The 57,671-nt window shown below is 47.9% G+C and carries 45 protein-coding genes and 1 pseudogene (2 of these 46 running past the window's edge); 13 read left to right on the top strand and 33 right to left on the bottom strand.

Annotated elements, in window-relative coordinates:
• On the top strand, positions 1-5 hold the end of the coding sequence (locus tag ACFS25_RS16010; RefSeq protein ID WP_381502936.1) for a hypothetical protein. 220 nt of this gene lie to the left of the window's left edge; the window shows 5 of its 225 coding nt (coding positions 221-225); its start codon lies off the left edge, out of view; it ends in the stop codon at positions 3-5.
• Between the two features lie 436 nt (positions 6-441).
• Here ACFS25_RS16010 and ACFS25_RS16005 read toward each other — a convergent pair whose 3' ends face one another.
• From ACFS25_RS16005 to ACFS25_RS15985, 5 genes are all read right to left on the bottom strand, one after another.
• Positions 442-1,896 (bottom strand): TolC family protein, encoded by a 1,455-nt coding sequence (locus ACFS25_RS16005; protein ID WP_381502933.1) that lies wholly within the window; start codon positions 1,894-1,896, stop codon positions 442-444.
• Positions 1,874-5,107 carry an efflux RND transporter permease subunit gene (locus ACFS25_RS16000; protein ID WP_381502930.1) on the bottom strand — a complete coding sequence of 1,078 codons (3,234 nt, stop codon included), beginning with the start codon at positions 5,105-5,107 and terminating at the stop codon, positions 1,874-1,876. The genes ACFS25_RS16005 and ACFS25_RS16000 overlap by 23 nt, the downstream gene beginning before the upstream one ends.
• Positions 5,108-5,164: 57 nt before the next feature.
• The gene (locus tag ACFS25_RS15995; RefSeq protein ID WP_381502927.1) at positions 5,165-6,301 is read right to left on the bottom strand and encodes an efflux RND transporter periplasmic adaptor subunit; all 1,137 of its coding nucleotides are present in this window, start codon (positions 6,299-6,301) and stop codon (positions 5,165-5,167) included.
• A gap of 282 nt (positions 6,302-6,583) precedes the next feature.
• Positions 6,584-8,293, bottom strand: coding sequence for a tetratricopeptide repeat protein (locus tag ACFS25_RS15990; RefSeq protein WP_381502924.1), 1,710 nt, complete (start codon positions 8,291-8,293; stop codon positions 6,584-6,586).
• A 199-nt stretch (positions 8,294-8,492) separates the two neighbouring features.
• Positions 8,493-9,410 carry a hypothetical protein gene (locus tag ACFS25_RS15985; protein ID WP_381502921.1) on the bottom strand — a complete coding sequence of 306 codons (918 nt, stop codon included), beginning with the start codon at positions 9,408-9,410 and terminating at the stop codon, positions 8,493-8,495.
• A 160-nt stretch (positions 9,411-9,570) separates the two neighbouring features.
• Here ACFS25_RS15985 and ACFS25_RS15980 point away from each other — a divergent pair, with 160 nt between their 5' ends.
• Positions 9,571-10,977, top strand: a complete 1,407-nt coding sequence (locus tag ACFS25_RS15980; RefSeq protein ID WP_381502918.1) for a chloride channel protein — start codon at positions 9,571-9,573, stop codon at positions 10,975-10,977.
• 25 nt (positions 10,978-11,002) lie between these two features.
• Here the strand turns inward: ACFS25_RS15980 and ACFS25_RS15975 are convergent, their stop codons facing one another.
• Entirely contained in the window at positions 11,003-12,256 is a 1,254-nt protein-coding gene (locus tag ACFS25_RS15975; RefSeq protein WP_381502915.1) for a cation:proton antiporter, read from the bottom strand.
• An 86-nt stretch (positions 12,257-12,342) separates the two neighbouring features.
• On the opposite strand from ACFS25_RS15975, the gene ACFS25_RS15970 reads away from it, so the two are divergent.
• Positions 12,343-13,737 carry a TIGR00341 family protein gene (locus ACFS25_RS15970; RefSeq protein WP_381502911.1) on the top strand — a complete coding sequence of 465 codons (1,395 nt, stop codon included), beginning with the start codon at positions 12,343-12,345 and terminating at the stop codon, positions 13,735-13,737.
• Here the strand turns inward: ACFS25_RS15970 and ACFS25_RS15965 are convergent.
• The 3 genes from ACFS25_RS15965 to ACFS25_RS15955 form a co-directional block, all read right to left on the bottom strand.
• Positions 13,726-13,929: a hypothetical protein gene (locus tag ACFS25_RS15965; protein WP_381502908.1), complete on the bottom strand. Its 204-nt coding sequence runs from the start codon at positions 13,927-13,929 to the stop codon at positions 13,726-13,728. The two genes, ACFS25_RS15970 and ACFS25_RS15965, sit on opposite strands and share 12 nt — an antisense overlap.
• 111 nt (positions 13,930-14,040) lie before the next feature.
• Entirely contained in the window at positions 14,041-15,405 is a 1,365-nt protein-coding gene (locus tag ACFS25_RS15960) for a sensor histidine kinase (RefSeq protein ID WP_381502905.1), read from the bottom strand.
• Positions 15,402-16,079 (bottom strand): response regulator transcription factor, encoded by a 678-nt coding sequence (locus tag ACFS25_RS15955; RefSeq protein WP_381502902.1) that lies wholly within the window; start codon positions 16,077-16,079, stop codon positions 15,402-15,404. Before ACFS25_RS15955 ends, ACFS25_RS15960 begins: the two co-directional genes overlap by 4 nt.
• A 294-nt stretch (positions 16,080-16,373) precedes the next feature.
• Here ACFS25_RS15955 and ACFS25_RS15950 point away from each other — a divergent pair, with 294 nt between their 5' ends.
• Entirely contained in the window at positions 16,374-16,583 is a 210-nt protein-coding gene (locus ACFS25_RS15950) for a hypothetical protein (protein WP_381502899.1), read from the top strand.
• A 108-nt stretch (positions 16,584-16,691) separates the two neighbouring features.
• Here ACFS25_RS15950 and ACFS25_RS15945 read toward each other — a convergent pair whose 3' ends face one another.
• Positions 16,692-18,908 (bottom strand): bifunctional alpha,alpha-trehalose-phosphate synthase (UDP-forming)/trehalose-phosphatase, encoded by a 2,217-nt coding sequence (locus tag ACFS25_RS15945; protein WP_381502896.1) that lies wholly within the window; start codon positions 18,906-18,908, stop codon positions 16,692-16,694.
• A 293-nt stretch (positions 18,909-19,201) separates the two neighbouring features.
• On the opposite strand from ACFS25_RS15945, the gene treS reads away from it, so the two are divergent.
• Both treS and treF read left to right on the top strand, forming a co-directional pair.
• Positions 19,202-22,582, top strand: coding sequence for a maltose alpha-D-glucosyltransferase (treS, locus tag ACFS25_RS15940; protein ID WP_381502893.1), 3,381 nt, complete (start codon positions 19,202-19,204; stop codon positions 22,580-22,582).
• 139 nt (positions 22,583-22,721) lie between these two features.
• Complete coding sequence (gene treF, locus ACFS25_RS15935) at positions 22,722-24,329, top strand: alpha,alpha-trehalase TreF (RefSeq protein ID WP_381502890.1); 1,608 nt, start codon at positions 22,722-22,724, stop codon at positions 24,327-24,329.
• Positions 24,330-24,342: 13 nt separating this feature from the next.
• Here the strand turns inward: treF and ACFS25_RS15930 are convergent, their stop codons facing one another.
• From ACFS25_RS15930 to ACFS25_RS15900, 7 genes are all read right to left on the bottom strand, one after another.
• Entirely contained in the window at positions 24,343-26,079 is a 1,737-nt protein-coding gene (locus tag ACFS25_RS15930) for an APC family permease (RefSeq protein WP_381502888.1), read from the bottom strand.
• The gene (locus ACFS25_RS15925) at positions 26,054-26,935 is read right to left on the bottom strand and encodes a mechanosensitive ion channel family protein (RefSeq protein WP_381502886.1); all 882 of its coding nucleotides are present in this window, start codon (positions 26,933-26,935) and stop codon (positions 26,054-26,056) included. Before ACFS25_RS15925 ends, ACFS25_RS15930 begins: the two co-directional genes overlap by 26 nt.
• 39 nt (positions 26,936-26,974) lie before the next feature.
• Positions 26,975-27,892, bottom strand: coding sequence for a universal stress protein (locus ACFS25_RS15920; RefSeq protein WP_381502884.1), 918 nt, complete (start codon positions 27,890-27,892; stop codon positions 26,975-26,977).
• A 200-nt stretch (positions 27,893-28,092) separates the two neighbouring features.
• Positions 28,093-29,013 carry a hypothetical protein gene (locus ACFS25_RS15915; protein WP_381502882.1) on the bottom strand — a complete coding sequence of 307 codons (921 nt, stop codon included), beginning with the start codon at positions 29,011-29,013 and terminating at the stop codon, positions 28,093-28,095.
• A 307-nt stretch (positions 29,014-29,320) separates the two neighbouring features.
• Entirely contained in the window at positions 29,321-30,214 is an 894-nt protein-coding gene (locus ACFS25_RS15910; RefSeq protein ID WP_381502880.1) for a universal stress protein, read from the bottom strand.
• Between the two features lie 71 nt (positions 30,215-30,285).
• A complete protein-coding gene (locus ACFS25_RS15905) occupies positions 30,286-31,149 on the bottom strand; it encodes a universal stress protein (protein WP_381502875.1) in 864 nt (287 codons plus the stop codon).
• A 148-nt stretch (positions 31,150-31,297) separates the two neighbouring features.
• A complete protein-coding gene (locus ACFS25_RS15900; RefSeq protein WP_381502872.1) occupies positions 31,298-33,049 on the bottom strand; it encodes an alpha-amylase family glycosyl hydrolase in 1,752 nt (583 codons plus the stop codon).
• A gap of 644 nt (positions 33,050-33,693) precedes the next feature.
• Between ACFS25_RS15900 and ACFS25_RS15895 the strand changes: the two genes are divergently transcribed.
• From ACFS25_RS15895 to ACFS25_RS15885, 3 genes and pseudogenes are all read left to right on the top strand, one after another.
• On the top strand, positions 33,694-34,137 hold the full coding sequence (locus tag ACFS25_RS15895) for an SLC13 family permease (RefSeq protein ID WP_381502868.1): 444 nt from the start codon (positions 33,694-33,696) through the stop codon (positions 34,135-34,137).
• A 130-nt stretch (positions 34,138-34,267) separates the two neighbouring features.
• Entirely contained in the window at positions 34,268-34,717 is a 450-nt protein-coding gene (locus tag ACFS25_RS15890; protein WP_381502865.1) for an SLC13 family permease, read from the top strand.
• Between the two features lies 1 nt (position 34,718).
• A pseudogene (locus ACFS25_RS15885) lies at positions 34,719-34,875 on the top strand (DUF819 family protein); the annotation flags it as partial.
• Positions 34,876-34,959: 84 nt separating this feature from the next.
• Here the strand turns inward: ACFS25_RS15885 and ACFS25_RS15880 are convergent.
• Both ACFS25_RS15880 and kynU read right to left on the bottom strand, forming a co-directional pair.
• A complete protein-coding gene (locus tag ACFS25_RS15880; RefSeq protein ID WP_381502862.1) occupies positions 34,960-35,166 on the bottom strand; it encodes a hypothetical protein in 207 nt (68 codons plus the stop codon).
• Between the two features lie 58 nt (positions 35,167-35,224).
• Positions 35,225-36,502 carry a kynureninase gene (kynU, locus tag ACFS25_RS15875; protein ID WP_381502859.1) on the bottom strand — a complete coding sequence of 426 codons (1,278 nt, stop codon included), beginning with the start codon at positions 36,500-36,502 and terminating at the stop codon, positions 35,225-35,227.
• A 153-nt stretch (positions 36,503-36,655) separates the two neighbouring features.
• Here kynU and ACFS25_RS15870 point away from each other — a divergent pair, with 153 nt between their 5' ends.
• Positions 36,656-37,099: a hypothetical protein gene (locus ACFS25_RS15870; protein WP_381502857.1), complete on the top strand. Its 444-nt coding sequence runs from the start codon at positions 36,656-36,658 to the stop codon at positions 37,097-37,099.
• Between the two features lie 15 nt (positions 37,100-37,114).
• Here the strand turns inward: ACFS25_RS15870 and ACFS25_RS15865 are convergent, their stop codons facing one another.
• From ACFS25_RS15865 to ACFS25_RS15810, 12 genes are all read right to left on the bottom strand, one after another.
• On the bottom strand, positions 37,115-37,798 hold the full coding sequence (locus ACFS25_RS15865) for a carboxylesterase family protein (RefSeq protein ID WP_381502854.1): 684 nt from the start codon (positions 37,796-37,798) through the stop codon (positions 37,115-37,117).
• A gap of 175 nt (positions 37,799-37,973) precedes the next feature.
• Positions 37,974-38,339 (bottom strand): heavy-metal-associated domain-containing protein, encoded by a 366-nt coding sequence (locus tag ACFS25_RS15860; RefSeq protein WP_381502851.1) that lies wholly within the window; start codon positions 38,337-38,339, stop codon positions 37,974-37,976.
• A gap of 74 nt (positions 38,340-38,413) precedes the next feature.
• Positions 38,414-39,964: a hypothetical protein gene (locus ACFS25_RS15855; RefSeq protein ID WP_381503098.1), complete on the bottom strand. Its 1,551-nt coding sequence runs from the start codon at positions 39,962-39,964 to the stop codon at positions 38,414-38,416.
• A gap of 19 nt (positions 39,965-39,983) precedes the next feature.
• A complete protein-coding gene (locus ACFS25_RS15850) occupies positions 39,984-41,027 on the bottom strand; it encodes a sialidase family protein (protein WP_381502848.1) in 1,044 nt (347 codons plus the stop codon).
• 77 nt (positions 41,028-41,104) lie between these two features.
• Positions 41,105-41,449 carry a four-helix bundle copper-binding protein gene (locus ACFS25_RS15845; protein WP_381503095.1) on the bottom strand — a complete coding sequence of 115 codons (345 nt, stop codon included), beginning with the start codon at positions 41,447-41,449 and terminating at the stop codon, positions 41,105-41,107.
• A 113-nt stretch (positions 41,450-41,562) separates the two neighbouring features.
• Entirely contained in the window at positions 41,563-42,699 is a 1,137-nt protein-coding gene (locus ACFS25_RS15840; RefSeq protein WP_381502845.1) for a glycosyltransferase family 61 protein, read from the bottom strand.
• Between the two features lie 88 nt (positions 42,700-42,787).
• A complete protein-coding gene (locus ACFS25_RS15835; protein ID WP_381502842.1) occupies positions 42,788-43,354 on the bottom strand; it encodes an AraC family transcriptional regulator in 567 nt (188 codons plus the stop codon).
• Positions 43,354-45,681: a TonB-dependent receptor gene (locus ACFS25_RS15830; protein WP_381502840.1), complete on the bottom strand. Its 2,328-nt coding sequence runs from the start codon at positions 45,679-45,681 to the stop codon at positions 43,354-43,356. Before ACFS25_RS15830 ends, ACFS25_RS15835 begins: the two co-directional genes overlap by 1 nt.
• Positions 45,682-45,762: 81 nt before the next feature.
• The gene (locus ACFS25_RS15825; RefSeq protein ID WP_381502837.1) at positions 45,763-46,209 is read right to left on the bottom strand and encodes an HYC_CC_PP family protein; all 447 of its coding nucleotides are present in this window, start codon (positions 46,207-46,209) and stop codon (positions 45,763-45,765) included.
• Between the two features lie 120 nt (positions 46,210-46,329).
• Entirely contained in the window at positions 46,330-46,863 is a 534-nt protein-coding gene (locus ACFS25_RS15820; protein ID WP_381502834.1) for a DUF4494 domain-containing protein, read from the bottom strand.
• Positions 46,864-46,998: 135 nt separating this feature from the next.
• Positions 46,999-47,883, bottom strand: coding sequence for an SDR family oxidoreductase (locus tag ACFS25_RS15815; protein ID WP_381502830.1), 885 nt, complete (start codon positions 47,881-47,883; stop codon positions 46,999-47,001).
• Positions 47,884-47,998: 115 nt separating this feature from the next.
• Positions 47,999-48,838, bottom strand: coding sequence for a crotonase/enoyl-CoA hydratase family protein (locus ACFS25_RS15810; protein ID WP_381502825.1), 840 nt, complete (start codon positions 48,836-48,838; stop codon positions 47,999-48,001).
• 228 nt (positions 48,839-49,066) lie between these two features.
• On the opposite strand from ACFS25_RS15810, the gene ACFS25_RS15805 reads away from it, so the two are divergent.
• From ACFS25_RS15805 to ACFS25_RS15795, 3 genes are all read left to right on the top strand, one after another.
• Positions 49,067-50,188, top strand: coding sequence for a trans-sulfuration enzyme family protein (locus ACFS25_RS15805; RefSeq protein WP_381502822.1), 1,122 nt, complete (start codon positions 49,067-49,069; stop codon positions 50,186-50,188).
• 183 nt (positions 50,189-50,371) lie between these two features.
• The gene (locus ACFS25_RS15800) at positions 50,372-50,974 is read left to right on the top strand and encodes an NAD(P)H-dependent oxidoreductase (RefSeq protein ID WP_381502819.1); all 603 of its coding nucleotides are present in this window, start codon (positions 50,372-50,374) and stop codon (positions 50,972-50,974) included.
• Positions 50,975-51,084: 110 nt separating this feature from the next.
• Complete coding sequence (locus ACFS25_RS15795) at positions 51,085-51,480, top strand: VOC family protein (RefSeq protein ID WP_381503093.1); 396 nt, start codon at positions 51,085-51,087, stop codon at positions 51,478-51,480.
• Between the two features lie 212 nt (positions 51,481-51,692).
• Here the strand turns inward: ACFS25_RS15795 and ACFS25_RS15790 are convergent, their stop codons facing one another.
• Both ACFS25_RS15790 and gltB read right to left on the bottom strand, forming a co-directional pair.
• Entirely contained in the window at positions 51,693-53,183 is a 1,491-nt protein-coding gene (locus ACFS25_RS15790; RefSeq protein ID WP_381502816.1) for a glutamate synthase subunit beta, read from the bottom strand.
• Positions 53,184-53,195: 12 nt separating this feature from the next.
• Positions 53,196-57,671: the 3' portion of a glutamate synthase large subunit gene (gene gltB / locus ACFS25_RS15785; RefSeq protein WP_381502813.1), read on the bottom strand. Its footprint extends 99 nt past the window's final position; the window shows 4,476 of its 4,575 coding nt (coding positions 100-4,575); the start codon falls outside the window, past its right edge; the stop codon is at positions 53,196-53,198.

Raw genomic sequence — 57,671 nt, 5'->3', positions numbered from 1 at the left:
ATTAAATGTTCTTGTCGACTTAAAGATTATATTAAATTACCTCAATCTGGTTATGCAGGTGGTACAGAATGTTCAAAATTGAGCTGGATTTTCAATTTGAATCGGACGATTTTGATTGATTTTAAATATGAACTAATATGCTTTCTGCCAAATCATTATGGGTTCAATTAAATATGTAATCTAGGATTTCATTGGGCGAATTCATTATTGACCCGTCCGGAAATCATCCGATAGTGCAAGCACCATTGAATGATTTCCGGACGGGTCACATCAAACTCCACCAGTCCGTACGCCATTCCGAAGGAAGCCAGGACCATCAGGCTCGGCACAAACAAGAGCGATTACTGAAGTTGTTGCCAGTACTGACTAAATCGGGTGGGCATATAGAACGCGTAAGGGTTCTAAGTCAAACTGGCCTACGCTTGAATAGTTATTTATCTCTTACTGCCACCCACCACCCAACGCCCGATATAAATCCGTAATTGATAAAAACTGAGCCTGCTTGGTATTGATGAGGGCTAACTCGGCTTCCAGCACGCTACGTTGGGCGGTGATGACTTCCAGATAGGACGCATAGCCACCGGCAAACAGATCGTTCGATGTCGTGACGGCCTTTTCCAGCACATCCACCTCCTGCGCCTGTAAATCAGCTACACTCCGGTAATTCTCCACTCCTCTCAAATTAGTGGTTACCTCGCTGAAACCCGTTAGAATGGTCTGCTGATACCGATACAGAGATTCCCGGCTCTGCGCCACCGATTGTTGATAGTTAGCTTTCAGAAACCGACGGTTCAGGACAGGAGCCGATAAGCCACCCAGCAAACCAGCGGCAATCGATGCTGGATTAAACAGAACAGCCGTGCGGAATGCGTTCAAGCCCACATAGGCAGTTAAATTCAGGCTGGGCAGGAATTCGGCTCTCGCTACGTCTATGTTCACATTGGCCGCCTGGAGTTCGAGTTCAGCCTGCTGAATGTCAGGTCGGCGAACCAGCATTTGAGTGGGAATACCCGTCAGGACCTGTCCCGGCAGTTCGCGATCCTGTAGGGAACTGCCCCGAACAATCGGTTGGGGATAGCGACCCAGCAGCCGGTTCAGTTGATTCTCATTCTCAATAATTTGCTGGCGAACCTGGCCCTGTCGACTTCGGGTATTCAGAAGTTGGGCCGTGAACTGCTGAACGGCCAGTTCGGTTACCCGGCCCGCTTCTTTCTGGATACGAACTAGCTCAAGCGCGTTCTGTTGATAGGTGATGTTTTTCTGGATGATTTCTCCTTCGCCATCCAGCGCCAGCAAACGGTAATAATATTGGGCAACTTCAGCAACCAAGGCCGTAATGACCGCATGACGGCCTTTCTCTGACGCCAGAAATCGTAGGTAAGCCGATTTTCGGCGGTTACGAAGTTTACCCCAGAGGTCAATTTCCCACGTGCTACGTGCCCCCAGGAAGTAGTCTGGTGTGGGGTTCGGAATCACCTGATTACCCCGAACATTATCCGACAGATTGGTATCGAAATTCCCCACGCCATTTAGCGTGTTCTTACCATATCGATCTACCCCCGCCGACGCTACTACGTTTACCTGCGGAGCCAGAAAGCCACGGCTATACTCGAAAGCGGCCCGCGCGGCCTCAATGCGCTGGGTGGCGATCCGTAAATCCAGGTTGCCCCCCAGGGCGGTATCGATCAGCTGCACCAGATGAGAATCCGCAAAAAAGGTTCGCCAGTTCTGACTGGCGATGCCCAGTGTATCAGCCCGACCGGTAAAGGAAACGGGCATCGGGCGAGCCAATGGCTGAAGCAGGGGTTTTGGCAACTGACAACTACTAAGCAGGCTAATGCCCAGGAAAAAATAGTAGCTGGTTCGAATTGACTTATTTATGAATGACGGAACCATTGACGTGCGTTTGGGTGGATAAATTAACCGACCTAATGTCGGCCTTCTGTACCGGATGGTCGCTCGGATCATCGTCGGTTGGCGAGTTGGAACCAAACCGTTCGGCGAGTTTGGCAAAGAAGACGTACAGGCCGGGCACAATGATCAGACCGAACAACGTACCAGTGAACATACCCCCAGCCGCTGCCGTACCGATGGACCGGTTGCCCAGAGCACCAGCCCCCGAGGCCATACAAAGCGGTATCAGCCCCGCGATGAAGGCGAAAGAGGTCATCAGGATCGGGCGTAGCCTTGAGACAGCCCCCTCGATAGCCGCGTCCAGAATAGACACCCCTTCACGCTGCCGCTGGCTGGCAAATTCGACAATCAGAATCGCATTCTTGGCCAGCAAGCCGATCAGCATGACCAGGGCCACCTGCGCATAAATGTTGTTCTGTAACCCCATCAGTTGCAGGAAGAAAAAGGAGCCGAATATACCGGTGGGCAGCGATAATAGAACCGCCAGGGGTAAAAACACGCTTTCATACTGCGCCATCAGGAGGATATACACGAACACTAAACAGATCGCAAAAATGTACAGCGCCTGACTGCCCGACGCAACCTCCTCCCGCGACATACCCGACCATTCGTAGGCGTATCCTTTGGGCAATTCTTTAGCCGCTACTTCCTGAACGGCCCGGATCGCGTCACCGCTGCTATAGCCCGAAGTGGCATCGCCATTGATCATGGCCGAAGTATACATGTTGTAGCGGGTAATCTGCTCGGGTCCATAAACGCGCTCCAGACTGACGAAGTTGGCATAGGGGACCATTTCGCCCTGATCGTTCTTGACACGCATGTTCAGGACATCTTCGGGTTTGGTTCGGTAACTGGGAGCGGCCTGCACCATCACTTTGTACATTTGCCCGAACCGAATGAAGTTGGAGGCATAATAACTGCCCATCATCGTTTGGAGCGTACTCATGGCGTTATCGATGGATACCCCTTTCTGGGACGCTTTTTCCTGATCGACGTGCAGCAGATACTGGGGGAAGCTGGGATCGAAGCTGGTAAACGCATCACTGATTTCAGGACGTTTCTTTAAAGCTGCGATAAATTTCTGCGCTACGTTGGCCGTTTGCGTCAGATCATCACTGCGACCTCGATCCAGCATTCGGATTTCAAAACCACTCGAATTACCAAAACCTGGTACCGTTGGCGGTGGGAAAAATTGAATCGTGGCGTCGGTAATGTTTTTGGTTTTTTCTTCCAGGGTCGCAATTAACTCCCGCATCGATATGTTTCGATCGTCCCAGTGCTTGAGGTTAATCATGCCCATGCCGTAGGAGGCTCCGGCGCCGTCGGTCATCAGGCTGAATCCAGCCAGTGTCGATACGTTTTCGACTGATTCCTGCTGGGAGGCAATCGCTTCGATGGCGTCCAGCACTTTCTCCGTTCGATCGACGGTGGCGCCAACAGGTGTCGTTACGTTAACGTAAATCATGCCCTGGTCTTCCGTTGGGATGAATCCCCCAGGCAAGATCGTACTAATGCCCCATGTAGCCAGTATGAACAGCAATAACACGCCCCACGTAATGGCGCTACGGTTCGCTACCCGACGTAGTAAGCCCTGATACTTGCTCGCCAGCGACTCATAACTTTCATTAAAACGGGTGAAGAAACGCCCTACGAATCCTTGCTTTTTCCCGTGTACAGGACGGAGTAAAATGGCACATAGTGCGGGGGTGAGCGTCAGTGCGTTTACGCCGGAAATGACAATAGCAATGGCCAGCGTGAGGGAGAATTGTCGGTAGAAAATGCCCACCGGGCCCGTCATGAAAGCCACCGGTATAAACACGGCTGACATCACCAGCGTGATGCCCACAATGGCTCCGGCAATCTCGCCCATCGCTGCGAACGTAGCAGCACGGGGCGTTAAAGGACTTCCCCCGGTTACGGACTCTTCCATTTTGGCGTGTACCGCTTCGACCACCACAATGGCGTTATCGACGACGATACCAATGGCCAGCACCAGCGCAAAGAGCGTCAGCAAATTGATGGAGAAACCGATCGAGCTCATAAAGGCGAATGTCCCAATCAGGGCCACGGGCACCGCCAGTGCACAAATCAGCGTGGAACGCCAGTCCTGCAAAAACAGAAAGACAATGATGAATACCAGCACGAAAGCTTCAATCAACGTACGAACTACCTCATGAATGGACGCGTCCAGAAAGCGCGATACGTCGTAGGCATAATTGTACGTCATGCCCGAGGGAAACGAGCTTTCTTTCAGCTCGGCCATCCGTGTTTTGACGTTGGCAATCACGTCGCTGGCGTTGGAGCCGGGCCTCTGTTTGAGCATGATAGCCGCTGAAGGCCGCCCGTCGTTTTTGGATAATACCCCGTAATCCAGCGAGCCGAATTCTACCTCGGCTATGTCTTTCAGACGTAGCAGTGAGCCATCTGCATTAGTGCGGAGAATTAGGTTTTCATACTGGGCCGGTTCGAAAAACTTACCGGTATAACGGAGTACGTATTGCAGGGTCTGAGGAGCGCGGTCGGCACTTTCACCTGCTTTTCCCGGTGCGGCTTCTACATTCTGCTTGCGAATACCGGCAATCACTTCGTCGGGCGATATGTCGTAAGCTGTCATCCGATCGGGCTTAAGCCACACCCGCATGGAATAATCGCGATTACCCATGATGGCGGCAAAACCTACCCCGTCAATTCGCTTTAGTTCGGCCAGTACGTTGATATCGGCAAAATTGTAAATGAACTTCTCGTCAACCTTGGGATCATCGCTCACAATATTGAGGTAAAGCAGCATACTGTTCACCTCTTTTTCTGTCACGACCCCGGCCTTAATTACTTCTTCGGGTAATTCGTCCATGACGGTCGTCACGCGGTTTTGTACATTGACGGCTGCCAGATCGGGGTCAGTACCGACTTTGAAGAAAACCGTGATGAGTGTGGAGCCGTCATTACCCGAAATGGAGGTCATATAGGTCATGTTAGGCACCCCATTGATGGCTCGTTCGAGCGGGGTTGCTACGGCTTTGACGCACACATCGGCGCTGGCTCCGGTGTATTTGGTCGTTACGGTCACCGAAGGGGGCACAATATCGGGGAATTGCGTAACGGGCAGACCCGTCAGGGCCAACACTCCCAACAGCACAATAAGTACTGAGATGGCCGTGGAGAGTAAGGGCCTTTTTACGAACGTATTGAACATGAATTAGTTAGTTTCAGGATTAGTGGAGGATATGACAGCTCCAAATGACTAAATTCATTACCGGGCCGACGCATACAACGCCTGTAATCTTTTGGCTGGCAATGGCTTGGGTACGATACTCATGCCGTCTTTGAGGCTCTGAATGCCCTCGTAGACAATACGGTCCCCCGGTTTAAGCCCGGATTGAACGATGTAGAACTGGTCGACCCGGCTACTGGGGATAAAATTTCGGCTGCTGACCTTATTCTGAGCATCAACGACGAACACGAAGTCTTTGTCCTGTACCTCGAAGACGGCTCTCTGCGGCACCAGTACAGCATCATCTACATCGGTAGAGAGTCGAACTTTACCGGTAGCTCCGTGCCGGAGTAATCGTTTCGGATTGGGAAATGTAGCCCGGAAAGCAATCGTGCCGGAGTTGCCTTCAAATACGGTTTCAGTGGTTTCAATTTTGCCTTTGTACGGGTAAGGCGAATCATCGGCCAGTAGCAGATCGACTTCACGAACGGTTGTTTTATCCGGGTCTAGCCGTTTTTTGATGAAAGACAGGTATTCTTTCTCGGATACGTTAAAATAGGCATACATCTGCCGAAGATCAGAGATGGATGTGAGCAGCGCTCCTTCTTCAATCAGGCTACCGCGTTTGAATGGTATTCGGTTGATAACGCCATCGAAGGGTGCTCGAATACTGGTCAATGATACGTGGAATCGGGCCTTGGCTAGGGTGGCTTTGGCTCCATTTATACCTGCCCGAGCAGTTTCCATTTTCGATTTGGCAAGTTTTAGCTCAGAAGGCGATATAACGTTTTTATCCACCAGCAACTTTACCCGGCCCATTTCAACCTCCGCAGATACTTCCTGTGCGATCGCGCTCTCCAGATTGGACTGCGCCCGATCTACTTCTACCTGAAACTCAGTCGGGTTAAGTTGAAAAAGCAGTTGCCCTTTATGAACAGGTTTCCCTTCATCAACCAGTATTTTATCTAGAAAACCAGCGACTCTGGCACGCACCTCCACGTTCTGTACGGCTTCGAGATTACTGGCGTAATCGTGGTCAAGTGTTGCATCCTGCTTCGTCAATTCAATAACCGGAAGTGTCGGTGCGGAGACTTCCGGCTTTTTTTCGCTTCTCGCCGAGCAGGCGGTCAACAAGGCACTGATGAGCAGGGCTACTATACCTGAATAAGATTGCATAAAGAGATGGGGTCTGAACAATGAATAAGTAGCTTTAGGCAACAGTCCGGCAAGCAGACTACTACGGTAGCAACCCCCGCAAATACGTTCGACGAAGTAAATACCAGCTTAGAAAATTCTTAGAATTTGCTTAGAATTAGGGAACCAGAACTGATATGTCTTGTGAAAACACAAAAAAATCTCCATCGCGTATAAGTTGATGGAAATAAAAAACCGCTACCTGAGATCAATACTCAGGTAGCGGTTCGAATTGGAATGTTCAATTATAAAAAAGGAATGGGTTTATTGATTGTCTGCTTCCGGGGCGGCAATCTTGGCTAAGTCCTTATTTTCAGGAAACAATAATAAACCCTTTCTCAGCCATTCGTTTCGGGCGTTTTCATCTTTAGTGACGAGTTCATTGTACGAAATCAGGTATTTGAACGCCAGCACCAGATCTTTTTTATAGCGCTTGCGTTCTTCCTCTTTATCCGCTGTCATGCTGATGAACTGCTCAAAGTAGGGTTTTGCTTTTCCATTACGGACGGACTCTTCGGGCATGTAAGCGTAATAGTTCGACTTTGCCCGGTATAGCACCGTTGGTGCATAGTCTGGCGATGTTTTTTGAGCTAAGGCCAGGGCGGAGTCGGCCATGGCAAAGCGAGTTGTATCACGCACTAATTTCCCGAGGCTATCGCGCTGAAAACCAAGTGTGTAGTTGCTCATGCCGTATCGGAACAAGTCCTGCACATCGGCATTGAATCCGTGTTTAGCGGCTGAGTCGAGCGCGGCAACGGCTTCCGGGTGTTTCTTTGCCCGGTAATAATATTTGGCGATCTCGCTGTACAGATTCTCGGTCGTATCGAAGGGAGCCGCTTTGGCAAGGTAGGTTACCCCAATCGAATCATTGATTGCTTTCAGTGAATCGTTACCGGGATTTTCGATACCCATGTAAGCATTGCCGAGGTATTTGTAATCGTCGGACATGACCTTTGTCGGCGCTTTTTCCAGGAACGCTGTAAGGTTCTGGATGGCTTTCTGCGGCTGTTTTAGGGACGAATAAGACCATCCTTCAATCCGATATACGATTGGGTTTTGCGCTAGTACGGTGCGGTTGCTGTCAATCAGGTTAACGGCCCGCTGATAATCTTTTGCCAGAAAATGAAACTGAGCCTGACGAAGCAGAGTCTCCTGCCGCTTGTCCTTTGATACATTCACATACTGGTCGATATAACTGGCGGCCTCTTTGTAGCGGTTCACCAGAAAGTATAATTCAGCCAGCTGGTTATAGGCCGGGGCGTAGTTTTGATTGCCGTCGATAGCTTTCTTATAATTCTCCACGGCCAGATTCAGGTTACGACCCTGCCAGTAAATATCACCGATCCGTTGGTAGACCCTCGATGGATTCATGCCCAACTCGATAGCACTTTCGTAGCGCGTTACAGCGGTACCGGCATCTTTATTGAGGTAATATGCATCGCCAAGTGCCAGTTGAATAGTGGCGCTTTTCTTATCCCGTTCGGTCGCTCGGTTCAGATAGTCGATGGCTTTAGTCGCATTGACGACTTTCGGATAAATGGGCTTTATTGACCCGTTGCCAGGGCTAAGATAACCGGTATAAGCTTCTCCGATCCGGAAAAGAATCTCCGCGTTTTTGCCTTTACTCTTATCGACAACCTCCGCTAGTTTCGGTTCGGCAGTAGCCATATCATTTTTAACGAGATACGTAATGGCCGCTCCTGTCTGATTAAGGGGAATACGCTTTTCATCCAGCGGAATTCCTTTCTCAAACCAGATCCGGGCCGAATCGGGCTGACCGGCTCGCAAATACCCATACCCAGCATCGAAGTATGTTTGTAATGATGGATTCTGCTGTACGTTGCGACCTAAGATCATCTTAGCTTCATCAAAACGGCCAAGATTCATCAGGGTATTTGCATCGGGCGTTGGGGTTTGCGCTAAAGTCGTGCTTATCAGCCCCGAGAGAAAGAATAGTGTTAGTTGCGTGTTCATGCTGTGCTTAGGTTTAGTGGTTTCAACATGACGTATCGAATCGTCTGTAGAAGCATACCAAAACTACCTTGCAGACCTAAGAACGGGCTTAACGTTGGCTTAGAATTTGCTTAGAAAGAACAAATAGGGTGTCGTTGAAAACGGGATTGTGTAAAGCGAACCGTACCCGAACAAGTTGCTTGAGGTAGCTTTTTACCCGCTAAAAGAACCAGAAACTGTTCCGCAAACGAAATCCAACAGAGCCCAGGTAGGCATCTTTCGTAAAAACGGACGCCCGGTAGATACCCGGCTTAACGTCGGTTTCCGGACTGAGGCTAAAGAAAATGCGCTGAGGGTTTCGGGTAAAATTCACGGCCTGGGTAGCATGAACCGGAATCCCCTCGCTTACGTCAGGCAACGTAATGGTAACGGTGTGGCGAGCGGGCATCATCGGTTTCTGCTGCTCATCGGTTAGACTCAGGTACACCTCCTGCATGCCTTCTAATTTAGGCATACCCGGTACGTTAAGCGAAACGGTCAATGTAGTTGCCTTCTTGGCTTTAGCCGTGACCTTCTTGTTCGGCTTACTAATCTCAACCAGAAACGCGTCGCCAGTAAAAGCTGAGCGCGGTGCCCTTGTCAATATCCGGGATTCCAGTGCAGCCTGCTTTTGCTGAAGTTCATGTTGCTGCTTACTCAATTGCTCGTTCGACAAGCTTTGCCGTTTGATTTTGTCGTGCATAGCCACCATCTGATTCTCTAAGCTATCACGGATAATTGATAACCGCTTTGTCTGTTGATTTAAACCCTTGATGGTGTGCGTCTGCCTGGTGTTATTCTGATGTAAATTACTCACGAGCCGGTCTCGTTGATTTAACAGATCATTAACATTGCGGAAGCGTTTGTTCAGATAACCCTTATCATCGGTGGCGGTTTTAAGTTGACTTTTCAGATCAACAATATCACCTTCAAGCTGAAGTTTGACTGACAATAACGAATCGGCCCGTTGCTCAGCCTGATCATACCGGTTGGTCAACTGTCGATCGTTGTTCCAGTAAAGACCTCCAGCCAAGCCCAATCCAATCAGGGTAGCCAGCACCCAGACCAGGGTTGTGGGTTTACGATCAGTTGTTTCCATAAAGTTATTGGTTTGTTAGCTCATTTTGATTGATGCAAAGGTGATTCCTGATGGTTATAAAGGAATTAAAGAAAACTTAGAATTTGCTTAGACTTTAGTATGAACTTAATTATCTGCCAAACCGCTGCGTTATCTATACGAATCCGCTAAATTCTCTTGCATGGCCAAACGATTTTCCAGATATGCGCAGGTATTAGCCTGGCTAGATCAACACGTTATTAAACGGCTATATACCGAGCGCGTCCGCCGGGTAATTCTCCAGAGTTTACCATTCTGGGTGGCATCGCTGCTGACCGGGCTTGTCGCTGTGGGCTACGAAGAGTTGTTTGTGTGGGCAGAGAAACTTAGTTTTACCTGGATTCAAACGCATCCCTATTTAACGTTTATTACCACACCCATAGCCTTTGTGGTGGCTTGGTTGCTGGTTGCCAAATTGGCTCCTGCGGCTCGGGGGAGTGGCATCCCGCAGGTAATGGCGGGTATAGAACTGTCAAATCCAACTACGCACGGACGTATTGCTTATTTGCTAAGTATTCGGGTAGCTATAGTCAAAGTGTTGAGTAGCGTAATTTTGTTGCTGGGCGGAGGGGTTATTGGTCGGGAAGGGCCAACTATCCAGATTTCGGCGGCTATTTTTCGGGCTATTAATCGACTGCAACCGGCGGGGTGGCCGCAATTATCCCGGCAGATTGCGCTCGTTACAGGCGGTGCGGCTGGTCTGGCGGCAGCCTTCAATACACCGCTGGGGGGCATTGTCTTTGTCGTTGAAGAGCTTACCCAGACGCATATCACCCGTTTCCGAACGGCTGTATTTACCGCGGTTATCATTGCGGGGATGACAGCACAGGCCATTCAGGGGCCTTATTTATATCTGGGTTTCCCCAAAGTTACACCGTCGACAGGTTGGTTTCTGGGTATTGTTGTGCTGGTCGCCATGATTAGCGGTTTAACGGGTGCTCTGTTTGCCAAGTCATTATTATGGCTTAATGCCTATCGTCAGCGATTTACCACCTTGCCAGAAAAAGCGGCCTGGGTAGTTGCCTGCGGCCTGGTATTAGCCGGACTCGCTTTTTGGGTAGGTACCGAGGCTGTCGGCACCGGAAAGCCAATCATCAACCGGCTGTTGTTTCAAAATGATCATTCAACGCCCTGGTATCTCTTTCCTGTACGGTTTGCAGGGATGGCGCTCAGCTATAGCGGGGGGGCGGCCGGTGGTATTTTCGCTACGTCGTTGAGTGCTGGGGCTATTCTGGGGGATGGTCTTTGCCGACTGGTACACGTTGCTCCCAGCGATACGAACTTAGTCATTCTGGTGAGTATGGTTAGTTTTCTGACAGGTGTCGTCCGGTCACCATTTACCGCGGCCATTCTGGTACTTGAGATGACAGATCGGCATTCCGCTATTTTTCAACTACTGCTGGGCGGTCTGATGGCCCAGGGAGCAGCCTCACTGGTTGATCCGGTTTCCTTCTATGATCATCTGAAAGCCGGATTTATCCGCGAAACCATGGCGCAACCCGTTGTCAATGAGCTAAATGAGAATGAAAAAATAGTAGAAGCCGACTGATTGTCAAACTAATTCAGGTAGAAGCTTAACTCGCTTTATCTGTTGGGTATAGCCGCCGAATGAGCCGCTCCATCGTTAAGCCCTGACCGATCACGGAAAATAAAACCACGGCATAGGTAATCGTTACCAGCAGATCTTTATGCGGCAATGCATTGGGAATCGAGAGTGCCATAGCAATGGAAAGCCCTCCGCGTAAACCGCCCCAGGTTAGCATTAGGGGTGCTTTGTCGTCGAGGTCGAGCCAGCGACGGGCCAGTCGAAATGGGAGCCAGATGGAGATGAACCGCGCCAGCAAAACCACCATAATCATGACGCCACAGATGAGCCAATAGCTCGTCTGGAAGTCGATGAGCAGTAATTCGAGGCCTATCAACACAAACAGCAGTGCGTTCAGAATACTGTCGAGTAACTCCCAAAACTTATCAATGTACTCTTCAGTCTGGCGGCTCATGGCTTCTTCTCGGGCGTGATCGCCCACAAAAAGGCCTGCCACCACCATGGCCAGCGGGCCGGAAATGTGTAACTTCTGAGCCAGCAGGTAACCGCCCATAACGCCTGCTAAGGTGATAATTACTTCGGTTTGGTAGTGATTAATGGAGCGAAGGAGCCAGAACATACCGTAGCCTATAGCCAAACCAAACAGGATTCCACCGCCCGCTTCTTCCAAAAATAAGAGCCCAATATCACCCGCACTGATGCTATCACTTCCGTTGACAACGATGCGATAAATAGAGGCAAACACAACGACACCTACGCCGTCGTTAAAAAGTGATTCGCCTACAATATTCAGTTTTACCGATTCCGGCAACTTGAATTTGGCCAGAATTCCCAATACGGCAATGGGATCAGTAGGTGAAATTAAGGCCCCGAACAGCAAACAAAGTGGATACGACAAGGCAAATCCAAGCCAACCGGCTATAAAGTAAAGTCCTGATCCAACTAGGGCGGTGCTTAGTAGCACGCCAACCAATGCAAACAGCATTACAGACCGCTGTTCGATTCGCAATTGGGCCGCATCGGTATGAAGGGCTCCGGCAAATAGTAGAAAACTGAGCATTACATCAAACAAAACGCGCCCAAAATCAATCTCTGTCACCGTTTGTCGAATCACCGTAAACCAGGCGGGATGAATAGCGTTTAAGCCCAGCAGCAAAACCGAAAAGCCAAGCGAGAGCACCATAATGCCAATGGCATCGGGTAATTTGAGCCAGCGTGTATTGAGATAGGCGAAAAGAGCCGAAATAACAATGAGGAGGGTTATGAGAGTAAATAGATCCATCGAAGAGAAGAATTACACAAGATTGCACTAAATTTCATTTGAAAAAACGTATCGTTATCAATACGTCCGTAATTTCCTGACCTGCCATGATCGTTAATGACCCTAACCTGCCTCCTGCCAAACGCCCTGATGTAGTGGCTCGCTTCGGTGGATTTCTGCGTGAGCGATTCAGTCTGGAGGAAGATAAAGAAGAAGAAGCCGCCATTATTCAATCCATTAGCCGGGGTATTGAGTTCCGGGGAATTAATCTGTGGACCCTTATTTTTGCCATTTTTATTGCGTCCATTGGCCTAAATGTCAACTCAACCGCCGTTATCATTGGTGCCATGCTGATTTCTCCGCTAATGGGCCCGATTATGGGCATTGGACTGGGCATCGGGATTAACGATCTAGCCATGATTCAGCAGGCGCTGAAGAATCTAAGTATCGCCGTTTTTATTAGTTTGCTCACGTCTACTATTTACTTTTTAATTAGTCCGCTCCATATTGCTCAATCTGAACTTCTGGCTCGCACATCGCCCACGGTCTGGGATGCTTTCATTGCTTTTTTTGGTGGTCTGGCAGGCATTGTGGCCGGTTCGCGTCGGGATAAAATTACCAATGTGGTTCCGGGCGTGGCCATTGCAACGGCGCTTATGCCGCCTATTTGTACGGCAGGCTATGGACTGGCATCGGGTAATCTGTATTACTTTGCCGGGGCCTTTTATCTGTTTCTTATCAATAGCGTTTGCATTAGTTTATCTACCTTTTTAATTGTCCGGTTTTTGGGTTACCATCAGAAAGAATACCCGACTCCTGATGTAGAGCGTCGGGTGCGGAACACGATCTGGGTCGCAGTACTAATTGTGGTGGTGCCCAGCAGCTACCTTGGGTATCAGATTGTTCGCAAAACCATCTTCGAGCAGAATGCAAAACGGTTTGTTACGAACGAATGTAATTTTGAGTATCGTCAATTGGTTAGTTATACGGCCCGCTACAATCGGCATCAAAGTTCATTGGAGCTTACGCTTGTGGGAGAACCTTTTTCGAAGGATTCCATTAACCTGCTGCGCGCCAAAATGCCGCCTTACGGACTGGCTGATGCGCAACTCATTGTTAAACAGGGCAGCTTTAAGGATACCGAGATCGATGTAGATGCACTCAAAAACACGGTTACCGACCAGGTTATTAAATACAGCCAGTCGTCCATTTCCCGAAAAGATCACATCATTGATTCCCTGCGTCGGTACATTGATCTAACTCAATCTACGCATTTATCGGTAGCCGATCTGCGAAATGAGCTTAAGACGCTTATGCCCGACGTGCAAACCTTTACGGCGGCCCAGTCGCTGGTGATGAGTCGAAACAGTAATCGACCCGATACGGTCATGCTGGTGTATGCTAAGTTTTCCCGAAGGCATACGGCTTCCGAACGTCAACGAATTGAAAAGTGGCTTCAGAGCCGAACCAAAAGCAAGCGAATCAAGCTACTAGTGGAATAAAGATGGGATATCGACTACCCAGGCAATGAGTACGGTCAACAGCACTAAGGCACTAATCAACAACAGTAGCCAGTCGGGTTTGCGAGGCTTTTCGTCGTAGACGTATTTCGGTTTAGCTCGTTTCGTTGTCGGACTAACCGATCCTGGCGGAAAGAACGGAGTATAGGATTGTGTTTGGCTTTTAGCGATCATCGTATCGTTTTATTTACGTAGCATGGCAGGTTTCCTGATGGCCAAAGGTGCCATTCACGACTTAAGATTCGCTGATAAACTCCTTAGAATCTGCTTAGAAAAAAAAGGGAATTACCGAGGAAAGTCGATGCTAAATACCGTCGGCTTGCCTGGTGTCGAGGTAACGCTAATCTGTCCTTGATGTAGGCGAATGATTCGCTCCACGAGCGATAAGCCGACACCATAGCCACGGACATCGGCGGTCTGGCGGCTGCGATAGAAGGGTTCGAAAATGTATGGCAGATCGGCCATTGGGATGGACTGTCCCGTATTCTGAATGCTAATAGTCACTTTGTTAAGGGCGAAATTAACGTGAATCAGTGCCTGCCCATCATCAGAAAATTTGCAGGCATTTTCCGTTAGGTTTTTTAGCGCCGTGGCCAGTAAGGTTTTATTCCCCTGAACGGCAAGTTGATCAGGTTCATCAGGCAACGTGCCGAGCTCTATTTTTACCTGATAACGGGAATTGATGGCCGTCACTTCATCGCGGATATCCCAGACGATTTCGTCCATCCGCACGGTATCGGTTAACAAGCCAACGGCATCCTCCTGATTGACTTGAGATAGTTGTAGTAATTCGTGCGTGAGGGCCGCCAGATCCCCGACATCATCCAGTACGGAACGAATCGTTTGCCGGTAAGCCTCCGGTTCACGCTGCTTCAATAAGCTGACTTCCAATTGCGAGCTAATCTGCGTAAGTGGATTTTTTAACTCATGTGATACGTTGGCCACAAACATCCGCTGCAACCGAAAGGACTCCGCAACCCGGTCCAGCAATCGGTTAATGGTGGCCGACAACCGACTGATTTCGTCATTCTCTTTACGCACAACGAGTCGCTCATCCCGGTTCCGCGGAAATATATCACTGACAATCTGGTCAATCTGCTGCATGGGTTGCAGGGCATCTCCCGCAAAAAACCAGCCCGAGAAAGCGGTCATGCCTGCAATCAGACAAAATAAACCCGTTAGTGCCCATAAGAGTCGCCGTAGAAATTCATCGCCATAGCTATTTTCAGCACTAGCGATCACCACATACTGACCCGAAGCCGTCATGAATCGGGTGCCCGACAGATAGTACCCATGCTGCTGAAAATCCTTTTGTTTATTCCGCCTAATATCCACCAACACGGATTTCGGTATCGTTATCGGTATATTTTCGTTGGTAAGAAAAATGATTGAATCGCGGCCATCGAATACCATGATTTTCTGATTGGGTAACTGATCTTTCCGGATTCGTCCCAATTGCTGAATCAGTTGAGCATCCAGTCGGTGGCGGATGAGCATATCACCCGTTGTATTGGCTTTTCGGTCGAGTCGTCGGTAAAAATCGGAGGAAATGAAATACCAACAGAAGGCATAAATACTCACAAACGCCAGCAACAATATGCTGGATACCAAGCTAGTAAAGCGTAAAGTGAGTCGTTTGCGAATTGTCATTCTTCCCGTAGCATATATCCCATGCCGAAGTGAGTATGAATCAGCTTTTTTGGGAAGTCTCGATCAATCTTTTTGCGTAGGTAGTTAATATAAACCTCCACGACGTTGGTGCCTGTATCGAAGTTCAGGTCCCAGACATGTTCGGCAATAGATGGTTTTGACAGCACGCGCCCCTGATTGCGCATCAGAAATTCCAGTAGGGCAAACTCGCGGGCCGTTAGCTCAATCGGTAGCCCGTCACGGGTCACGTTTTTGGCATCCAGATTCATTTCGATCCCACCATACCGCAGGGTTTGGGCAGTCATAGACACCTGTGTGCCGCGTTTGGTCAGTGCGCGTACCCTCGCCAGCAGTTCGGCAAACTGAAACGGCTTGGTCAGGTATTGATCGGCACCGGCATCGAAGCCCATAATTTTATCATCTGATTCGCCCAATGCGGTCAGCATCAGAATGGGCGTGGTTAGGCCCTCAGCCCGTAACTGCCGACAGAGTTCATACCCATTCAAGCCTGGCAAAATCAAGTCGGTAATAATGGCGGCATAGTTATTTTTCAGGGCCAGTCGTTTGGCAATCAGCCCGTCGTAGGCGATGTCAACTTCGAACTGACTTTCTTCCAGTCCCTGCTGGATTGCCTGTAACGTTTTGGGTTCGTCTTCAACGACTAAGAGTTTCATACTCTGGTAAAGCTAAGGGTATTTTAGTAGGTAACAAGTGCTTGTATTATGTGAAAAACGTATTGGATTTACCGATAATTATCGTGCCTAACGAGCTTATTGTTTTCCAGCTCTAAGTAAATTCTAATTTCTTGTTAAGCTCGTCCTTATCAATCCCCGGTACATTTCCCGAATTAAGCGTTGCATAGGCACTTTTCATGGCCTTGACCCCTAGGCCCGCGTTCTCACTGGTAGGGCCGGGTCAACGGTCATGAAAAAGTGAGCCCTCGCGCTCCACCATAAACCCGAACCAGGATGATGACGTTTTTTATTATCGCAACCATAATCATACTAATAGGAGTCTTGAGTTATTTTACCAGTGCCCGGTTTGGTGTTAAATCGTCTAACACGGATAAATTGCCGCCTTATTATGCTCATTTACTCCGACAGCTAAAGGAAAAAGAAAAACAGGGTGAAGGAACCGAAGACGTTGTTAACAATGATGAAGTTTCCAATAATAGATAAACCGTTTTACTGATAATCCACAATGAGTTAGGGGACATACATATCAGTCAAAGCAAAAGCCAGTGTCTTTAAACGCTGGCTTTTGCTTTGATTCAGGGTAGGTAGGAATCAGGCTTCAATCAAAACGTCATTCATTCGTAACAACAGTGTTTCTACATCCTGCTGCCGGGCCAGCCGATACCGCGCAAACGATACGCCCGAACCTACTTTCATGGTATATGCCCAGTTGGGTAACTGCCGAAACATATCTTCGTCGGTCGTATCGTCGCCAATACTGACGATAAAATCGTAGGGCTTTTGCTCAACAAGAGAGAGAGCCACCGTCCCTTTGCTGTGTTGAGCGGGTTTGACTTCTACCACTTTACTGCCCTGAATCACTGTCAGTGGTATAGATGAGGGTATCCGTCGAAGTTGAGCTGCCAGATCAATGGCCTGTCCTTCCACATCGTCACTTTCGGCCATCCGGTAATGCCAGGCAATGGCCGTTTCTTTTCCTTCAATAAACGATCCGGGGAAGCGATCAACAAAGTGATTCATGGTTAAGCGAACCGGATCAACCCAGTCGTCAGTCGATAAATCAAGACGCTCCCAGGGCTGGTCCGGTTTTTTATGGAAAGCTCCATGCTCGGCCACCAGATGAACGGGAATATCCGTAAATGTCTTTTCCAGAAACGACCGGTTACGACCACTAATGACTACTACGTCACTGCTTTCAGCCAGATTTATTAAGATAGTTTTCAGGGCTTCAGATGGCCGTGCTTCAGCGGGGTCGTTGACAATTGGGGCCAGCGTTCCGTCGAAGTCAACTAATAATAGGCGCTCACGAGCGTCGCCAAAGGCGGTAATGAATGGCTGAATGGGCAGGTCTGTTTCTAAATCAGTTGGGTTGGTTATCATATCGTTGAATGCAGTAAGAAAATTATGACTCCACCGGAAAACATTGTGATTTTGCAGGTGATTACGCATACGCAGTAATCGTTTCTCCTGTTCGGCCAACGGCATGAATAATGCCTGTTGGATGGCGTCTGCTACTTCCTGTGTATCGGTTGGATTGATAATGATCGCATCGCGTAGTTCCTGAGCTGCCCCGGCTAATTCGCTCAGAATCAACACGCCTTTGTGATCCTGACGACTGGCAATAAATTCCTTACAAACCAGATTCATGCCATCCCGAATGGGTGTAATCAGGGCAATGTCGCAGGCGGTGTACAGGGCCAGTAGCTCCGTAAACGTCAGCGACCGGTACGAATACACGATGGGGCGCCAGCCGATAGTACCGAACAGGCCGTTGATGCGCCCTATGGTTTCTTCAATTTCCCGTTTAAGCTCCTGATACTGCGAGATTTTATCGCGCGAGGGCACCACCGTCATCACGAAAGTTACCTTATCATGCCAATCCGGATTCTGGATCAGAAATCGTTCGTAACCCTGTAATCGGGAGGTAATTCCTTTGGTGTAATCGAGTCGGTCAACCGAAAAAATGATTTTATTATGCCGGAGCAGATTCATGTAATGTTGCCGGGTAGCGAAAACCTCAGAGTCCTGTCCGCTTGTATTGAATTTATTGAAATCAATACTGACGGGAAAGGCATTGACATGAATCGAGCGGTCAGGTAAGACGACGCGTTGGCCAATAATGGGTAGGTCCAGTACTTCAGAAACACTCTGCATGAAATGCTGAACATAATCGGTCGTGTGAAATCCTACGACATCGGCCCCCAGAACGCCCTGTATGAGTGATTGCCGCCAAGTTCGGGGCAACAATTTAATAATCTCGTAAGTCGGGAAAGGAATATGAAAGAAGTAACCAAGCGATGTATCAGGCATCGCTTGCCGGAGTAGATCAGGCAGTAACATCAATTGGAAATCGTGAATCCAGACTAAATCACCGGGCTCGATCAGGGCCGTCAACTCTTCCAGAAAACGAGTATTGGCCTGTCTGTAACAGTCAAAATCGTGTTCTTTAAAGGAAGCGTAGGAAGGGAAATAATGAAACAAAGGCCAAATCAGATCATTACTAAACCCTTCGTAAAACCCCTTGTGAACAGCCTCATCCATAAAAACCGGATGTGCTACAAACGTATCATTTTCCAGGGCCGATGGGCCGAGTTGTTGAAGGGATGAATCGCCATGACCAAACCAGTGAATTTTGGTAGCTGATTTTCCCTGGTTCTGGCCCATCTGTTCAGCCATTGATAAAACGGCTGAAACCAGGCCACCTGAATTCTGTAAAATTTCGGGACCTTCATCCGTTTGTTGTATTGTAAACGGTAAGCGATAGGAAACAATCAGTAATCGGTTAAACGAGGAATTAAACGTCTTCATGGTGTTGATGCGCTACTGAACGCTCAGTGTAGTCTAGCAAAAGACGCATCAACGACTTAGAGGGGGCTTAAGTCAAGCTTAGAAACTCCTTAGAAAGATAGTCCTCTTCCAGATTAAAGCTCTCCTTACCTCCTCTAAGCAATTTCTAAGCAGATTGTAAGCGCATTCTTAGGCTGATACATCAACTTGCAGCGCGTCATTTCGACTCAACGGTTCACCTGGAAACACTGATCCCGTGTTACTCCAATTCGGTATCTGGGCAGGCAATTTCCACATCTTACTCGTATTTTACTATGTCAAAAAATAATGTAGACTTACCCGATAATCTCCTCTGGTATAAGGACGCAATTATCTATGAATTACACATCAAAGCCTTCCGCGACGGTAATGGCGACGGCATCGGTGATTTTCAGGGATTGCTCGAAAAACTAGATTATCTTCAGGAACTGGGCGTAACGGCCATCTGGCTACTGCCTTTCTACCCATCACCTCTGCGCGATGATGGCTATGATATTGCCGATTATTACGCCATCAATAAGTCGTATGGAGATATTGAACAGTTTAAAAATCTGCTGGCCGAAGCCCATCAACGAAATCTGAAAGTGATAACCGAACTGGTTATCAACCATTCATCTGATCAGCATCCCTGGTTTCAACGTGCCCGAAAAGCACCTAAAAATTCGCCGGAACGTGATTACTACGTCTGGACCGACGATCCTACACAATACAAAGATGTTCGGATTATTTTCCAGGATTTTGAAAAGTCTAACTGGACCTGGGATCATGAAGCACAGCAGTATTACTGGCACCGCTTTTTTCATCACCAGCCCGATCTGAATTATGACAACCCGCTGGTGCAGAGCGAAGTATTTAAAATGATTGATTACTGGTGTGAACTGGGCGTGGATGGATTTCGGCTGGATGCGGTGCCGTACCTGTTTGAGCGCGAAGGGACCAACGGCGAAAACCTGCCCGAAACCCATGCTTTTCTCAAAAAACTACGGAAGCACGTTGACAATCATTTTCCCGGTGTGGTCTTTCTTGCCGAAGCCAATATGTGGCCCGAAGATTCGGCATCATACTTCGGTGATGGCGACGAATGCCACATGAACTACCACTTTCCGGTCATGCCCCGTATGTTTATGGCGCTGCAAATGGAAGACCGATACCCCATTACCGATATCTTCGATCAGACCCCCGCTATTCCTGACAATTGCCAGTGGGCTATTTTCCTACGTAACCACGACGAGCTAACCCTCGAAATGGTGACCGATGAAGAGCGCGATTACATGTATAAAACCTACGCCAAAGACCCGAAAGCAAAGATTAACCTCGGCATCCGGCACCGGCTGGCCCCGTTGATGGCCAACAACCGAAAGAAAATAGAGCTGCTAAACAGTCTGTTGTTTTCGTTGCCCGGTACGCCCGTGATCTATTACGGAGATGAAATCGGTATGGGCGACAACGTGTATCTGGGTGACCGCGATGGCGTACGAACCCCCATGCAATGGTCTCCCGACCGTAATGCCGGTTTTTCCAGTGCCAATCCGCAGAAACTCTATTTGCCAACGATTCTTGACCCCGAATACCATTACGAATCGGTGAATGTAGAAACCCAGCGGGGCAATACGTCGTCTCTGTTCTGGTTCACGAAACGGATGATTAATCTGCGAAAAAACTACAAAGCCTTTGGTCGGGGGGATTTGACTTTCATGAAAGTTGAAAATCCCAAGGTGCTGGCCTTTACCCGCACCTATGAAGAACAGACGCTATTGATCGTGGTCAATCTGTCCAAATATTCGCAGCCAGCAGAGGTGGAGTTATGCGGCTTTGGGGGCTACATTCCGGTTGAAGTATTCAGTAAAAATTCGTTCCCGACTGTTTCGGACAGTGAGTCGTATTTCTTCACGCTGGCTCCGCACGATTACCAATGGTTTGTGCTGGAAAAAGCTCAGACCCAAGCGCCTGTCGAAATCCGGTTACCAACGCTACGTGTGGCTATGTGGAGTCAACTCATGAGTAACGGTGCCCGTGAGCGTCTTGAAACAAAAGTATTGCCGGATTATTTACTCCGAACCGACTGGTTCAGCGATAAGAAGGAAACCATGCGGAGTGTGGCTATTCTGAATCAGGCAACCCTTTCGTTGCCAGAAGGGAATGCTTATATCTTCCTGCTGACTGTTTCCTACGAACGTGGCTTGCCTGAAACGTTTCAGTTAATCGTTGGATTTGCCCAGGGTGCTCTCGCCGAAAAAGTTGCCCGTAACTGTCCTCAGGCTGTGCTGGCCAATCTTGAAATTGGTCATGAGACGGGTATTCTCTGCGATGGTATCTATCTGGCTGAAATTCAGCAAGCTCTGCTATCTAAAATGGCTGCTAGAGGGTCAGTTAGGGAAGGTAATTTAGTGATTCAGTCCAAGGCAACGCTAGTTGATTACGTTCGGGAGCATAGCCATATAAAATCAAAGCTGTTTTCGAGCGGAGCCGATTACGTTTCCATCGGCTATGATGCCTGTTTCCTGTTAAAACTGTACCGTCAGGTTGATCTGTCTGTTAATCCCGACGCTGAATTAACGCGCTTTCTATCGGAACAGGCTGACTTTGCCTATGTGCCAACCTTTGCGGGTGCCATCGAAATGGTCTCGTCGGGGGAGCCTATTATGCTGGGAACGATGCATGAAATGGTGGCCAAACATGGCGACGGGAGAAGCTACGTACTGGAGCGTATCAATAATTATATTGAACGGATTCTGGCTCGCGACCAAAACCAGTTATTGGTTGCACTGAATGTCCGGTTCGGTACGTTGAGTGCGCCCGTTTCATTCAATGCGTTACCCTTCGAAACGCAGGAATTACTAGGCAGACGGGCTGCTGAACAAGCCCGATTGCTGGGTATTCGGATTGGGCAGATGCACAGGGCATTGGCCTCTGATACTACGCTAACAGACTTTGCACCGGAAGCCTTTTCGCTGCATTATCAGCGCTCGTTATTTTCCGGCTTTCAGGCGCTGGTTCGCGAAAGCTACCAGAGCCAGCAGCGGAATCTGCAACGACTACCCGACGATGTGCGGCATAATGTGGAGCAAATGCTGGATCGGAAAGAGGATGTACTAAACACATTCAAACGGATTTACGCAAAAAAATTAGACACCACAAAGATTCGGATTCACGGCGATTTGCAATTGGAAAAGATTCTGCTGACCGGCAAGGATATCGCCATTCAGGATTTTGGCGGTGATTCCAGTCGCAGCTACAGTGAACGGCGACTGAAACGATCACCCCTACGCGACGTAGCGGCCATGATTCGCTCGTTTTATTATGTAGCCTATGAAGGTTTTCTGACAAATAATCAGGTGTCGCAACCCGAGACCATGCGCTTGCTTCCATACGCGGAGTTTTGGGCCAATGCCATGAGTGGCTTTTTCATGCGGGCTTATTTGAAAACGGTGCGGGGTAGTTCATTTATTCCAGCCCAGTCCGACGATCTGCAAATGATGCTGGAAACCTACCTGCTCGAAAAGGCCATTTCGGATTTGAATGACGAACTCAATCATCGTCCCGATTGGGTACGCGTTCCGTTGCAACTCATCAAATCGATTGTTGAGCAATCCGAAATACCGACCGACGAACTCGCACCGCAGGAAGAAGAGGCTGTGCTGGGAGCTGATAGTTAATTTGAACGTATTGGTTAACCGCAAAGAGCGCAACGGTTGTCCGCAACGAACGCAGAGCATGTCTCAGTGAACGTTGGGGATAACCGTTGCGTCCTTAGTGATGAAAAAAACTGTACGTAAATCCTGTTAATAGTACCGCATGAAACAATCCATTCAATACATAGTCCTTCTTGTATTTTTCCTGGTTAACCCACTGTCAAACCAAGGTCAGCAAGTCCTCGAAAAACCGCGTTCGGCTAATCAAACGCTAGCTGGTCCCGACGAACAGTTCGGGGCCTTATTCGAGGCTGTTCAGCTAAAAGCCGTTTTCCCGGATTCCAAAACCTTTGCCGATTGTATCCCCAAATTTCTACCGGAAACGATTCTGGCGAACTACGAAACCATCCGCCAACGTAGGGACTTCAATCTGAAGGAGTTTGTTCTACAGAACTTTTTATTGCCCATCAAGCCCTCGTCGGGTTATACCAGTAAAGCAGGTCAATCGGCGCAGGAGCATATTACCGACTTGTGGCAAGTACTAACCCGGCCGACAACGCCCCATCCCAAACCAGGCGAACAGGTCGGCCCACTAATTCCGTTGCCAAAGCCCTACGTGGTGCCGGGCGGACGTTTCGGTGAAATTTATTACTGGGACAGCTATTTTACGATGCTGGGTTTGAGAGCATCGGGACAGACTGTCCAGATTCGGAACATGGTCGATAATTTTGCCTACCTCATCAAGACGTTTGGCTTCATTCCTAATGGCAACCGAACCTATTTTCTGGGCCGGTCGCAACCGCCATTTTTTTCGTTTATGGTGAATCTACTGAGCGAAGTACAAGGACGTCGGGTGCTGATCAATTACCTGCCCCAGCTGCAGCAGGAATATGATTTCTGGATGGATGGTAAAGACCAACTAACCGCACAGCATCCGGTTCACCGACGGGTTGTTCGGCTGGCCGAGGACGTTTATCTGAATCGGTATTTCGACGATAAACAAACTCCCCGCCCGGAGTCGTACCGGGAAGATGTTCAACTGGCCAAACGTGTCAAAGACCCGAAAGTCCTGTATCAGCACCTTCGGGCCGGAGCCGAATCGGGTTGGGATTTCAGCAGTCGGTGGTTTCGCGTCGGCAAGAGTCTCCAGACGATCCATACGACGGATTTTATTCCGGTTGATTTGAATTCGTTGCTCGTTAATCTGGAACAAACCCTTGCCGAAGCTTACCGGATGAAGGGCAATGAAACCCAGTCAAAAAAATACCTGCAACTGGCTCAGCAACGGCGTGATGCTATTCAAAGCTACTGCTGGAATGCAAAAAGTCAGTTTTATTTTGATTATGATTTTGTGGCCCGAAAACCGTCAACGGTTTATTCCCTGGCCGCTGTTTATCCGCTTTTCGTTAAAATCGCTACGTCTGCTCAGTCAATGGCTGTGGCCCGAAAACTGGAGCAATCCTTTCTTAAACCCGGCGGTTTGACGACCACGCTCGTCCGTACGGGCGAACAATGGGATGCGCCCAACGGCTGGGCTCCTTTGCAGTGGCTGGCTATTCGGGGGCTGCGCAATTACCGGCAGTTACCACTGGCCAATAAGATTAAAACAAAGTGGGTAAATGAGAATCTGCGGGTATACAAAGCCAGCGGCAAGATGGTCGAAAAGTACGACGTGATCAGTACGGCAGCCGCCAAAGGGGGCGAATACCCCAATCAGGACGGTTTCGGCTGGACAAACGGCGTATTGCTGAGGCTCTTGAGTGAGAAGTGAGTATGTTAGGGATTTATATAATCAACCTTACTCCACCCAATTCCTCAACCCGGTACTGGAACCGCTGGCCGGGGGATCCGATGAACATGAAGTTAGTAGGAATCTGCCATTTGGTGGATAGTTCCTGGATTAATTCGGGGCCGAAATTGCCATTTATACGCTCATAGGCAACATCAATTTCAGGGTAGGCCCGGTCGAGGGTTTCAATGTCGCGGTGCAGGTGTTCCGGTGCTTTGAAGTGTTCGTTCTCAATCGTTACAATACGTAGTCGATTAGTTTCTTCATTTTGCTGAATATAGATCATCACCTGGTTGAGTGAGGCTATATCATCTCCTTTCGAAAAGAAGACAAATTCCTGCCCGTTTATCTCGTCGATGGTCTCGTTGGTCCACAGTGTAAAGCGTTCAATGACGTTTTTGAGGGGTTTGAAAAAGTAGAGAATAACGGATAACAGGCCAGTCAGAATCAGCGACCGGTCCATCATCATCAGGGCGATCAAAAACGTGGGAATGAAGTATTCGAAAAAGACCCAGACGTATTGAGGATTCAGCATCACGTTGCCCAGGAGTGCCAGGCTCACGGCGACTAGCGCCAGCAAGACCGCGCCAATGGTGGCTTTTTCGGGGCGGGGCAAGCGTTTCCGGCGGAGTTTGAGCAGCAGATTACCGATACCAAACAAACCCATAACCGACAGGAACGAAATGGTATATACACCTGCCAATGCCTGAAGATTTCCGCTTGTACTGAGCAGAATCGCTACGCATAGGACAAAAAACAGCAACAGAATGTAATACGGAGCCTCTCGGCCATTTTCTTTCAGGAAAAACTGCGGAAAGATTCGGTCCAGCGTCATTCGTTTCATCAGGCCGCTAACGCCTACAAATGAAGTCAGCACAGCTCCGCTCAACACCAGAATGGCATCAAACGACACCAAATACGAAAGCCATTGTCCGCCCGAACGCTCACCCATAAACGCCAGCAGGGATGCTTCATGGTTATTCACCTCGCCAATGGGCATGATGCTCAGGGCCAGAAGCGCAATCAGAGGGTTAAACACCGTCACGATAATCCACATGTTGCGGAGTGTTTTTGGAAAGACGCCTTTTTCCTGTTCTTCGACGTAATTTGCCGAGCTTTCGAAACCCGAAATTCCCAGCATGGCGGCTGCGAAACCTGCGAAAAGCTGAAACGAAACGCTATGCTCTGATTTCGTGGCGAAATTGATCGAAAACTGACTAAGCCCATTCGTGAGCACGTACCAGCCACAGACCGCACATAGCACCACCAGCGTGGCTAAATGGATAATAAAAATGACGATAGCCGCCTTCGACGATTCTTTAAGTCCGAGTAAATTAAGCAGAAAAAACAGCAATAAAAGCCCCACTGTACCCAGCATAATCGGAATTGATGGGGTAAAGGAAGAGGCATAATGGATAGCTTCGTTTGCCGAAATCACGCTTGTGGCAACATAGGAGAGGATGGTCAGGCAGGCTGCGAGAGAAGCGGCCGACTTATTGGCCGAGTTGAGTAGTACGTTGTAGGCACCGCCGTTAAGCGGCAATGCGCCGACTACCTCGCCGTAAATTTTACGAAACAGAAACAACGTCCCACCCACCAGAAGAAGTGAAATCCAAGCGTATTGACCGGCGTATAAAATGCTCAGTGCTGATACATACAGGCACGAAGAGCTAATGTCGTTCCCGCAAATGGCAGTAGCGGGCAATTCACCGAGTTTGGTATGCGCGTTCATACTTTGTGGGTCTTGTGGTGGTCAATTCATTCCGGAACCAGACTTCCTGTTGAGGGAATGGAATGGTGATGTTATTCAGATGAAACAAATCATCGCTCCGAAAACGCAGATCGCTTTTTACCATTTCTATCCGCAGAAACTCCATGCTGTAAAAGAATAGTTTTAAATCCAGCGCGGAAGCCCCAAATTCACGAAACGGCACCGTTGGTTCAGGGCACTTCAAAATTTTACGATGTTCTTTGGCCACTTTGAGTAACAGATCTTTCACCAGGGATAAATCGCTGCCATACGCTACCCCCACATCAACATGGAAACGGGTAGGCCGGTCGTTATGCGACCAGTTGATTACGATAGCCTCGACAAGTTTTGAGTTGGGAACGATCTTGACGATTTCGTCGCGGGTTTCCACTTTCGATGTGCGAATGCCAATTTCCTTGACCATCAAAATCGTATCGTCTATCACCACCATAGCATCTACCTTAACCGTTCCTTCAATCAGGAGAATAATACCCGAAAAAAGGTCTTTAAACGTTTGCTGTAGGCCCAATCCGATACCAACTAGCAACGCAGCTGCTCCCGCCAGAACCACCGACAACTGAATGCCCAGCGCCTGTAGGGATAATACAATTGTGATTGGATACACAAGGTATTTAATCGACTGAGTGACCGCATACTGATGACCAACCGTAACGTTTCGACGCTTGAAAAAAAGCCGCAATACGTAGTGTTTTATTACGTACATGAACGACCAGGCCAGAAACACGACGGTCGCCGATGAACAGACATCGGCGACCGTCAGGATAAATAATTTAAGGTGAATCAGCTCAAAGTTTAAGAAATCATGTAAAGGTTTCATCAGGTAGCGTAGTCTGGTTAAACAAAATGAAACGATATGTTAGGCAGTGATTGAAAGTAGGGGTATCGAGGCTTCTTGACCAGGTAGTCTACGTTCAAACTCAGCTGTTTGGGGTTTTATCGACAAGACCGGAATCGTAGCCCGGCTGATAATCTGTTTGAAAAAAGGCCCTGTAAACAATTGACGAACATTGGCTGTACTATCCGCCGTGATGATAATGAGATCTGATTTCTGACCTTGGGCTTGTTGTAAAACGGTGTTAACGGCTGAATCTGTTTCAGAACGTAACAGGTCAGCTTCGATGGCATCGTCCAGAATCCACTTCTTAAGTACGGCCAGCTTACCATTGAGCGCTTCACCCTGCTCTGGGTCATGCTGATTGTGCAGGCCCAATACGGTCAGGTGGGCGTTGTTGTGGCGAACAATTGTTCGGGTAAAATCATATTTAGTCTCTACTCCTGGCACGGGTCGGAGTGGAAAAAGTATCTGACGGAAGTCACCCACGCTGGCGTGTTCAGGTACGGTCATTACCGGGCATGGTGCATGTTTAATTACATAATAGGCTTCGGTGCCAATCATGAACTGTAGAAGGCCGGAGGTGCTGGGCTTACTCATCACGATCAGATCAGCCTTAAAATCGGTGGCGGCATCGACAATCCGGGCCGCTAATCCACCCGTTCGGCATTCGACGGTATATGAAAAGACCTGGTCACTTAGGGTAGCACTGGCCCATTGTTGTAGCCGCTGGGTGTCCGTATTAATTGCTTCTTCCCGGGGCACAGAAACTGCCAGACTGTCAACCGATATAAATGCGTATTGCTCAGGGTTGATTACATGCAACAGCCTGATTTCGGCTTTGTGGCGCTGACTCATCGCGATAGCCAGGTTGATGATTTCCAGAGATAAGTTGTTCGGATCAACCGGAACCAGAATTCGGCTTATTGTTTGCGTTTTCATAGGTATACTGGTTTAGGGGAAATGAGGTTTCTTTAATTGACCCATAAAGCACATTGTTCCATTCGAGCCGCATTGAGTATTCCTGCTATATCATCTAACAATAAATTTCTAGTGGTTATAGTCCTGGCTGAATCGTTTTTAATACGTACTAGGGTGTGAATGCTTTTGGGTATCGGGTTAGCCTGAAAACAGATTTATAATTAGAAGAACCAGAAGCTATTTCGGAGACCAAATTCGGTTGCACCCAGGTAGCTGTCTTTAGTGTAGATTTTAATTTGGTAGATACCTGATTCTACTTTGCTGGCGGGCTCGTAGTCGATGGTAATCTGTTGCGGATTGTTGGTAAAATCCACCGTCTTGACCACATGCACTGGAATCTGAAGAGCAGAGCCACCTACATGGATTGTTTCGGTACGCAACGCGCCGTCGACCGGGTTGTTTTTTAAATCGGTAATGCTGACGTAAATCGTCTCGTCTCCATCCGTCTTCCAGAGGGAAGGTAGTGTAAACGAAATCTGAATCTTTTTGGTCTTTTTCGCTTTGGCGGTCAGTTTATCGTTTGGTTTCATCACATCTACCCGGAAATTATCGACTGTAATGAGCGCCTTCATGTCGGCCAATTCGGTACCGAGGGATTTGATTTTTCCTTCTAAGACTGTTGTCGTGTTTTTCAGATTGGTGTTATTGCCCAGTGATTGCTGGTTTTGTTCTTTAACCTGTGCCAGCTCAGATTGTAGTTCAGTACGAACCCCTTCCAACTGGGCAATCTGTGTAGTCAGTGTATTCAGCTGGGAAATACTGGTTGCGTTTTGATGACGGATCTTACTGAGGATATTGTCTTTGCCCTGAAGTTTATTCTGTACGGATTCTACGCGCGTTTCCAATTGTTCGTTTCGCGTATTGGCTTCGGAAAGCTGGGCGTTCAGGTCGTTACTGATCTGTTTGATGTTGCGCTCAAGATCATATTTTACGGAGAGAAGCGAATCGGCTTTGAGCTCAGTTTTATTTTTCTCCTTCGTTACGTCGCCCATTTTGTTCCAGTAATAGACACTACAAACCAGTAAAAGCGCGGATAATGTAGCCAGCCAGATGGCAGCTGTGTTTGTCTGTTTATAGTCCATGATGGTATAATTTAAAGGTGAAACATAATTTTTATGTCATAAATGTACCATCACCACCTTAAGGACTTCTTAACAAGAAATTAGAAATTGCTTAGTGAATCCGGGCTCGAATCCTTTAAGATCAATCGAACTGTACCGGTAGCAAACAACCAGTTTTTACCCTGACTACAAAAACCAATAGCTCGTTCAACGAAGAGCATTTTTCAATTACTCCGTCAAACGAGCTACCTATCTTTAATTTATAGTAAATGCTTATTTAGCTGGGCTATACTGGCAGTCAGGCTGACATACGAGTTGACGTTATAGGCTAAAACAAGCTGATTGCTTGCTGCCGTTGCGGTGTAGCAACAGATTTTGGTCTGATAGCCAAGACAGGCACTTTGGCATGATTGACAATCTGTTCGACAAACGGCCCGAATAACGAGAATTTGCTAGTCGTGTCGATGTCTGAGTTGATAATAATCAGGTCGGCGTGTAGTTCACTCGCTTTTTGATAGACCGAATAGGGCACTGAGTCTGTTTCCAGCAAGAGCATATCGCCGTTGATTTCGTCCTGTGTCAGCTGATTCTTCAACGTTTCTATGACACTGGTTAAAATTTCATTTTTCAGTTTATCATGTCGGTCGAGTAGTCCAAGCACTGTCAGGTGAGCGTTGTTTTTGTGACTAATAGTGCGGGCAAGATCGTATTTATCCATTGTACCGGCCATCGGTCGAACCGGGAAGATGATTTCGTGGAAATCAGTCCATTTCTGGTGATTGGGAACCGTCAGTACAGGACAGGCGGCTGCTTTAACAACCCGATACGCTTCCAGTCCCATGAAATACGAACGAATGCCAGAGGAGCCATGAGTACCAATAACGATTAGGTCTGCATTAAATTCAGTCGCTGCCTCCACAATTTTATCACAAACTATACCAATTCTGCATTCAAATGAACAAGCAATAGAATGCGTGGCGGAGATGGTTTCGGCTAGGTGGCGTAATCTCAGAATTTCTTTTTCAACAGCTGATTTACTCGAATCCTCCAGTAAATTACCGTCCTCCCAGGTATAGTCATCCTGAAACGAAGTCAGCACATGGGTCAGGCGTATTTCGGCCTTATGACGCTGGCTCATCGCCACGGCTAGATCCAACGCATTGAGGGCTGTTTGACTGTAATCAATGGGAACGAGCAGTCTTTTTATTGTTAAATTTTCCATGTTTTTAGGTTTACGAGTCGAAATGTAATTGGGTTGAATCTGGTAAAATGTAGTTGACGTTCAGGCTGGTTTTAATTGGCCAGTTGGGGAGAAGGTCTAATGTATAAGACAGGCACTTTGGCATGATTGACAACCTGTTCAGCAAATGGCCCCACAAAGAAATCCTGAATTTTATAGTCGAGCGTAGCCGTAATAATAACCAGATCAACATTTTGTGCCTGAGTCTTCTCAATTATTTTTTGGGCCAGTGAATCACAATAATAAAATTGTGTCTGTACGTTCACCTCATCTTCGTCTAGGACTTTAACGAGTCTTGTTACGTCCTCATGTAGCTCGTCAAAGCTATACTTACTCTTATTTTCGAGTAAGCCCATTACAATTAGCTCAGCGTTATTATGTTGAATAATTTTTCTGGCTAAATCATATTTTGAGAGGGCATCGGCAATAGGCCTGACTGGGAAAAGAATTTTTTTGAAGTTTTCCCATTTTCGATAAGGAGGCACCGTCAATACAGGGCAAGGTGCGTGTTTTAGGACAGCGTAGGCATTGGAGCCAATAAAAAATTCACGCAAGCCTGAGGCTCCGTGTGAACCCATTATGATTAAATCTGCCTGTAATTTGCTGGCTTGTTCGACAATGGCCGGGCATATTGCTCCTAAAACGACTAGGGTCTGGCAATCAATAGCGTGTTCAGTTATTATTTTTTCACCAAGGATGTCCAGGTTATGCTGATCGGATGCTACGTGATCGATAAGGGCTGCATCCAGCATGGCTGATCCTGTGGGTATTATGATCCCATTTATAGTAACAACGTGTAATAGCAGAAGCTGAGCCTGCTGGCGCTTTGCTATAGCAATAGCTGTATCGAGGGCATTGATTGACGTATCACTGTAATCAATGGGAACCAGTATATTGTTCAGGTTGGTGGTTAGCATAGTTATGAGGATTTAGTACGAAACGGAACGTATTTAGGTACTGAATCCAAGCTCCAACACAATAATTAACAACTGCTTTATACTAGCTTAGAATTCGATTAGAAAGCTCATCAATAAAATGATTAAGGGGAGAAATCAGTCTTATTAACTACGATTGTGCTTTGTAAACCACAATTGACTCCGGTTGTAGAATTAGTGTATCGGCATCCGACAGAAAGTCGAGGGAAACGCCGGGACCGCTCCAAAGGGGGTCTGCTGAATCGAGTAATTTTTGCCAGTCTTTACCCAGAGAAGGCAGCGTAATAGGTTGATCTTCTTTTGAGAAATTCATCAGGCATAGTACGTGATTGTCCTTACACCATCGGTGTAGTATCATTGTTTGCTGGTCTTTCCGGTGATTGATTTCTACCTGCCTCGGGTTCAGATGGTGCAATGCAGGCTGCTCTCGACGCAGTATTGTAAGCGCCTGATAATAGTGGTAGAGGGTTTTATTGGGAACCTGATCCAGCAGTTCCCAGGGTAGCGGCTTGCTATCGGTTAAAAGGGCCACTTTATTCGTTGCCTGAACACGCGAAAATTGACTGGTTTGAATTGAATTTGAAAAGGGATTTGTTGCACCCCACTCTTCGCCCATGAATATGGTAGGAATGTAGGGGCTAACCATAATAGAGCCAGCCGTCAACTTCAGTAATTCAAGGCTAATGACCTGTTCAGCTTCGTCAGGCAATAGGTCATTATACGTCTGCTTATAGTTTTGTGATACCATAAGTAAGGGCGCATCAGGGATGGCTTTCGCCTGTCGTTCAAACAATTCCTGAAGAACTGATGAAAACTGGGAGTCGTATGCATAATCCTCTCGGTAGGTTTTTGTCTGGTGTCCACCAGTCTTATCTGTGAGGTAGTAGCTGCTACAGTCATCGTCGGCCGTCGCTGACTGAACATGGTCAACTTGCTGACTAGTTGGACTATACAAGGGAATTTCGGCCAAATCTTGTTCAACAAGCAGATAATACTGACGACCGGTTAGGGCTGTCAATTTATTCGTATGTTCCCGGATTTCCTGCAGCACACTCCCGAATTCACTTAGCGAATGAACCGCGTCCAGACGAAGCGAGTCGGCATGAAAATCACGAAACCACATCAGGGCATTTTCAATAAAGTAACGCTGGTATGCTTCCCGCTGGCTCTCATTTAATTGTGTTGGTTTATCCTGATTGGTGACTTGTTTTCGGGGTAAATACGTTCCGAAGTCCCGGTTACCAGTTGCTGGCTGAACAATGGGGTTGGGAACTATATCCAGAATGACTGCGATACCCTCATAATGACAGGCATTGATAAGATGCTGCAACTGGTAAGGACTTCCGTAAGAGGCTTGCACCGCATAAGAAAATGATTCTTTATACGATTGGTTTTTTGAATCAGGAAACGGTGAAACGGGCCTGATTGCGATGGCATTTACACCTAACTTTTTCAAGTAACCTAGTTTGCCGACAATCGCATTCAGGGTGCCTTCGGGCATAAAGGTGTGAATATCGAGTTCGTAAATGATATATTCATCAAGGGGATGGTTAATCCAGCATGAGTCTTCCCAATAAAATGTATTTGTATCGACGGCTTGAGATGGGCCATACACTCCCTGAGGTTGAGCCAACGATACCGGATCGGCACACTCCTTCTGGCCGTCAAGTACAAAGGCATAGGTATCGCCGGGTTTGATTTGATCGGTTTCCAAATGCCAGTACCCCGAATTATCATTCGTTAACGGGAAATTCATGGTCTGGTCATTGATAACTACAACTACTTGTTTGGCGAGAGGAGCCCATAGAACCACATGAGCTTGATATTCAGTTGGAAATGTAATGCCAAGTGTTCGTCTGTTAATATTGAGTTGACTCTTCATAAGGTTCATAAGTAGTTTCGATAAGCAGATAAGGGCTAGTTTAACAGCCCTTGCAAACGGTCTTGTGGAGTAGTTGGCATTCCTTGGTCTGGTTGCTAATGCAATAGATATTCCCGGATGTCAATCCTTTTTCGGACCATTTTGTCAATCTTCCATACTTGAGAAACAGATAGCACCAGGGCTATTAATATGAGCGTAATGAACGATCCTGTAAGACGAGTTATCATATTGCCTGAGTCGCGCAGTTGACAATTGACATTAACCAAAGTACGCCGGGCCTACTTAGAATGGGCTTAAGTAAATATTAGAAAGTCCTTAGAATAGTAGCTTTCGATCGGCAAATAAATCCCTGGTACTTACTTTAGCTACCCTGAACCTGGCTCATTAACTGCTACACAGTAGAGTTATGGCTTTTTTTTTGATCTCTTCGCTTTCATCATTCACACATGACATTAATTATCCTGGTTTTTATTGATCACCCTTGAGCACCCCATTCGTTTTAATAAAACCGCCATGGCTCTAATCACCGGCTTTATTTGCTGGGCGATTTACATTCTTTCTGTTCAGGAAATGGAGCCCGTTTTAGAACAATTAGGGCATCATCTTAGCGAAATAGCCCAAAACCTTTTTTCTTACTGGGGGCGATGACCATTGTGGAGCTAATCGACATTCACGATGGATTCACTAGTATCACCGACCGTATTGCTACCCGAAATCCCAAAATTCTGTTGTGGCTTATTGGGATGGTGACGTTTACTTTATCGGCCTTATTAGACAATCTGGCCTGCGCAATTGTGATGGTGTCTGTTACGCGAAAACTGATCCGTAACCCAGATCAACCCTGGTTGATGGCGGGGATGACTATCATTTCGGCTAACGCCGGGGGCGCCTGGTCGCCCATTGGCGATGTTACCACAACCATGCTCTGGATTGGCGATCAGATTACGACTGCGAACATAATTGAGCAATTGTTTCTCCCAAGCTTGGTCTTGTTACTGGTTCCCCTGATCTGGTTGACTTTTTCGATTCAACCTCCAGCAGAGGTCGAGGAACTAACGGGCAAACGGGGGTTAGTCGCCCCTACGTGACGCCCCAGCATCGGCGTGATCGACGGATTATGTTTGCCGATGGCTTAAGTGCTATTTTGATGGTGCCAATTATAAAGACAATCACTCATTTACCACCCAATATGGCGATGATGTTGGCTTTGGGCGTAGTTTGGGGATCTCGGAAATTATCCATGCGGATAAAGATGAGCAAGACCGAAAGTATTACACGGCAGCTTATGTCCTGAGCAAAGTTGATATTCCAAGTATTTTGTTTTTCCTGGGAATTCTACTGGCGGTGAGCGCCCTGGAAGCAACGGACATGTTGAAGAACGTTGCTGTTTCGCTAAATCAAACCATTGCTAATATCGATTTGATTGTCCTGATTATTGGAATAGCTTCTGCCGTTGTCGACAATGTACCCATTGTGGCAGCTGTCGTAGGCATGTATGATCTGAACACATTCCCACCCGACGCCAAACTATGGGAATTCTTAGCCTATTGTGCGGAACGGGTGGCAGTTTACTGGTTACTGGTTCAGCGGCTGGTGTGGCGGTTATGGGTATGGAACGGTTGGGATTTGGCTGGTACCTTCGCCGAATTAGTGGTCTGGCCCTGCTAAGCTGGGCATTGCTTCGCAGGCAAATGTCGGTGGGGCTACCTCTGCCCTGGCTTTAGCCAGAAGCCTCAACCGACCTGATTTACAGCTACCAGCCGTGCTGGTCGGTTCGCTGGGCAGGAACCTATCTTGGAATATTAGTGGCGGAGTTATTTCGGTAAACGAATCAAGTCTCGTTTCGAAAACATTCGGACGTTTTTCTGAACGATGGCAGAGTGGGAGGGAAGAGGCCGGAAACTGCCTATTTAGCGTTCAGAGAAACCGTTCACGAAAGTTTGGTACTCCTTGGGATAATCCGCATCTGTATCAAAAATTTCCATCATTTTTGATATTTTCTCTGATCTATCCAGGCCAGCAACAGCCGCAGAGCGATTACTATCTTTGTCTATTGTTGCTTTCGCTAAATCTATAAATTCTTGGGTTTCAGCAACATGTTTGCTTAATATAGCCAAGTTATGTGGTCAACACAATTTAGAAGGAGTCAATGCTATGATTCTATGGCTTTCCTTTCTATTTAAAACGCCTTATTACTTCTCCAACCCGCCAAACGTCCTCAAATGTATTGTATAATGGGTTCGGGGCCAGTCGAATACAGTCGGGTTCACGCCAGTCGCCAATAATTCCCTGTTCCGTCAAGTAGTTGAATAAAGTCTTGCCGTTTTTGCGTACTAAAAGCGACAACTGGCAACCACGCTGATTCGGATCGTCGGGTGTTAGGAGTTGGATGTCATCGAAAGGCGCCAACATATATTCGAGAAACCCCGTTAGGTGTTCACTCTTTTGCCGGAGAGCAACCATGCCCGCTTCGGCTGTAATGGAAATTGCCACTCTGTGCAGAGACAGTGCCAGAATATTGGGCGTACTAACCTGCCAGCCGTCGGCACCGGGTGCAGGCAGAAAACCGGGTGTCATCTCGAACCGTTTGTCTTCGCGATAGCCCCACCAACCCGCTAATCTGTGCAGATTTTGGTTATGATGTTTCTCATGAACAAATATACCTGACACCGCACCGGGACCGCCATTGAGATATTTGTAAGAGCACCAAGTGGCAAAATCAACGCCCCAATCGTGCAGGCGTAGTGGTATGTTTCCAATAGCATGAGCCAAATCGAATCCAACAGAAACACAATGTTTTCTGGCGGTTTCGGCAATAGCTGCCATGTTATACACTTGCCCCGTATAGTAATTTAACCCGCTCATCCAGATCACAGCCAGCGAATCGGCATGTTCGGTAATGGCTTTCTGAATATCAGTCGTGTGAATTAGGCCATCGTCAGGCCGCGCGGCAATTTCAATAAGTGCATCCGCAGGATTGAAACCATACTGCTTTATATGGGTTTCGAGTGCATACTGATCCGATGGGAAGTCCCCCTTGATGGTCAGAATTTTGTATTTCTTATCCGTTGGTCGATAGAACGACGACAGAAGCAAATGGAGGTTAACCGTCAGCGCATTCATCGGACAAACCTCAGACAACTCAGCACCAACAATTTGCGCCAATGCATCTTTGCAAGTAGCATGGTAACGTAACCAGGGCTGTTCAGCCTCACCAGACTGTGGATTGTCTGATTGGTCAAACCAGCCTTCAACACCCAGATTTTGCCACGTGTTTAGTTCCTGCTCCAGAGCTACCCGTGCGGTTTTAGGTTGCAAGCCAAGTGAGTTTCCACAGAGATAAATCAGGTCATGGTCATTACGCTGAGGAATGTAAAAACGATCCCGGAAAGGCCGAAGCGGGTCAGCCTGATCAAGTTGTTGAGCAAAAGCTAGAGAGTTTTCGTAGGTCATTGGTCTGTGATAGACACGTTCGGTAAATAAACTACCAATTGATGTTATTTTGTTTAGCACTCTGCACGACTAAAGAGAAGTAAGTTTTTCTTTCGATTACTGGAATCTTGAGTTTGAAAAGTAGTTAACAAACAACTCATTACAGCGTCTATCATGCACATATTTCGTTTATTTCTTTTCGTAATTGGCTTCTCTTTCAGTCAAGGTGTACAGGCCCAATGGCGCTTATTATATCAAAGTAAAGACATAGCAAATGCCCCAGACACAACATCCCCAATTAAATTGATCGAATCGCGGGGGGCGCTCAGTAAATATATTGTTGTTCATTTCAGCAACCATGAAAAAATACTCGTCTTAAAAAAAGATATTTGGGGATATGCTGATGGCAGCAATAGAATATGGCGGTCTTACGACAAAGAGTTTTACCTGGTAACTAGCTATAATGGGGCTTGGGTTGACTATGTAGTGGATCGCCTTGTTGCCAATACAAGAAACCAAATTTTTCAGCCTTTGTATAGCCGCACGCTAGATAGCCGAATCTCTGCGATTTGGACTAAGGCAATGAGCGATGTATCACCATCTTACAGAGTGAGGTAGTTGGCTATTAAGCCATTACCGGTGCTGATTTAGTAGCCAATCATAAATGGCTTGGTCTTCGTACAGATACTGAATTGCATGGCCTTCTTTTTCTAATCGGGTAAATTTTATCTGTCCCTTACATGCCTCTAACCGTTTCACTAACCGCTCGGTTTCCGAAATCGAGACGACATCGTCAGCCGTACCGTGAAATGTCCAAACAGGAATATGCTTAATCCGGCAGATTTGAGTGGAATCATCACAACCGCCACACAAAGGAACAACAGCCGCAAATTTATCTGGATACGCTACAGCCGTTTGCCAGGCACCATATCCACCCATACTGATGCCCGTCAAATAAACCCGTTTGGGGTCGACTCGGTATGTCGTTATTAGACTGGTATAAAGCGAATCAAACCAGTTATCAGTTGACCAAAATTTACCCTCGGGGCATTGTGGCGACGCAATGATGAAGTTGAACTCACGACCTTTTTCGACAAGATAAGGCAGTCCATACGTTTTTAATTTGGTCAAATCTTGGCCTCGTTGCGACCCACCATGCAAATAAATAACCAGTGGATACGAGGTCTTTTTATCGGCATAGCCTTTGGGTAAGTAAAGCAGATAATTGTATCTCTCTTTGCTTTTGACCTTGACTTGAGCAAACGTACTGGCTTGTATGAATAGTAACACAAAACAGCAGACGGTAATCGGGCGCATTAGTCAATTATTTTCCGGCAAAGGTTATCATCTTCGTTCAGCAATCGATTCTATTTGGACTTATTTTTATCAAACACGTTTACGCAAGCTAACGAATAGCACAAAACTCAAATACTCTCAATGCAAAGGGCCTGAACTCAGATGAGTTCAGGCCCTTTGCATTGAGAGTATTTTTTTACTGATGGTCCATGCCGCTACCTTTCTTGCAGCAACTTGGGAGCTTGTTATATCCGGCTTCGTCGGCTACAACTTCTTCAGCATCATAACCAGTTTTACTGATATTGGCTTTCAGTTTAGCCAAGTCGGTCTTCGCCGGATTGTATTTAATGGTGATGACTTTTGTTTTTACGTCTAAATCAGATTCTTTCACACCTTTCTCAAAGGCCAGATTCCGTTCGATACGGGCTTTACACATGCCGCAGATGGCCGATGTCTTAATCTTTACTTCTTTGTCCTTGTCATCACGGGTTGGCGAATTGGCAAAGGAGTTGCCCATAAGCATCAGCGAGGTCAGGGCGGTTAGAAATAGGTTACGCAACATGGTTTAGCTTGGTTTATAGTGATTTAATAACGAAAACTTGATTAAAATGGTGCCCGGTAATGTCCGGCCAGAAGTTATTGATTATGGCCGGAATGATTCATGTTGCGCATGGTCATCAGGCTGGGTGTCAGACGGAGGTAAATCTCACCGGAAATCGGCATGTTCCCGTAGAGTACTTGTAAAAAACGATCGGGTTTACTGGCCGTTAGTTGGGTTCCTACTACCAGATCGGAATTGTGTTGCTGTACAATTCGGTAATTCATACCAAGGGTTAGATTATTGATCGAAAACGTACCGTCACCGGGAACGCCGTCAAAGAAAGAGAGTCCTAATTCCTCGGCTGATTTTCTGACGTTTTCATAGCGTCCGTAGAAAGCGACTTTATCCATCTGGAGACTGCTTTCCGCTAAATACGAACTCTCACCTGACCCATGATGGCTGTTGCGTCCCCAAACAAACGCCGATGTTACGTACCGACTCGGTCCTAACCCTTTACTATGCAAAATAGATGCCGTTGTCCGCGTGATATTCTCTTCAGGATGGGCTTCTTCGGGACTATTCAGGAATCCCTGCGAAAACTGCAGCGCCAGCGACGGTGATGGATTCACCGACAGGCGGTATGAGTAACTATCAAATTTAGGTTTGTCAAAGTTGTAACGGTTTTCATCGGGTTCACGCCCTTTAAAGGTTGAGGCTTCCAGTTTAGCCCATTTGTACCGAAATCCTGCCGTGGCTACGCCAAACAAAATATGGGTAGCATCCTGCCAGTGGTGACTCAGCGGTGCATCGGGGTTGTTGAATGACGAAATCCGGTGCATAAACGCAGGAGGCCCAAGTGCCGGTTCGCCGGGGTACCCAACGTACCCAAACAAATCAATGTCTTTGCTGAACGCATGACTATAACTAACCGACAATTCCGACACAAGATCGTGCGGGTGCTGCCTGTCAATCAAGGGCTTACCTTTGTAGGTTTCGCCCGTTTGGAATAATAACGGATACCCGCCATTGCCCACTGTTAACGGATCGAGCGAGAGCATAGCCCGCACCTGAAACAGGCCATGTTGGCCAACTTTGCGCTGCGCCATGCCCATAAACCAGTTTGGTGCGCCCAATTGCTGCCCACGACCGCGACCAGTAGGATTATTGCTGTTCTGACTCGTATAGCGCAGATAAATAGCGTAGTGTACCATGTAGTTCCAACCTTTTGGCGTTGGCTGGCTCATATAGGCATACATGGGCGTGTTATCAGGATGCCAGGACGTACCGGAGCCATTGCGGTTCATGGGTAGATTACGCGATAGAGAATGCGTCATACCCGGCATGGAGGTGTCCATCGTCATTCCGTAGTTCAGCATTTTCATGTCGCCCCTTGCTCCATCCATTTTCATGCCCGACTGGTTAGAAGGGTGTGCTTTGGCTGGCGTGGTAGACTCACCTTTGGGCTTGCTCATGTCCATACCGTGCATCGAATGATCCATCGGTTTGGTGGTATCCGCTTTCGGCTTGCTAGCCGATTTCTCTTTGCTAGGTGAGTTCTGGCCGGGCATTTTCATGCCTTCGTGATGCTGCGCCGAGGCCATACCCGCCAGCATACTCAGCGAGAGTATGAAAAGAAATTTCTTCATCATGTTGGCGCTGGTTCAATTAAATAATCTTCGCCTGAACAATGCCATCCTGATCCCATAGGCACAGTATCCGGTCGTTGGCTAACCGCGTCAGTTTAGCGTAGGCTCCCGGACCAATAGCCGTTGGTTGCGGCTGATTGGGTGTACTAACCCAAAGCTCTCCGGCTTGTTGAAAGACGACGTAATTACCCGTTCGAGTTGTGACAATCTTTGCATTTTTACCGGTTGCCAGTTCAATTTCTGGCTGTCCGGGTCGGGCTGTATACAGTTTGTCGGCCCGTCGCCAAACGGTCCCTATTCCCCCATCGGGACTCATATACAAACCACCGCCATCCATTGGACAAGCACGTAGTTTCCAGGTCCCTTCACCCATTTTCTCCGCTTTCCCGAATGTATATCCTCCATCAACCGATGTTAGCAGGTACATATCACGTGAGCCATTCAGAAAATTGCGAAACATAAGCGCAACGTGCTTTCCCTGACTTACTGCCGAAACCTGACAACACTCGCAAATTGTGCCATCCGGCGACTGATACAGTACCTTGTTGGCTGACCATGTTCGCCCGCCATCAGTCGAATGGCTCCCTACTAGTTTGTTTTGTTTGTCTCCGCGCAGATCAAGCCAAACAGCCGTATAGCTATTATCAGGCGTAGCCACTAATGCCACAAAGCCTTCTTTTGCGATATCGGCTATGTCATTTACCCGCACCCGTTTTTGCCACTGGCCTGTAGCCCGGATAAGCGTATATGCCCACACATTGCCCGCCTTATCAAGAGCCGTAATAACTACAGACTGATTCGTAGCTGCAATTTGTGGTCCGCGTGAGGCTCCAAGATGCAACCCCGGCAGGCTATCCACCCGAACCGACGGCTCAAACTGTTCACCCGTACCGGAAGTCGTATAATAGAGGACTTCGCTATGTCCGTAAACGATGTGCGCTATTCCAGTTGGGTCAGTGCTCACTGACGGATGCATCCCTTTGCCAACCTGTTTAATTCCAGTTGGTTCTGGCACAACCAGCCAATTGATTAAAAGTAAAAAACTAAGGATGGTATGAATCATGTTTGTTGGGAGGTCACCCGAAAATAAGAATGGCCGAAAAAACTACGTGCGGCTTTTTCGGCCATTTTTGTAAGCGACTAAGCAGCCATTGACCGGCATTCTTCGGCGCATTTACGACAAGCTTCAGCGCAAGCTTTGCAATGGGCGTGGTGACCAGCGTGTTTTTCGCACTCGGTTGCACAGGCTTCACAAGCTTCGGCACAGACTTGCATAAAAGATGCCATAAATTGCGATCCACGGGCGCTGAGTATTCCGCAAAGGGTACATATATCTGCACAGTCGCGGCAGAGTTTAATGCAGGCCGTCATATCGTGGCCTTTGCTGTCGCTATCATGCATTTCCAGGCAGGCTGTTGCACAACGTTCGCAGGCTTCGGCGCAGTCAAAACAGGTATCTGTGTGGGTGCGTTGCATCGTTTCCATAACAGGATTAAGTCGTTTAGAAGACCACCGTTGGTCTGACAAAATAACTACCTATTCCTGATAGAGTTTTTATATAATTCCGGGTGATGTTTACATAAGCCCGTGCCAGAAGCTCAGGCGTGCTCAAACAGTTCGTTAAGACTCTTCTCAAGATCAGCGATGGAGACAAAAATGTCTTCTTCTAAGGCGTACCGACTATTTCCCATCTTAATGTCGTGACAGTAAGCTGAATAGGTCATGTCCATTGCCTGAGATAAATACCGAAAATGGTCAATAACCATAGTTGACGAGAAAAGCTCAAAGAGATGAGTCCCCGGTTCACACCAAATAATATTGGTAAACGAAGCCCCATGCGGCCCCATAATAAATGACGCATTTTTGTAGATTGTCACCTGCTCCGCAACTGATCTGGGTTTATCCTCAATAATTATGAAGTTGTATTTCTCCAGCAGGGTAATCAGATTGGCTTCATTCGCTACCCGGCGACGGCCCGCCCGGCTTATGTAAATCCGGTTAAATTCAGTTCGTTGAGGTTTCAACACCTTTTCTACCAGCTTTTTTAGGGCCATAATATCAGCCGGGTTTGGATAAAACCAGTGACCACTGTTGCCAAGTATGCACCGATTAAAGCGAATCTCATGAAGGCGGCTATCAAAAATACGGTTTTGCTCAAAGCCAATTAACGCCAGATACTCTTGCTCGTAGGCCGTTTTAAAGAGCGGATAAGACAAAACAGCCTCGGAAAAAACATCTTCTGGCAACGACTCTCTGATTCGACATAGTTTTGCTGCGACAAGAATGACAAAGTCATAATATCCACCGAAGGAAATGCCATCTAAATAATGAGACCAGGGAGCAATGACTATATGGTGTTCGGAAACGGTTCGCTTTCCTGCTGTCAGGAAATTTTTTACTACATGATGACTCTCAAAGTCTGTGCAAAGAACCTTCGTGTCGACCAGGATTCCCCCATATGGCAACTGCTTAATATTGGTTGTGTTAGGAACATAATTCCAGACATTGCTTTGATGAGTTACCGCGCCCGTTGGTCTGAAAATAAGCCTTGCCGAATTAGCGTGATTTTGGACGTTGGGCATCACACGATGGGTCTTCGGGCTGCTCTTCATTAAGTAGGGCTCCAGATAATCTTCCGTTTGCTCTTTAGTCAATAAATTGACACCAAACTGTTTCAGAAGTAGCTGAATCAGTTTTCTGAGAACATCCTTAATAACCGTAAAAAAAGTCTGCACTGGCTACGTGATTTAATAAAGGTTGAATTAATTCAGTTTCCTGTGATAACTGAAGCTTTCGCTACGCTGCAGGGAGCCTTTGACTACATTAAATCGCGTCGAGATTCCGCCGTTCTACCTGCGTTGATTTCCTGAACTGCCCCGGTGTTTGGCCCATTACCTGACGAAATTGGTTGGAGAGATGCTGCACGCTACTGTAACTTAACCGCCACGCAATTTCGCTAAGCGTCAGTTCGTCGTAACGCAGCCACTCTTTTACTTTTTCGATTTTGAGAGCGATAATGTACTTTTCCAGCGTTTGCCCTTCGCTAGCCGAAAATAACCCACTCAAATATGAGTATTCATAGCCTAATTTCCGCTCCAGAAACGTAGAATAATTCTCAGTCGCGAGTCGTTCCGCTTTCAGATGTTGGATTTCATTAATAAGCAACACTTTTATATGTTCTACCAATGACTGTTTTTTGTCGTCAATTAAATCGAACCCGTTGATCTGCAACATGTGCCGGACATCGTCGAGCGTAACCGTTGGGGGTAGCGAATCAATATCAACCTCGCCCAACTCAACCCGACTAACCGTCAGACCCAGTTTTTCGAGTTCTTCGCGTACAACGCGCTTGCAGCGATCGCACACCATATTTCGGATGAGTAGTGTCATCAGTTTACTGGTTTAAAACGGAATCCCATGTATACCATACGACCCGTAATTGGGCCCCATACCTGCGATCCCGCATCGAAACGTGGCCCAAAAGGATCATTGGCCGCCACGATTGGGTTTAGCTGCCGAAAGCCAGTTAAGTTTTCGCCCCCCAAATAAATTTCCCAACCTGATCGAAACGCCCGGCTTACCTGTGCGTTGAGATTATAAAATCCCGGCGAAAATTCAGTTGGCATATTTTGGTAGCTGGAATGAACGTATCCCTCACGCAGGTACGGAATCCGACGGGGACCGTTCCATTGCAGTGTCGCATCAAATTTCCATTTGTCGAAGGGTAGGGCATACCCCGCATTGAGCAAAACCCGGTCGCGGCTAACCATCATTTTAGGCAATAATCGCTCCTCGCCAAATGGCCCGCCCATGCTCTGCTGCACATCGAACAGTCGATAAGCCGCCTTTAGCTCAAATCGTTTGGCAGGTTGCACATTCAATTCAGCCTGAAAGCTGTTGGCAAATGACCGACCACCCGCCAGATTGTAGAAATGCAACTCACCCGGATGTTCAACATCAACAATGAGTTGGTTTTGAAAAGTAGTCCGGTGATAATCCATGACAAGCGACGCTTTTTTACCCAATAGGTCAAAATCTTTGGTCAGGCTTAACCCATAATTCCAGGATATTTCGGGACGTAAAATCTGACCAGACGCCGAGCCGTCAAGAAATACAGCTCTTGAGCTAACCAGGTAACCGAAGTTCTCCGCAAAAGGGTTCGGCACCCGAAAACCGCGTCCGGCTGAAGCCCGTAGCGCAAGGGTCTGACTAAGGTTATATTTGAGGTGCGCCCGTGGCGTCCATTGCGGGCCAAACAAATTGTGATAGTCAAATCGCCCACCCAGCACCAGTGTCAATTTTTCGGGATACGTGTAGGTGTATTCAGCAAAAACACCCGGCACCGACTCTGTACGGCTTGTTTGCAGCGCCCCTAACTGTTCCCGATAATCATCCAGCAGGTAGCTGATTCCCGCTTTATAGGCATGGTTGGTATTACCAAGTATAGACTGGTAAATCAGGTTAGCATAGAAGGTCCGCTGCTGTCCCGAATAAGGCCGATACCCAAAGTTGGCTGTTTGCTCATGGTGGAGACCATTCAAAATCAGGCCCAATCCCTTGTAGGGCTTATCGGGGTACAGTTTTGCCGTTTTCGAGAAAAATTCCAGACGTTTTGTCGTGTTCCCGAACTGATAACGCGATTCCCCAAATCTTGCTAACTGCCCTCCATCGCGGTCTTCGTAAAGAGCTTTTACCCCAAACTGTGCCATAAACCGATCCGAACTATATTTATAACGATTTATAACATTGACTTGTGTATAGAGTGGAAGGTCACGAAAGCCATCATTATTTTGGTCAATTTCAGTGCGCAGCGTACTTACATGACCCAGAACGCCCACGCTCCATTTTGGATCAGGTAAACTCGTTTGGGCTTGACCAGTCTTTTTTGCATCCAGCGATTTCGACCAGTTAATATTACCCTCCAAACGGCCAAAACTATTGACATACGCGTTTAGGAAAAGTTTTTGCTTATCATCGGGTTTCTGAAGTTCAATGTTCATCTGGCCGCTCATGGATTCGTAGCCGTTTACAACCGACCCTGCGCCTTTCCCAACATCAATGCTCGTAATCCAGGTGCCGGGGATATAATTTAGTCCGAAGGTCGTGGCTAGCCCGCGTACGGTTGGGATGTTCTCGACGTTCGTCTGAACATACTGCCCACCCAACCCCAGAAACTGAATCTGCTTCGCGCCGGTAACGGCATCACTATACGACACACTCACTGAGGCATTAGTTTCAAAGCTTTCAGACAGGTTACAGCAAGCCGCTTTTGCCAGTGTGCGCTGGTTAATAAATTCGGTCTGGATGGGATTAATCCGGTCAATCTGACCCGGCGCACCCGACACTGTCACCTCTTGTAAGGTACGGTCGGGCCGAAGTAGTACAATTAATTCTGCTGATGGTGTAGCGACTGTTAGTGTATCGGGTTGATAGCCAACATAACTAATTATCAGTTGGTTTTGGGTAGAGTGGGCCGGTAGTTGAAAGCGTCCTGTCGAATCCGTGACGGTACCCTGGGCCGTACCCGCCCATAATACCGTAGCACCCGCTAACGGCACGCGCTTGCCGCTAACAGTTTCGCCAACGTTGCCCCGAACTATTATTGGTTTTCCGACAATAGTTGAATCGGATTGTATCAGTGTAGGAGTTGCCATAGCAAACTGGCCTGACCATAGCCCGCTGACAAGCAGACTACTCCATAAAAAAATAAATCGCATGAGTTCGTTGATTGATAAAAATGAACGTAGACAAAACCCGTGTCGTGTTCGATCACCGGCTAGCTAAAATCAATCAACGTATCAAATAAGAAGGCTATGAACGAGCGTTAAGATGTCGCGCCCGGAAAGCGAGGGGGGAGATGAAAAGGCCGAAACAGATGATACGCGTTCGGCAAAAATTACGTCGATAAGCCATACCATCACGGTCATAACACCTGTTACAAACGCTTCGGTTACAGATTTGACAAGCTTGGCAACGAACTGACTCAGCGACGACGATATATCGACATTCTCGTAGCGCTGGTCGTCCTGACAGCAGTCGGTCTTTTTAAAAACCGTTTGTTGCTGTGACATAGGCAGTCTACTACTCGCACAACCCTGTGGTTTCACCTCACTGAAGGCAACAACCATTGTTTTTTTCTTGCCGCGCATCTGGCACGAGTGTTCCACCAAACCAAAGCCGGTACTGCTTAGCAGCACAACGCAGGTCATTAACAGGTTGAACAATTGGAACAGAGAGCGTTTCATAGGGGACAAATATCCGAATCAAAAAAATTCGGCGCAAGTATTGTTGAGTTAAAGGCCGGAATTATGTAAAATAAGAATGCCATTCTATAAAAGGATGGCATTCAAAGGGCAAGAGTATCGTTAGACAGTTTCCGGTTCGGGGCTCAGCACCTCGCTGAGGGGGCGCAAGTTTCGTTGCGCTTCTTCGTTGAAGGGGAATATATCCAGAATCTTCGTTGTATTAACATCCGTGATTTCAAACGGGTCAAGGGCTGTTTTCAGGCTAACCTCTACACGCTCATAAGCTTCTTTAGGAGTCTCGGCGTTAACGAGCATCATACTCGGCGTTTTCTTCTGCTTACCCGTTTTTTCATCGTCAGTAATGAACATCGCCTTTACTTTGAACCACGTTTCACCTGCTAATCCACCCTGACTGTCTTCGTTGTAAAATACATCGGCTAATTGCATACGCGAAATGTTCGTAATCTCAAAATCGGGTGTGTTAGCAGCGATTTCCTGATACAGACGAGCTTCGGCATCGGTGTAGCTAACGGCATCCACTAAATAGGCTTCCGTTACCGTTTTTTGCTTGATAAATTCTTCATTCCGGGTGCCGACATTCGAGTCGTCGATAGGCTGCTGATAGCGGATTTTCCCAAGAAACCAGTTAGGCATTTTAACGAGTTTTAGTACAAAAATAGAACAAAAATGAGGGCGCAAAGGTGCGTAAATAATAATAAATTATGAGTGATAAATGATGAATAAAAAGCTACTGAAACATCATTCATCATTCATGATTTATCATTGATTTCATTCCTTCTTACTCGCGCTATTTGCCAGCCTGATAGTCTGTCCAATCGTATCCCATTGGTCGGTAGTTACGTTTTCCAGATGGCTAAATTCACCCGCCATCAGCACTTCGCCCCCATCAATAGTAATGCTTTCGCCGGTGATATAACTGGAATAGTCGGATAGCAAAAAGGCCGCCAGATTGGCTAATTCACCATGTTCGCCCACACGGTGGAGCGGAATCCGGCTTGTTGGATCCATCATACTCGCCAACGGTTCGGGAAAGAGCCGGTCCCAGGCACCTTTTGTTGGGAACGGACCGGGTGCAATGGCGTTAAGCCGGATACCATATTTCCCCCACTCAGCTGCCAGTGATTTAGTCATAATAAGCGCACCACCCTTAGCCACTGCCGAGGGCACTACGTAGCCCGAACCAGTTGTGGCGTAGGTGGTCGAAATATTCAGTACCGTACCGGGAATTTTATTCTCAATCCAGTACTTGCCCGCTGCCAGTGTGAAGTAATAAGTGCCTCGTAAAACGATGTCCACAATCGTGTCGAACGCTTTATACGACAGCCGCTCGGTAGGGCTGATGAAGTTCCCGGCTGAGTTATTTAGTAAACCGTTAAGTTGACCAAATCGCTCAAGCGTCTGGGCAATTACATGTTCAATTTCCAGTGGATTACGAACGTCGCAGGCTACGGCCAGAACCTGACCGTTTGTCTCCTCCATCAATTCTGTAGCCGTTGCATCCAATACAGCCTGTCGGCGACTGCAAATGGTGACGTTAGCCCCAAGTTGGAGTAGATACCGGCTAATAGACTTGCCAAGTCCGGTACCGCCACCTGTTACAATAATAGTTTTACCTTTTAGCGCGTCGTCGCGCAGCATTCCGGTTGCATTCATACAGATAGCAAAACAGTATTCTGTTGGTTGGTTTAGGTGATAATCAGTAGCTATTTGGTAACGCGTAGCTAGTTGCCGGTGACCGCCGGAGCCTAACTATACTGTCTACAAAAAGTCAATATCCTCGATTTGTTTTCTTGTTAAACTCTGCTTTGCGTTTTTCCATAGTAGCCTGCACGGCTTCGCTAAAATCGTTGGATTGCAATTGGCTTGAGTTCCAGACCGCTACGTATTGCAAGCCATCCTCAATAGATTTATTCAGGCTGTAATTCAGGACACGTTTAGCTCCCTGAACGGCCGTAGCGGGGTTATCGGCAATCTGGCGGGCCAGTGTTGCGGCAGCTTCGAAGAGCTGTTCGGGTGTATCATATACATGATTGACAAGGCCAATTCGTTCGGCAAAAGCTGCATCATAATCAGCCCCGGTGAAGGCCATTTCGCGGGTGAAGCCCTGCCCGATAATCGTCGGTAGAAACTGTAGGCCGCCAATGTCGGGCGTAATGGCAAGTTTGGCTTCGCGCAGACTAAATTTGGCCTCACGGGAGCAAAGCCGAATGTCAGCAGCGGCAATCATATTAACCCCCCCGCCAATACACCAGCCATGTATGGCTGCAATGACTGGTTTAGACGACTCGTGCATCTTCTGGAAACCCAATTGCATCTGCCGAATCTGCGCCATGAGATCAACTCGCTGGTGCGCCAGTACGGTTCCGGTGGTCATACTGCCTAAACGGGGCATCATCTGTGGGAGATTAAGGCCGTAGCTGAAATGGTCGCCACTACCCCGGAAAACGATGCACCTAGTGTCGGGCATCCGGTTGATTTCGTCCATTGCGTTGGGTAATTCTTCCCAAAACTCCGGTCCCATTGCGTTTCCTTTGCCGGGGCCGAGCAGCGAAACGGTCATTACTCCATTGTCCTGCTCGAATGATAAAGACTGATACGTTTGGTTCATGGCCTATAGTATGCTTGCATACGAATTGTTAAAAGTAGCGGACAGGATGCTATTTCTGTAACTTATAGAGAAAATAGTTGCCGAAATAAGTAATTAATTTGAGTCATCCTGATTATATCGATTCCTTTTTGAGTAGAAGGTTTTAGCAAGCACTTATTCATCAACTTTCTTTTGACTCCTGCTGTTTTGATTGAGAGTCTGACCAAATTAGTCTTTAACGAACCTCCTATGCATTTCGATACCCTCGCCCTCCGAGCTACCCATCAGTCCGACCCCCTAACTGGGGCGGTGGTACCACCCATTCACTTGTCAACTACGTTTGCCCGAAACGAAGCCAATGAGCTGCCCGCAAACTATATGTACACCCGCCCTAACAACCCAACCCGCGAAGCCCTGGAAAAAGCGATTGCTTTACTTGAAGGCGGGGCCATTGGTATGGCGTTTGGGTCAGGGCAGGCGGCTGCGATGACGCTTTTTCAGGCTCTGCGACCCGGTGACCATGTGCTGCTGTCAACTGATGCCTACCACGGGACGCCCGCCCTCCTGGAACAGGTATTTCATCCCTGGGGGTTGACGTATACCCGCGTAGATATGAGTGATCTCGACGCGGTGGAGTCGTCTCTTCATGAAAATACCCGTGTTGTCTGGTGCGAGACGCCATCCAATCCAATGCTAACAATAACGGATTTGCTGACCGTGAGTCGATTAGCCCACGAAGTTGGCGCAATTTGCGTATGCGACAATACATGGGCGACTCCTGTACTTCAACGGCCACTCGACTTCAACTGCGATGTAGTCATGCACTCGACAACCAAATACTTTAGCGGCCATTCTGACGTACTGGGCGGAGCTTTAGTGTTCAAACGAGACGATGAGTTTACGCAGCGCGTTCGGCTGTTACAGGGATTGTCGGGCGCTGTTCCCTCACCCTTCGATTGCTGGTTAGTAAGCCGCGGCATCAAAACGCTCGGGGTACGGGTACGAGCACAAAGTCTTACAGCACAGACTATTGCCGAATTTCTGGATGGCCATCCTGCGGTGGAGAAAGTACACTATCCTGGCTTGTCTAATCACCCTGACCGGGCTATTATTCAGCAGCAAATGAACGGGCCAGGGGCCATGTTATCCGTGCAGGTTAAGGGTGGAGAAGCCGAGGCATTGAGATTTATTAGCCAGTTAACATTATTTGCACGGGCCACCAGCCTTGGAGGGGTAGAAAGTCTAATTGAACACCGGGCCAGCGTTGAAGGACCGAACTCGATAACGCCCAAGAACCTACTTCGTATATCAATTGGTCTGGAGCACGCCGAAGATTTAATTGCCGATCTAGCACAGGCACTGACATACTAAAGTAGAGTAATGATACTTTTTGGCGTGACCATTGAATAAGCTTTATTGACCCAGATCAATGATAATAGTGCGAGGGATGGGGCTAATGTATTTCAGAAAACGTTGCTACTGTTTTTGTCCTCTTTTTGGAAACTAAAGACCAAATACGGGGGTTTCCTAACCATATTGACTGAGTTGAACACAATGAAAATCACGCTTATTTCTACCTCATCGCGCGAAAACAGCAATTCGCTACGCTTTGTCAGCTTCCTCCGGCACCTTTTAGCCGAAGAGGGTCAGCATGAGGTTTCGCTGGTAACCTTTGAGAATTACGACATTCCATTAGTCGGTCAGGGTTCTGTAAAGAAAGATACCCTGACGCCCTTTCAGGAAGAGTTGATTGGTGCCTGGGAAGCCGCTGATTTAGTGCTATTTGCCATGCCCGAATATAACTGGACAGCTCCTCCACAAGCGACTAACGCAATTCATCAGTTGGGCGGTCCAGCCTTCAAACACCTGTTCGACAACAAGGTTTTTGCGATGGTGGGTATTTCCAATGGGCGGGGTGGTCGTCAACCGGCATTAGACATGACGACGGTTGTCAACAAGATTATTAGCTTCACTACTAGTTACTCGATTGTATCGCCAAAGCTGTACGAGTCGCACGAGACCGATAAGAATTTAGATGAAAATGGTCATTTTATTGGTCACGAAGTTTATGATCGAACAGCACGGGCCTTTTTAGCCTATACGCTAACTGTGGCGCAGCGGTGGATAGGTACTGAGCAGTTGGTCGGAGAAGAGTAAAATCTCGTTTGGTATATTAATGATAAAAAGTTCGAAGTTTTGGCTTCGAACTTTTTTAGTTTACTCACTTCGAATCGAGTAAATAGTAAACCCCTTAAACAACATAAATGGTGAAACAGCGAATTGCCCAAATAGCCTTGGTCGTTGGTGAGTACGACGACGCTATTAAATTCTATACTGAAAAGCTTAATTTCACGCTGATTGAGGATACTCGTTTAAGTGAAACGAAAAGATGGGTTAGAATAGCCCCGCCCGGCTCAACGGACTGTTGCTTATTGCTGGCAAAAGCAGCTAACGAAGAGCAGCACAGTCGCGTGGGTAACCAGGCAGGAGGACGCGTTTTTCTCTTTCTCTACACAGATGATTTTTGGCGGGATTATACCGGAATGCTGGATAATCATATCAACTTTACCAAGATGCCGACCGAAGAAGAATACGGCACGGTAGCTGTCTTTGAGGACTTATACGGTAATTTGTGGGACTTAATAGAACCAAAAGCCAGCTAGCAAAAGGGGCACCTGGTGACTCCAACGGGGAGGTAAGCTATAGAGGTAGAGGAGTTAGGTTGCGTTGACAGGTAAAATAGTGGTATCTGTAGGATACCACATAAACAAACCCGGCTCAGTTAATCGAGTACTTTTCGATTAACTGAGCCGGGTTTAGCTTTAACTTATTCACTTATAATGAGCCTACCTGTAAGGTCGAACTTCGTTTGTATTTACGCTACCTCGATCATCGAAACAGCTTTTGCTTCAAGCGTGCTTTCGCCCATGAGGTAGCAATCAGCAGCACGGGCGGCTTCCCGGCCTTCCGATATGGCCCAGACTACAAGCGATTGCCCCCGGCGCATATCGCCCGCTGAAAATACGTTCGGGTTGGTAGTCGTCTGGTAATTCGTCGCTTTCACATTGCCCCGCTCGTCGTATTCTAAGCCAAGATCGTCCAACAAACCGTTATGTTGTGGGTGTAAGAAACCAGCCGCTAATAAGGCCAGTTCACAGGGAATGTCACGCTCCGAACCGGGTAACTCGACCATCTGCATGCGACCGTTTTCGTTTTTCCAGGTCAGATCAACAATACGCATAGCTTTCAGATTGCCGTTCCCATCACTAACGAATTCTTTTGTGTTGATAGACCAATGCCGGTCACAACCTTCCTCGTGTGATGTGCTGGTGCGAAGCATCATCGGCCAGTTAGGCCAGGGCGTATTTTCCGCCCGATCTTTAGGCGGCATCGGCATCAATTCAATTTGTGTTACGCTAGTAGCTCCATGCCTATTCGATGTTCCAACACAGTCGGAACCTGTATCGCCACCACCAATAACGACAACGTTTTTGTTGGCTGCCCACAAATCACCATCAGCATATTTTTCACCCCGGTGATCAACCTCTACCGGCAAGTTAGCATTGCGCTTGTTCTGCTGACTCAGGAACTCCATAGCGGGATATATACCCTTAAGGTCACGTCCAGGAATCGGCAGATCACGCGGGACAGTTGAGCCGCCCGTGAGCATAATCAAATCGAACTGCTCCAGTAAATCATTGGCTTTTAGATCGACGCCAACATTAACGCTGGTTCGGAATATAATACCTTCCGCTTCCATGACAGCTAAACGGCGGTCGATGGTCCATTTTTCAAGTTTAAAATCGGGAATACCGTAGCGAAGTAAACCACCGATTTGGTCGGCCCGCTCGAAAACCGTTACGGTATGGCCAGCTTTATTCAGCTGAGTCGCAGCCGCTAGTCCGGCAGGCCCAGAACCTACTACAGCTATCCGTTTGCCCGTACGCTCTTTCGGCGGTTTAGGGATAATATAGCCGTGTTCAAAAGCCACTTCAGCGATTGATTTCTCGATGAATTCAATCGCAACGGGTGGTTTGTTGATGCCTAAGACACACGACGCTTCGCAGGGAGCAGGACAAATACGACCGGTAAACTCCGGAAAATTGTTGGTCGAAGCCAGAATTTCGTAAGCATAGGCCCAGTTCTGTTCATAAACCGCGTCGTTAAACTCGGGAATGATATTGCCTAGAGGGCAACCGCTATGGCAAAAGGGCGTACCGCAGTCCATACACCGCGCGGCCTGCCGTTGCGAATCCTGCTCCGAAAACTGGACTTCAATTTCCTTATAGTCATGAATCCGCTGCTGCGGGTCGCGCTTTTTGGGTAGTTCGCGCGTAAATTCTAAAAATCCGGTAGGTTTTCCCATAGTATTTCGCAGTTACCCCTGCGTCACATCCACTGTTATGTCCTGATAAACAATGCTTTTGTCGCGAATCTGATCGGCCAGCGTGATGCCCCGTCCGGCTAACGCCTTACTGAAATCACCGGGCATTACCTTCACAAACTGACCAATATGTTTGTCCCAGTCCTGAATCAGGTTTAGGGCTACATTGCTGGTCGTGTACTGGAAATGCTTCTCGACATATTCCCGAATTATGCCCTGATCTTCGTCGGTAAGGCTCTCTAGATTCACCATCTCAGGGTTAACTTTAGAGGCAAACGTACCGTCCTGATCATAGACATAAGCGACACCACCCGACATGCCAGCCGCAAAGTTGCGACCCGTTTGTCCCAGAATGATGACTAGCCCACCGGTCATATACTCAAGTCCGTGGTCACCCACCCCCTCAACAACGACTTTTGCCCCCGAGTTGCGAACGCAGAACCGCTCACCCGCCATACCCCGGATAAAGGCTTCGCCCGACGTTGCGCCATAGAATGACACGTTGCCAACGATGCTATTTTCTTCTGGCTTAAACTGGGCTACCCGGTCAGGATAGACAATTAGTTGCGCACCACAAAGACCCTTGCCAAAGTAGTCGTTGGCGTCACCTTCGAGTTCAAGTTTAATACCACTTGTGCTGAACGCACCAAAGCTCTGACCAGCCGTACCCCGCAGTTTAACGTGAATCGTACTATCAGGTAACCCCGGTCCACCGTACACTTTTGAGATCTCATTGGACAGCATTGTGCCTATGCTTCGATCAATGTTTTGTACGGTGAATTCACCATAGACCGACTCGCCGGAGGCTAATGCCGGTTGAGCGATCTCAATAAGTTTCCGGTCGAGAACGTCGTCTAAGTGGTGATTCTGTTCTTCCTGCTTATACAGTGCCACGTCAAGGTTAGTTGGCTCTTTATACAGCAAAGCATTCAGGTTGATTTTTTTGTATTTCCAGTGGGGCAGATTGTCGCGAAGTTCGAGCATTTGTGCCTGTCCAACCATCTCGTTGATCGTACGAAAGCCTAACTCTGCCATGATCTCGCGCAGTTCCATTGCCAGGAAGGTGAACATGTTTACCACATGTTCGGGCTTACCCGTAAAGAGCGCGCGCAGTTCTTTATTCTGCGTTGCCACCCCCACCGGACAGGTATTCAGGTGACATTTGCGCATCATAATACAACCCGTAGCGACCAGCGCGGCTGTGGCGACGCCAAATTCTTCGGCACCGAGCAAAGCAGCAATAGCCAAATCACGACCCGTACGCATTTGCCCATCGGCCTGCACGGTTACGCGACCACGGAGTTTATTTTTGACTAAGGTTTGGTGTGCCTCCGCCAAGCCCAATTCCCACGGTAAACCCGCGTGCCGAATTGAGGAGAGGGGAGAAGCTCCCGTACCGCCATCATGGCCCGAAATCAGGATGTGGTCGGCATGAGCTTTGGCAACGCCCGTAGCAATGGTACCAACACCAGCCTCCGACACTAACTTGACGCTAATTCGGGCAGCCCGGTTCGCGTTTTTAAGGTCAGAGATTAGTTGCGCCAAATCTTCAATCGAATAAATGTCGTGGTGGGGCGGGGGCGAAATCAGGCCCACACCGGGCGTAGAGTGACGCGTCCGACCAATCCAGTCATCTACTTTAAAACCAGGCAATTGGCCTCCTTCGCCGGGTTTGGCACCCTGCGCCATTTTTATTTGTAGTTCCCGGGCATTGGTCAGATAGTAACTCGTTACACCAAACCGGCCCGAGGCCACTTGTTTAATGGCCGAGTTCATACTATCACCGTTTGCGAGCGGGGTGAAGCGCAACTCATCTTCGCCACCCTCGCCGGAGTTGCTCTTCCCGCCAATGCGGTTCATGGCAATGGCTAAAGTCGTATGAGCTTCCCACGAAATAGAGCCGAACGACATAGCACCCGTTGCAAAGCGTTTGAAGATGCTTTCAATGGATTCAACTTCGTCCAGTGGGACAGAGGTCCCTTTCTTAAACTTCAGCAGACCGCGCAGTGTAATTGCTTTCTGCGTCTGATCGTCAATGAGTTTTGAATATTTTTTGAAAATAGAATAATCGTTTTTCTTCGTAGCCTGTTGCAGCAGATGAATGGTGTCAGGATTGAAAATGTGTTTCTCTCCCCGCTGTTTCCACTGGTAAATACCACCTACTTCCAGACGTGGCGCTGATATTGGCATGTCCGGGAATGCCACTGAATGACGCACCAGAATTTCGCGGGCAATCTCGTCAAGACCCATACCACTAATGCGCGATATAGTACCTGTAAAGTACCGGCTCACTACCTCTTCGTTCAGACCGAGGCATTCGAAAATCATGGCTCCCTGATACGATTGCAGGGTGGAGATACCCATCTTCGAGAAGATTTTAAGCAACTCGCCATCTACTGCCTTGATGTAGTTTTTGAAGAGTTTGTCAAGGTCGTAATCTACCTGCAACAGCCCTTTTTCCTTCATGTTGGCAATCGTTTCGAAAGCCATATAGGGGTTCACACCCGATGCGCCGTAGCCAATGAGCGTGGCGACATGGTGTGTTTCCCAAACGTCACCCGCTTCAACCACAATCCCAACCTTACCGCGTAAACCTTGCCGGATGAGGTAGTGGTGGATGGCCGATGTAGACAGCAATGACGGAATTGGTGCATGACTGGAATCTATTGCCCGGTCTGACAGTACCAGAATCGAATACCCATCCTGAATAGCATCTTCGGCGTAGCGGCAAATTCGGTCAAGGGCGCGTTCAAGCGACCTACCCTGACCATCTGCCGTAAACAGGCAGTTAATGGTTTTAGCCTGGAAATTTGGCTTGTCGATAAAGCGCAGTTTGTCGAATTCCTTTGTCGTCAATACCGGCTGATCAAGTTCAACCTGCCGACAATGTTTAGGTGATTCGCTCAGGAGGTTATACGTTGCGCCAACGAACGAAATAAGCGACATGATAGACCGTTCCCGAATCGAGTCGATTGGCGGGTTCGTCACCTGCGCGAATAACTGCTTAAAGTAGTGACTCAGGTGTTGGCTTTGCTCCGACAATACCGCTAATGGTACGTCGGTACCCATAGAGCCGAGAGCTTCTTTACCCGTCTCAACCATGGGAGCCAGAATCATCCGCAGGTCTTCAGACGTGAAGCCAAAGGCCTGTTGCATCCGCAGCAATTTCGCCGGGTCATACGGATTATACGTCCGAATGGGCGCTTCTAAATCCTGAATCCGAACTTTGTTCTCATCTAGCCATCCCTGATAAGGTTTCCGGGAACAAATTTCAGCTTTGATCTCTTCGTCCGATACAATACGCCCCTGTTCCATATCGACCAGAAACATCTTGCCCGGTTGCAAGCGCCCTTTCGACACCACCTTAGCAGGATCAATGTCCAGAACGCCAACTTCAGAGGCCATAATTACGACATCTTCATTGGTAACCCAGAAACGCGAAGGACGCAAGCCGTTACGGTCGAGGGTAGCCCCTACGATACGGCCGTCAGTAAACGAAATTGAGGCCGGACCATCCCAGGGTTCAATCAGAGCGGCATGAAATTCATAAAATGCCTTCCGCATGGGATCCATATGCTCGTTGCCATCCCACGCTTCGGGAACGAGCATCATCATGACGTGCGGCAACGACCGCCCACTCATAACCAGCAACTCAATGGCATTATCGAGGTTAGCCGAGTCGGATTGACGCTGATCGCAGATTGGCAACAGCATGTCCATCTCGTCTTTCGTAAAGTTGGCTGATTCGAGTAAACCCTCAGCCGCTTTCATCCAGTTTACGTTGCCGCGTACCGTATTAATCTCGCCATTGTGAGCAATATACCGGAACGGTTGTGCCAACTTCCAGGACGGAAATGTATTCGTCGAAAAGCGCGAATGCACGACACCAAGAGCCGATACGACCTCTTCGTTTTGAAGATCCGGGAAGTAAGGCTCCAGTTGCAGCGTCGTCAGCTGTCCTTTATACGTAATGGTCCGGCAGGAGAGCGACGAGAAATAGAAGGTATCAACACCCGCAATGGTTTCGTTGATAATGCGGGTACTGTAATTACGAAGAATATACAGTTTCCGCTCAAAATCTTCCGCGTTGGTGACGTCGGTTGGGCGTTTAATAAATACCTGCTCCATCTGCGGCTCCTCCGAACGCGATCCGTTTCCGAGGTCGCTGTTGTTGACCGGCACGACACGATAACAGAGAAGTTCCAGACCGATCTTTTTCATTTTCCGATTCAGGACAGCCCGGCATTCTTCGCGTAGCCATACATCTTTCGGAAAATAGACCATTCCCACGCCGTATTCGAGCGCAGGTGGCAGATGAACACCCAACTTACGGGTTTCATCCACAAAAAATTCGTGCGGAATTTGAATGAGCAACCCAGCTCCGTCGCCGGAGTTTGGCTCAGAGCCTACTGCACCCCGATGCTCCATCCGCCGAAGCATCTGGAGGGCATCTGCTACAATCTGGTGAGA

This window comes from Spirosoma flavum, assembly GCF_042686045.1.
GTDB classification, from domain to species: domain Bacteria; phylum Bacteroidota; class Bacteroidia; order Cytophagales; family Spirosomataceae; genus Spirosoma; species Spirosoma flavum.
Note: the sequence above shows the minus strand (reverse complement) of the source record. Positions and strands in the feature narration are given on the sequence as shown.

Bases quoted from the DNA above. Each gene is read 5' to 3' on its own strand.
- ACFS25_RS16005 (WP_381502933.1), bottom strand. From the start codon at position 1,896: ATGGTTCCGTCATTCATAAATAAGTCAATTCGAACCAGCTACTATTTT.
- ACFS25_RS16000 (WP_381502930.1), bottom strand. From the start codon at position 5,107: ATGTTCAATACGTTCGTAAAAAGGCCCTTACTCTCCACGGCCATCTCA.
- ACFS25_RS15995 (WP_381502927.1), bottom strand. From the start codon at position 6,301: ATGCAATCTTATTCAGGTATAGTAGCCCTGCTCATCAGTGCCTTGTTG.
- ACFS25_RS15990 (WP_381502924.1), bottom strand. From the start codon at position 8,293: ATGAACACGCAACTAACACTATTCTTTCTCTCGGGGCTGATAAGCACG.
- ACFS25_RS15985 (WP_381502921.1), bottom strand. From the start codon at position 9,410: ATGGAAACAACTGATCGTAAACCCACAACCCTGGTCTGGGTGCTGGCT.
- ACFS25_RS15980 (WP_381502918.1), top strand. From the start codon at position 9,571: ATGGCCAAACGATTTTCCAGATATGCGCAGGTATTAGCCTGGCTAGAT.
- ACFS25_RS15975 (WP_381502915.1), bottom strand. From the start codon at position 12,256: ATGGATCTATTTACTCTCATAACCCTCCTCATTGTTATTTCGGCTCTT.
- ACFS25_RS15970 (WP_381502911.1), top strand. From the start codon at position 12,343: ATGATCGTTAATGACCCTAACCTGCCTCCTGCCAAACGCCCTGATGTA.
- ACFS25_RS15965 (WP_381502908.1), bottom strand. From the start codon at position 13,929: ATGATCGCTAAAAGCCAAACACAATCCTATACTCCGTTCTTTCCGCCA.
- ACFS25_RS15960 (WP_381502905.1), bottom strand. From the start codon at position 15,405: ATGACAATTCGCAAACGACTCACTTTACGCTTTACTAGCTTGGTATCC.
- ACFS25_RS15955 (WP_381502902.1), bottom strand. From the start codon at position 16,079: ATGAAACTCTTAGTCGTTGAAGACGAACCCAAAACGTTACAGGCAATC.
- ACFS25_RS15950 (WP_381502899.1), top strand. From the start codon at position 16,374: ATGATGACGTTTTTTATTATCGCAACCATAATCATACTAATAGGAGTC.
- ACFS25_RS15945 (WP_381502896.1), bottom strand. From the start codon at position 18,908: ATGAAGACGTTTAATTCCTCGTTTAACCGATTACTGATTGTTTCCTAT.
- treS (WP_381502893.1), top strand. From the start codon at position 19,202: ATGTCAAAAAATAATGTAGACTTACCCGATAATCTCCTCTGGTATAAG.
- treF (WP_381502890.1), top strand. From the start codon at position 22,722: ATGAAACAATCCATTCAATACATAGTCCTTCTTGTATTTTTCCTGGTT.
- ACFS25_RS15930 (WP_381502888.1), bottom strand. From the start codon at position 26,079: ATGAACGCGCATACCAAACTCGGTGAATTGCCCGCTACTGCCATTTGC.
- ACFS25_RS15925 (WP_381502886.1), bottom strand. From the start codon at position 26,935: ATGAAACCTTTACATGATTTCTTAAACTTTGAGCTGATTCACCTTAAA.
- ACFS25_RS15920 (WP_381502884.1), bottom strand. From the start codon at position 27,892: ATGAAAACGCAAACAATAAGCCGAATTCTGGTTCCGGTTGATCCGAAC.
- ACFS25_RS15915 (WP_381502882.1), bottom strand. From the start codon at position 29,013: ATGGACTATAAACAGACAAACACAGCTGCCATCTGGCTGGCTACATTA.
- ACFS25_RS15910 (WP_381502880.1), bottom strand. From the start codon at position 30,214: ATGGAAAATTTAACAATAAAAAGACTGCTCGTTCCCATTGATTACAGT.
- ACFS25_RS15905 (WP_381502875.1), bottom strand. From the start codon at position 31,149: ATGCTAACCACCAACCTGAACAATATACTGGTTCCCATTGATTACAGT.
- ACFS25_RS15900 (WP_381502872.1), bottom strand. From the start codon at position 33,049: ATGAAGAGTCAACTCAATATTAACAGACGAACACTTGGCATTACATTT.
- ACFS25_RS15895 (WP_381502868.1), top strand. From the start codon at position 33,694: ATGACCATTGTGGAGCTAATCGACATTCACGATGGATTCACTAGTATC.
- kynU (WP_381502859.1), bottom strand. From the start codon at position 36,502: ATGACCTACGAAAACTCTCTAGCTTTTGCTCAACAACTTGATCAGGCT.
- ACFS25_RS15870 (WP_381502857.1), top strand. From the start codon at position 36,656: ATGCACATATTTCGTTTATTTCTTTTCGTAATTGGCTTCTCTTTCAGT.
- ACFS25_RS15865 (WP_381502854.1), bottom strand. From the start codon at position 37,798: ATGCGCCCGATTACCGTCTGCTGTTTTGTGTTACTATTCATACAAGCC.
- ACFS25_RS15860 (WP_381502851.1), bottom strand. From the start codon at position 38,339: ATGTTGCGTAACCTATTTCTAACCGCCCTGACCTCGCTGATGCTTATG.
- ACFS25_RS15855 (WP_381503098.1), bottom strand. From the start codon at position 39,964: ATGAAGAAATTTCTTTTCATACTCTCGCTGAGTATGCTGGCGGGTATG.
- ACFS25_RS15850 (WP_381502848.1), bottom strand. From the start codon at position 41,027: ATGATTCATACCATCCTTAGTTTTTTACTTTTAATCAATTGGCTGGTT.
- ACFS25_RS15845 (WP_381503095.1), bottom strand. From the start codon at position 41,449: ATGGAAACGATGCAACGCACCCACACAGATACCTGTTTTGACTGCGCC.
- ACFS25_RS15835 (WP_381502842.1), bottom strand. From the start codon at position 43,354: ATGACACTACTCATCCGAAATATGGTGTGCGATCGCTGCAAGCGCGTT.
- ACFS25_RS15830 (WP_381502840.1), bottom strand. From the start codon at position 45,681: ATGCGATTTATTTTTTTATGGAGTAGTCTGCTTGTCAGCGGGCTATGG.
- ACFS25_RS15825 (WP_381502837.1), bottom strand. From the start codon at position 46,209: ATGAAACGCTCTCTGTTCCAATTGTTCAACCTGTTAATGACCTGCGTT.
- ACFS25_RS15820 (WP_381502834.1), bottom strand. From the start codon at position 46,863: ATGCCTAACTGGTTTCTTGGGAAAATCCGCTATCAGCAGCCTATCGAC.
- ACFS25_RS15815 (WP_381502830.1), bottom strand. From the start codon at position 47,883: ATGAATGCAACCGGAATGCTGCGCGACGACGCGCTAAAAGGTAAAACT.
- ACFS25_RS15810 (WP_381502825.1), bottom strand. From the start codon at position 48,838: ATGAACCAAACGTATCAGTCTTTATCATTCGAGCAGGACAATGGAGTA.
- ACFS25_RS15805 (WP_381502822.1), top strand. From the start codon at position 49,067: ATGCATTTCGATACCCTCGCCCTCCGAGCTACCCATCAGTCCGACCCC.
- ACFS25_RS15800 (WP_381502819.1), top strand. From the start codon at position 50,372: ATGAAAATCACGCTTATTTCTACCTCATCGCGCGAAAACAGCAATTCG.
- ACFS25_RS15790 (WP_381502816.1), bottom strand. From the start codon at position 53,183: ATGGGAAAACCTACCGGATTTTTAGAATTTACGCGCGAACTACCCAAA.